We start from the raw sequence: 57,671 nt of genomic DNA on the forward strand, positions 1-57,671 counted from the left end.
GATGCTCCATGTGTCTGGCGATGAATGACGATGTACTCGCCCCGGGGATTCGTTGTGCTTCGACCACCAATCGGAATTTTGAGGGTCGCCAAGGGCGTGAAGCCATCACGCATCTGATGAGCCCTGCCATGGCCGCTGCGGCTGCCGTGACGGGGTGTATTACTGATGTTCGTAATCTGGGAGCATGAGCATGACTAGGCTTAGCAAGATTGAAGGTGTTGCAGCACCTCTTCCCATCGCCAATCTGGATACGGATCAGATCATCCCAAAACAGTTTTTGCGTCGGATCGACAAGGCAGGCCTGGCAGATGGAATCCTGTATGACATGCGTTTTGACTCGAATGGAGATAAACGTGGTGATTTCGTACTCAACCAACCCGCGTACGCTGATTCAAAGATTCTTGTTGCAGGGCAGAATTTTGGCTGTGGATCGAGTCGAGAGCATGCGGTATGGGGCTTGCTGGAATTCGGCATCAAGGCAGTGATCGCCCCCAGCTTTGGTGAAATTTTCTACTCCAACGCTATGAACAATAACTTGTTACTCGTTGCCTTGGAGGAAAACGCAGTCGAAGCCATTCTGCGTGACGTGATCAATCCGCAGTACAGTCAAATTTGCATCGATATTGAGGCGATGACAGTACGTAGTCACAGCCAAAGCGCATCCTTTTCCCTCTCTGAACGCCATCGCCGGATGTTTCTGGAAGGCTTGGACATGATTGGTGCAACGCTCTCCATGGAAGACCAGATCCGTGCATTCGCGCAAGCACACTGGCAACATAAACCATGGTTGAAAGACATCGCTGCCACGACAAGAAAACGCTTGGTTTAGCGAGCCGCAGCTAAACTGTAGAAGTTCAGACTTGATCTGACAGTTCCCCGTTCTGACGGTGCTGGATTGTCAGATCAATTCAGGAAGTCAACTTTTTCCTTCCATGCCTCCTTTCCTGCAATAAGGGTTTGGAGGGGAGTGCGTCTGCTGCATATCTTACCCGAATAGGTTCGCTCGTTGACTTTGTCGCCCATTACAACAGCGACAGCAAGCCATTTTCTTGGACTGCCACGATCGAATCCATCCTGGAGAAAATCGAGAGATTTTGCAAACTAATTAACGGGACGGAATACCTGTCTTTATAGGTTTTCAAACATCAGCCTCCTGAATACCCGCTGGAAAATGGATCAACAGGTAATCAATCAGACTTCTAACGGAGGGCAGCATGCCACGTGGAGATGGGTACAGCATATGAATAATTTTCTCAGCCGCATGTCAATCAGGAAGGACTCTTGTGAGTAAATTCGAACGCAATGCGGAAGAAACAATTGGTTCCGGTAGTAGCGAGATTCCGATGCCGTGCGTCGCGGCTTCTAACTGCACACGCAGATCATTTTACATATTGCATTAACTTGGCAACAATTTACGCTACACAACTCGCATGAGTTGTATCTCGTAGAATCAATTGGTAGTGGATGGGGCTCTGCATTCTATTTTGTTGCTGATTTAATAGTCAAATACTCTCCATTACTTTGTAGTTACAATACTCATCACAGCTTCTAAATCGCTGGGATTTTTAATAAATGAGTTATAAGTTTTGATGGCCTGTGCTTCTATTCCTATCATCGAAATCTGTGAGCGTGAAATAATCGTTACTCCTGACTTCTTGGCCGAACTCATCGCGGCGCTCTCTTGGTCTTTCCAAAGTTTGCTCATGTACTCAGAACTTTCACCTGCAGCCTGTTTGATGATTTCCTGTTGAGAGGAAGACAATCCATCCCATACCTTTTTAGACATCACAAGCACTTCAGGAATCAACATGTGTTCATCTAGCATAAGATAGGGCGCCAATTTGTATAAATCCATCCCCATATAGGCCACCATCCCGCCTTCCGCGTAGTCAATTTTCCCAGTCTGAAACGCATCGCCTACCTTATTAAATGGCGTAGGTATTGATTTGGCACCAAAATTTTCTATTAGTGTTTCAAATACTGTCTATAGACCCAGCATGGCGCACCAAGCATCAGGTCGCGTACTGGGCAACGCCACCTCCAAACGACCAATTCTCTTTTTTGACCTCGATCAGGTTGATGAAAACATCCTCCTGTCGAACGCCCGCCTCTCGGTTAAGTCCTTCAGCAATCGTCTTGTAGAGAAGTTTCTTCTGGTCTGTCGTCCGTCCTTCATTGAGCGTGATTTGGATAAACACCACCCCATCGGTTCGATTGATCCCGAGATATGTGGGGTCATAGACGAAGTGGTTGTCGTCATGCTCCGTCAGAACCTGGAAGTTATCTTTGTCAGGGACGTTAATCGCAGCCTTCATTGAATCAAAAACCACCTTGCCCAGTCTTTTGGCATAGGATGCGTCAGGATTCTTTTTGATGTCGATACGAACGATAGGCATCTACCTCTCCTTTAAGATTTTTTGAGTACTTGACCAGATTGCGCATTGCTCTGGATCGTGGGTGTGGAATTTAGATTTGATCAGATAGAAAGAAGTGTTCGTCTGTCAAGGGGCTGCGATGCATTCATTGCATCTGGATGACAACTTTCCCTTTGGCATGGCCTTGAGCCAGATACTCAAGTGCCTCCTTTGCTTGCTCAAACGGAAAGACCTTATCGATTACCGGCTGAATGTGCTTCGTTTCAAGAAGATTGCCGATTTCGTTGAGTTGAGTCCCGTCGGGACGCACAAAGTGAAATAAATAGGTGACGTCCCGCGTTCTGGCGACCCGAATGATCTTGCGGCTCATCAACCCGAACACGAACGTGAGCACAAAGTTCAAGCGCTTAGCGCGAGCAAACGCCGCATCCAGTGGGCCGACGATGGAAACGATCTTGCTTCCGGGTTTAAGGATGTCGATGGATTTTTCAATCGCATCACCTCTGACTGTGCCAAGCACTGCGTCGTAACCGCGAAGCACTTTCTCGAATTCCTGCTTCTTGTAATCGACAACCTCGTCTGCGCCAAGGTGGCTCACCAACGGTACATTACCCGTGCTGGTTGTCGTTCCTACTTTGGCACCCAAGTATTTTGCCAACTGAATCGCAAACGTACCAATTCCGCCAGACCCTGCCGGAATGAACACTTTCTGGCCGGCGCGAAGATTGAGGCGTTCCTTCAGTGCCTGCCACGAGGTGAGCCCGACCATCGGGATCGATGCGGCCTGCACGAAGTCCAGATTGGCAGGCTTTGGAGCGGCAGCGCTCTCTGGGACGACCGCAAACTCGGCAATTGAGCCCGTGCCAAGGTCGAAAATGCTGGCAAAGACAGCATCACCTACTTTGAAACGAGTTACCTTGTTGCCGACCTCTGTTACTACACCAGCCAAATCGCTGCCCAGCGTAGCCGGAAGCTGGAAATGCAGCACTGGTTTGAATATGCCGGTAGGAACCATGTTGTCGATCGGGTTTACGCTGGCTGCGTAGACTTTTACCAGCATTTCATCGGCTTTCAGCGAGGGATGAGCAACTTCGGCGAAACCAATCTCGGGAGATTTGCCATAGCGTTTGAATGTGAGTGCTTTCATATCGTTTTGACTCCGTTGTAATCAATTGTGTTGAGACGTAACTGGATCAGATCAGGCCCAACCAGGAGGTCGGCGAGTGACTGGGCGCTGGCTATCGCGGATTCCTTGGGGATGATCATCATGCGTTGACGTCGACGACCGTACGACCACGTACCTCGCCTCGAAGCACCGAGCCTGCTAGGCCAGGAACTTCGGCTAGGCCGATCACCCGCGTAGCGTGCGAGAGCTTGCCCAGGTCGAGATCGGAGGCAAGACGTGCCCATGCCCGCAAGCGCAAAGCCTGGGGTGCGTTGACCGAGTCGATGCCGGCCAAGGTTACGTTGCGCAGAATGAAGGGCAGCACCGAGCCAGGCAGGTCCACACCCTGGGCGAGCCCAAAGGCTGCCACTGCGCCGCGATAACAGGTCTGCGCCAATACATTGGCCAGTGTGTGGCTACCCACCGAGTCGATCGCCCCCGCCCAACGTTCCCTGGCGATTGGTGCGCCCGGCTCAGACAGCGTACGGCGGTCGATGACTTCTGACGCACCCAGAGCAAGCAAGTAGTCCGTCTCATCCAGGCGCCCGGTCGAGGCGACTACCCGGTACCCCAAGTGGGATAGCAAAGCGATAGCGATGGAGCCCGCCCCGCCGCTAGCCCCGGTTACCAACACGTCGCCTTTGTCTGGGGTCACTCCGGCGTGCTCAAGTGCGAGTACGGACAGCATCGCGGTGTACCCCGCAGTGCCAATGGCCATGGCATCGCGCGTCGAAAACACCTCCGGCAGCTTGACCAACCAGTCGCCGCTGACGCGCGCCTTCTGCGCGAAGCCGCCGTGGTGGGTTTGACTCAGGCCCCAACCGTTGGCGACAACGCGGTCGCCCACTGCGAACCCCGCGTGCGACGAGGCTTGCACGATGCCCGAAAAGTCGATGCCCGGAATCAGCGGGAATTGTCGGATCACGGGGCCTTTACCGCTGATCGCCATCGCGTCCTTGTAGTTCACCGTCGAATAGTCGATTGCAACGGTGACATCGCCTGGCATCAGGTCGGCTTCGTCGAAGTTGACCAAGGTGGTAGAAACCACCACGCCGGTTTTGGTGGCTAGCAGCGCCTTGAATGTCATGGTCATTTTCCTTTGGAGTGCTATATGTCGGACATCATGTTGAGGGGGCTCCGCTCAATTGCGCGCCCGCAGGCGCCGCGTGCGAAAGGTGCCCCAACCGCCGGTTAAAGCAGACTTCAAGAAAGCTGACAGCCCGCTTTCGTTGGGACGTGGCGATTTGCCCCTTGCAATGCGCTTGAGTTGGCGCTCGTACCACCACACCTCCATGACCCCCATGCGATCAACGGCCTTGAGACCGGTGATAATCGGGCGGACCTGCTGCGGGCTGTCACGTCCCTGCAGCAAGGCGGAGGGTGCGTCGGGGTCGATCGCCAGCAGCCGCGCCAGGCCCACCACATCCAGCGCGCCGGTACGCAGGGCGGCGTTCATGCCGGCTGCGGTGCGGAAGCCGCCGGTCACCATCAGCGGCACCTTCACGGTGGCACGCACCTTCTCGGCAAATTCGAGGAAGTAGGCTTCGCGGGCAAGGGTGGAAGCCTTCTTTGGTTCTTGCATATTGACGCCCATGCCGGGGGCCTCGTAGGTGCCGCCAGATATCTCGATCAGGTCGATGCCCGCATCCGCCAGCGCCCGGATCGTCTCGAGCGACTCTTCTTCGGTGAAGCCGCCGCGCTGGAAGTCGGTCGAGTTGAGCTTGATCGCCACCGGGAAATCCGGCCCGACCTGGCGGCGGATTTCCGCATAAACGGCCAGCACAAAGCGCCGCCGGTTTTCGAGGCTACCGCCCCATTCGTCGCTGCGCCGATTGTGGTGCGGAGAGAGGAACTGGCTGACCAGGTAACCATGCGCCCCGTGGATCTGCACGCCACCGAATCCGGCCTTCTTGCAGATGGCCGCGCTCCGGCCGAATCGCTCGATGATGTCCTGTATCTCGGACGTGGTGGCTTCGCGCGGGGTTTCAAATAGTGTCGCCATATCCTCGCGGAAAGGCACAGCCGAGGGTGCGAGGTTGTACGCATTCAATCCCTTGGCTGATTGTTTGCCTGGATGATTGAGCTGCACCCAAATTGCCGCCCCTTGCTCGGTTGCCGCTTGTGCCCATTGCCTGAGGACAGGCAAGTCTGCCTCGTCCTCGATCGCCACATTGCCTGGCTCGCCCAGTGCACGACGGTCGATCATCACGTTGCCCGTCAAGATCATTCCCAGCCCCGAGGAACCCCAGCGCCGGTACAGTCGTACCAAGTCCGCGGTCGGGCGATTGTCGTAGGTAGCCAGTGTTTCACTCATGGCCGCTTTGGCGAGTCGATTGCGTAGTACGGTGCCGTTGGGGAGAGTCAACGCTTGATTCAGCAGGTCTGTGTTCATAGGGACCTCAAAACGCGGTGCGGTCATAGGGAGAAACGACTTTCGGCGGCTGCAGGAATGCCGTCAGTCCCTGGAACCACATCACTTCTCGAAAATCACCGCTGATGATCAAATCCTTGCTGCCAACCCCTCTGAGGAAGGCTGCCTGGGCGTCCTTGGCCGACAGAATCTCGAAACCTTTGGCAGCATTGGTGAAGCTGAGTGTGAACTGGGCGGTCTTGGTCAGTCCGGCAAAGGACTGGACCACGCCATGTTCGATAACGAAGTGGCGGCCAGCACCCGAGGCCGTGCGAATCTGAAACACCAAGCGTTTGGGCTTGGCGTAACGTGCGCAGTCGGGGTCGGTTTTGATCTTTCGTTGTAGCATCTGGGCGAATGCCCACAACAGGAATTTGAACTTGAGCATTTCGGACATCCTTTATTTAGGCGTGGCGTGAGCGCGTTAGGGCTGTGATTGCCATTACGTCACTCGCTCAGGAACTGGAGCGCATGACCCAGGAAGCGCTGTGGGTGTTGGAACTGCGCTGCATGGCCGGCGTCTGGGTAGATGAACAGCTGGGCGTTCGGCAGGTTGCGGGCCATGTAGAACGAGTTGATCGTCGGGATCATTACGTCGTTCACGCCGTTAAGAATGAACGTGGGCTGCTTGATGCCACGCAAGTAGGCGAAGGGATCGTCTTCCGAAAGTCTTGGCAGATACAGCAGGTTGGCCTCGATCTGTGCAATCGCGGCCTCTTGGGACGACGGCGGATCTTGGTCAGTACGCTGGTGACGTCGCTCCCAGAACGCCATCGCGGCCTGTTTGGCCTGTGCCGAGCGACCAAAGAACAGGTAGAAGAAATCGTCGAAATCGGGGACAGGATTGACCGCGGTGGTCAGCACGCGCTGTTCCATGTCGGGGTTGCCGCCGCGCGGGCCAGTACCCAATAGCATCAGTTTGCGCACCAGAGTGGGATGGCGCCAAGTCAGATCCAGTGCCTGGAAGCCGCCCAGCGAAAAGCCCAGAAGGTCGATCTGCTGCAGGCCCAGTGCGCGCACGAAGGCTGCCGCATCGTCGGCCATGTCCTCGATTCGGGTACGCGGTTTGCCGCCAGACGACGCAACACCGCGACCGTTGTAGAGGATGACTTCACGGCCCTCGGCAAGACCGTCGGTCATCATGGGGTCCCAATTGTCCATGCCGCCACGAAAATGCTGAAGGCATAACAAAGGCGGTTGGTCTGACGTGGCATTGCCCCAACGACGATAGGCGAGACTGTCGCCATCGACTTCCACAAAGCGGGTGGTTGCGGTGAGGTGGGTGTGGCTCATGTTGAAATCCTTTTGTGGGTGGGTTCTGGCTGCGATCTCAAGTCAAGCTTCGCGTCGGCAGCGCAAACCGTGGCTTGCCGAGCACTTGAGTCGCCACCCGCGATGCCAACCTCCGTGACATGAAGCGCACACCGAAGCACGTCAGCTTGTTGAGCAGGCCGGGCACAATCGTGCGTTTGCCGCTCAGCATCGCGCGGATTGCGGCATGCGCCACAAACTCCGCGCTTTTCATCGATGCGTTTGCGATCCACGAGTAGTCGCCCCCGCCGGATGCGGCATGGAAAGCCGTTTCGGTACCACCAGGGCAGATGCAGGTCACCGACAGCGGCGTGCCAAGGTGCTCGTCATGGAGAGCCTCACTGAAGTTGCGGACGAACGCCTTCGATGCTGCGTACAGCGCCATGTTTGGCACGGACTGGTATGCGCCGGTCGACGCGATGTTCAACATATGCGCAGGAGCGGTGCCAGCCTTGTGCGCGTCAACAAAGCACCGTGCGAGCGCGACGAGCGAGGTCAAGTTGAGTTGGATGAGTTCCGCGTCGCGCGACCAGTCGACCTCGTCGAACCGGCGGAAATAGCCGAACCCAGCGTTGTTGATCAGGATGTCGATCGGGCCGTTGGCAGTGGCGGCGTCCCAGAGCGCGTGCGCGGCATCGGGCTTGCCGAGATCTGCGGTAACGATCTCGACCTTCACGCCCTTGCAGGTCGCGGCGACTGCATCGAGTGCGTCGCGGCGCCGCGCCGTCAGCACGAGATCAATGCCGATTGCCGCCAGCTCACGCGCGATTGCCGCGCCAATGCCGCTGGATGCGCCGGTCACCAGCGCACGCCTGCCAACGTTGATGGTGTTGTATGTATTCAACTCGTTCTCCCTATTGTGTAGAGCAGCCAAGAAACTCAAGTGCGCTTGTCACAAACTCGGTGTGAAATTGAAAAATTCCACCATGCCCCGCATCCGGATAAATGATGAGCTGACTATTCGGAAATCGTTTGGCCATGTCAGGCGAGTTTTCCGAAGTAACCATCCGGTCATTGTCACCATTGGCGATGAGGACCGGCTGTGTGACAACAGACAGGTCGGCGGGCGGCTCGGCCTCCCAAGCGCTCAGGGCTGACAATTGCTCCAGGAACGCACTCACGGCGATTTCCTTATCACGATTCTCAGTGCGCTCTTTCAGCCGAGCGAGAAATGCCTTGCCTGCCTCGATGCCATTAGGCGTGCGCGTGAAGAACAGAAACTGCTTTGCATCCTGACCCGTGAAGAAGCCGCGCATCATGTCGTAGAAGGTCAGCCAAGGAGCGCTGATGTGTTTTCCACCCCTTGGTCCCGTCCCCGTGAGCACCATCCTGCGGACGAGTTGCGGTTCTTTCAACACGATTTCTTGGGCAACCATCCCACCCATTGAAAATCCAAAGAGATCAACCTGCGTGAATCCCTTGGCCTTGATGAAGGTGATGGCATCGTCTGCCATCTGCTCTATCGTGTTAGCTGGCTTTCCTGTGGATGCGCCGATGCCTCGGTTATCGAAGGTGATCACGTGGTACTTTGCGGCAATACCGTCGATGATCCGAGGGTCCCAATTGTCCAGAACCGCAGCCAAGTGAGCGAGAAACACCACAGGGGTGCCGCCGTTTTGTTGCCCAAGCTCACGGTACGCGAAGTCCACGCCACCAACCGAAATGATTTGAGTAGGGACGTCTTTCCACGCCACCCCTTGCGCGGTCGCCGTAGCGGTTGTGACAACGCTCGTCGAGTTCGCATCGCTGGCCGCGACAAGTGGGGAGATAAGCAAGGCAGACAGCGCGAAGAGGCCAAGCGTTTTTTTCATCAAATCAGACATGAGATTAGGTCCAAGTAGGGGCGGCAAAAATGCATCAGGCATTCGGCCAATAGCGCTCAGCCGCATGGGCTTGTCGAATGTCCGACATCAGCCCCTGGCGCGCGCCCTCCAGCGCATCCCAGCGCTCGGCAACATGCAGCGGCGGGATCGTGACCAACTCGCGGCGATCGAAGCCGACCAGTGCCGCATCCACCAACTCACCCACTTCCATCACTTCGGGAAGGGTGTTGACGTCAATGCCGACACGCTCCCAGATCTCAGTGCGGGTCGATGCCGGCAGCACCGCTTGCACGTAGACGCCCTTGGGCGACAGTTCCAGACTCAGCCCCTGTGACAGAAACAGCACGAAAGCTTTGGTGGCGCCGTAAATCGACATACCGAATTCAGGCGCGAACCCTACCACCGAGCCAATGTTGACGATCGCGCCCGTACCCGATTGTGCGAGGCGCGGGGCGACCGCAGCCGCGAGCCGCGTCAACGCGGTGGTGTTGAGCGTGATCAGGCGTTCAATGGCCTCGGCGGATTGCGCTAAAAAGCCCCCCGATTGAGCGATGCCCGCGTTGTTGATCAAGATGCCAATTCGAGCGTCATCACGCAGACGAGTTTCAAGGACGGACAGGTCGGCCGGTCGCGTCAGATCAGCCTGAACCACTTCGACAGCCACATTGCTTTCTTCGTGCAGGCGTGCCGCCAATTTATCCAAGCGCAATTTGTCACGCGCCACAAGGATGAGATCGTGACCACGGCGAGCGAAGCGCTCGGCGTAGGTGGCTCCGATGCCGCTGGAGGCGCCCGTGATGAAGACTGTTGGAAGAGTGGTCATGGATGATTTCCTTTTCGAAAATGGTTTTGGTATGGCGCAAGCACAGGTGTGCTTTGGTTGGAGAAAGCTAGGCCACTGTCGATGCAAGCCCCGGCAGATACGGTTCAGAAGGCAATTTGTCGGACATGTTGTTGCAGCGTTCAGTATTTGATCTGCAGCAATGATGACGAACGTAATCTATAAAGTCAATACATTAATGATGATCGACATCAATGTATAATGGAGCCTTCGAGATAAACACCGCAGACGAGAAATGAAAGTCACAAAGGCACAGGCACAAGCCAATCGGGCGCGTGTGGTGGAGACGGCGTCTACCCTGTTTCGGGAGCACGGCTACGATGGGATTGGGGTTGCCGATCTAATGGCCGCAGCCGGTTTCACCCACGGTGGTTTTTATAAACACTTCGGCTCCAAGGCTGATTTGATGGCGGAAGCAGCCGCCTGCTCCATCGCTCAAACTGCAGAACTGGCTGCTGGCGCGGACATGTTGGAGTTTGTACGTCAGTACCTCTCGCGTGAGCACCGTGACACCCGCGCTACGGGCTGCACAATGGCCGCGCTGTGTGGGGATGCTGCTCGCCAACCAGAAGCGCTTCGGGCCATATTTGCAGCCGGTATTGAGGGCCTAATCACGACACTATGCGGCGAGCGTGCAGCTATGAATGCCAGAGAGTCGGCCCAGTTGCGCGAAAAGACCCTCAATACGTTTGCGCATGCGGTGGGAGCGATGGTTATGTCACGCGCATGTCCGGACAATTCTCCGCTTGCTGACGAAATCTTGTCAGTTTGCTGCAACGAGATTCTTGCTTCGCTGCGCCCACCCATAACCGCGCAAGTAACTGCGCACGATGAGGGCATCGACGGCTTCGCCAAACCGAAGCAAGGATAGAATATTGATGGATTTGGCATGGAGCTGCGTGGCGGCGCTCCATCGCCGCTAAACGCCGACGGTCAGGTAGGGGTGACCGGTACTTCTTCACATACTCATCCGGGCCGATCAAGCACCGTATTGTCTGCTCTCCATCCAAGTGGCCCTTGAACAAAACGAAACCAAAATCTGACTGATTGGCAGGGTACTGCTGCGGGAGGTGAGGCTGGATTGATTCCTTCAAAGCGTGTGGTCGCAGTTTTCTTCTCGCTGATTGCTTCTAAAAATGGACGGGTGTATCACTATTTTTCCGTCTAGTCGTGCAATGCCCGCGTCTATATTCTTCGTTCATCAACTGCCTGTGCATGAGAGTTCTCTCCCGTCAGCGCTTTCTTTGTTCAGTTCAGTGACTGTATACCACCAGCCTTCGGGGCGCCGGGAGTCGAAATTTCCAGCGCTCCTTATAAACAGAGGAATGAATCATGAATATCGGCATCATCGGCGCAGGCGGTCTTGGCTCCAATGTGGCACGGGCACTCGCCCGCAAAGGCATCCCGGCCATTATTTCGAACAGTCGCGGGCCAGCGTCCCTGGCTTCTCTCGTGGCTGAGTTAGGCCCTTCAATCAAGGCTGGCACTACTGCCGAAGCGGCCAGTGCAGATATCGTTGTGGTGGCCGTGAGGTGGAGTGATCTGGGTAAGGTGCTGGGCAACCTGCCAGCATGGAATGGCCGCATCGTGATTGATGGTACCAACCCAGTTGAATTCCTTGACCCTGAATCACCTGACGCGAAAGACCCGAGCAATCCGCTCGCCGCCTATGGCATCAAGGCGATCGATCTTGGCGGCAAGTATTCCAGTGAAGTGTTCCGCGAACTGGTTCCGGGTGCGCGTGTCGTGAAAGCTTTGAATCACCTGGATGTCCGGGTACTTGCGGAGCCGGAGGTGTCGGGTGGTCAGCGCGTCCAGTTCTATTCTGGCGACGATGCGGCGGCCAAGGCCGAAGTCCGCAAGATCCTCGAAGCGATCGGCTATTTTCCGGTGGACCTTGGCGTACTGGACGTAGGCGGCCGTCTGGCTGAGCTGCCTTTCGGCGTGCTGGCAGCGACCAACTTCATTAAAATTTAGTCGGGCAAGGCCGGAGGTGACTGTGCTGCAGGGCACATGGTTGGCGGTACTCCAGACGGAAATGATGGCTGCAAGTATTTTGCAAAAGCAGTGCTACTCTTAAATGTCATTACTTGCCCTGATCGAGCGGTAAAAGGAATTTCAAATGACAACTATTTTGCATATCGATTCCAGCATTCTGGGTGGCTATTCTGTCAGTCGCGCGCTCTCTGCCGACATCGTCGCCCGGCAACAGGCGCTTCATCCTGGCGCACAAGTGGTGCGGCGAGACCTCGTCGCCGATGCAGCGATGCATCTGTCGGATGCTCATTTGGCTGTTTTCCAGGGAGGCCCCGTTGCCAATGCCGCACTCGCCCAGGATCTCGCCCTCGGTGCTAGCTACCTCGACGACCTTTTTGCCGCTGACATCATTGTGATTGGCGCGCCGATGTACAACTTTTCGATCCCCACGCAGTTGAAGGGCTGGATTGACCGTGTCAGCGTTGCCGGACGTACCTTTAAGTACGGTACAAATGGCCCTGAAGGACTCGTAAAAGGCAAAAAAGTATTCATAGCCTCAGCACGTGGCGGAGTCTATTCTGATGGCAGCCCCATGGCTGGCCTTGATCATCAGGAGAGCTACCTGCTGGCGGCACTTGCCTTCATTGGTCTGACGGAAGTCACGATCATCCGTGCAGAAGGACTGGCACTTGGTGAGGAATCCAAGATCACTGCGATTACGAAGGCCAAGTCACAGATCGAAGCGTTAACCTCATGACAACACATCCCGCACTCAACCCCTCGGAAATCAGAATGTCATAGAACAACGTTTTTTCCGTCGGGGCCGCTGCCTTATTGCGGGAGAGGCGCCACAAAGCTGTATCACAAACAGGTTAGGCCGAAGCTGAGAAATCAAACAGCCCGGCCTTATTTTTCTATTTGGATCATTCAGCCAAAACCCCACCGATTTTGAAAACCCTAGCCATGCTTGCTGCGTTATCGGTACTGCTTTGAGTTCATTGCTACCGGAGATGTTTATAGCTCGCGCAGTTTTTGTACCACCAATTCGATAAATAGCGACACCGCCAGAGGTAGATGCCGCTTGCTCGGATAGAGCACATGCATGCCTTGGCGGGTACGTTTGTATTGCGGCAGTATTGGTACGAGCAGGCCAGCATTCAAGTCGCGCTTGATAATCAACTGAGGCATAAGCGTGATTCCAAGCCCGGCCAAGGATGCCTTGCGTAGCGCCTGAATCGTGTTGCCGCTAAAGCGGGGGATTACCCGGACCTCTTCAGCGATGCCATCAGCCCCTGCCAGGCTCCATGTGGTGACGTTGCCAGGAAAGGCGAAACTCACGCAGTCATGATTCATCAAGTCCTGCAAGGTGGCGGGCACACCGCGTGCAGCAATGTAGGCAGGGCTAGCAACGAAGCAGTCATAGTCGTCACATAGCACTTGGCGGCCGATATAGCCTGAGTCCTGCATGGGCCCCGCGCGAAAGGCCACATCAATCTGCTCTGCGATGAGATCGGCCTTTGCGTCACTGAGCACAAAGTCGAGCCGCACCCGTGGGTATGTCGCCAAAAATTCACCTACCGACTCCATTGCTACGAAGTCGAAGAAATCTGCGGGCACCGCAACGCGCACAAGGCCAGAAGGTTCTTGGGTTCCCGTCATTAATTCCACAGCAGCTTCGTTTAAACCCTCGACTGCACTTGCACAGCGATCATGGAATGCCTGCCCTGCATTGGTGAGTGTGAGCTTGCGCGTGGAGCGCTGTAGCAGTCGCATGCCGAGTTGCGCCTCAAGTTGCTGGACGCGTCGGCTCACCGTATTGGGCGGAACGCCAAGGCGTCTGGCCGCCTCAGCAAAGCTGCCGTTACGTACAACCTGCACAAAAAGGGCGATGTCGTTCAGATCAACCATGAAGAGATTGTTTCCTAAATTGGACGAGTCCAATCCAACCTTACCATCTAATCAACAAATCAGGGCGGTCTTAATCTGATGGTATCAATGACCCACTTCATCTTCTGGCCATAAAGCCTGACTGTTGCAGGGGTACTTTTTCGCCATTTCCAGCGATGCCGTATTGAGCAATTCGACCAACTGAAATGTCCCACCGAATTAACCTATTTGGTATTCAATTTTGTTTAAGGACTCACGCATGACCGCCACGACTACCTCTACAGCAATGGCTTCCCGTGCCATCGTCTTGCGCACTCGCGGCAGCACACATGGGGCAGTCACGCGGCTGATGAGTCCGGGCGACCTTGGCGAACAATTGAAGCCCTTTATTTTTCTAGATCTCTTCAGTTTCAAACCCAAGGGAGGGCAAAAGGGATTTGGCATGCATCCGCATTCAGGTATCGCAACCTTGACCTTTACAATGGAGGGGGATGTCGCGTATGAAGACACTACTGGTAAAGCGGGCTTGCTACCGAGTGGTGGTGTGGAATGGATGCTCGCAGGCAATGGCGTCTGGCACCAAGGCGGACCGGTCAATGACAAAAAAATACGTGGTTTCCAACTTTGGGTCGCCCTGCCTGCGTCAGAAGAGAATGGCCCTGCACAAAGCATCTATCTTGCCCCCTCACAGGTGCAGCAGGAAGGCCCTGCACGCGTTTTGCTCGGTTCCTACGGCACTGCACAGAGTCTTATTCCGGCCCCCTCGGATATGAACTACCTTGCAGTAAAGCTGAAAGCTGGCGAACGGTGGCGCTATACGCCTCCCTCTGACCACACAGTGGCTTGGCTGGCAATGAACGCGGGGCAACTTGATGCTGGCGAAACTGTCGCTGCGGGAGAATTGGTTATTTTTAGGGAATCAAATCAACCCATCGATTTCGTCTCTGAAGGTGACACATCTTTCGTTCTCGGATCGGCAGTGAAGCATCCATACGATTTGGTGATGGGGAGCTATTCGGTTCATACCAACGAGGGGGCGCTTGCACAGGGAGAGGCTGAAATTCGACGCATCGGGGAGCTTCTGCAGCGAGAAGGGCGATTGCGCTGATTAATACGCTTGTCCCGGAGTATAGTCAGGAACCCGCCATACTCCGGCAGATGGTTCATCCGTTCGATGCAATGCCTGACCACTTCCGGTAGCATCATTGATTGGTGTTGATTGGACACACAATGGAAATAGCACAGATCACCCGCGCATTGCAGCATGATGCGGTCACCGTTGTTTTTCTAAACGTTCTCCTGCAGCAGATCGGCCTGCCCGTGCCTGCCGTGCCGACGCTGTTGCTGGCGGGGAGTCTCGCCACAACGCCCTCCGCTCTGGGCAAGGTGTTGGCTGCTGCACTGGTGGCATCGGTGATTGCTGACTGGCTGTGGTATTGGTCGGGCCAGTTCTTCGGCTATCGTGTGCTGGCTGGCCTGTGCAAACTCTCGATCAATCCCTCCTCCTGTGTCAGTGAAACCGAAGCGCGTTTCATCCGCTGGGGCCTCCCCTCGCTGGTCGTCGCCAAGTTTATTCCCGGCTTTTCAACAGTGGCGCCACCGATTGCCGGTGCCTTGCGCATGAATCAGCTGAAGTTCTTGCTGGCCGCCGGCGCGGGTGCGGCCCTCTGGGCGGGCTTGGCACTGAGCACGGGCTGGTTTTTGCAAGACACCGTCAGAGCCACCATCGCCTTGCTCGAAGAGCACACCCGCACGGCGCTCGTGCTGGTGCTGGTCTTGCTGGGTGGGTGGCTGGGCTGGAAGCTGTGGCAGAAACTCCGCTTCCGCAAACTCTCTGCGCTTCCCCATATCACTGTCGATGAGTTGATTGCCGCCATGGCAGAAGACGATGCACCGCTGGTGCTCGACTTGCGGGGAGGCGTTATGGCGGCCGAAACTGCCGTAGTCCCGGGGGCTAGGCGAACGACGCTTGAATTACTGCTGAGTGCAGCAGGCGAGTGGCCCAAAGATCGCCCTGTCGTGACCCTGTGTGCGTGCCCGGAAGACGCCAGCGCGAAACATGCGGCACGTCAGTTGCTGGATGCCGGCTATCTCTCCGCCCGGCCGCTTAAAGGCGGGTATGAGGCCTGGTTGACCGCACAAACGCAGTCCGCCTCCTCAGGCACGGTGATTGCGTCCGTACAGGATTCGCGCGCGACCTGAGACAAGCCGCTCTCGCCTGCGCGTAAAGGGTTTGATCCCAGGGCGCGGGCTCGCCGGCAAAGCGCCTTACCAGAAAATCCACCAGCAGGCGCAAGGCCAGAGGCTGGTGCTGGCGCGAGAGATGCAAACTGTTATAGGCAACTTGCAAGTCAGGCCGCTACCGCAACCTGACTCAAACCAACCCGCCCCTCCACGGAAACCTGAGCGATTCAGTTTTCCTTGCCGCTTGCCGCCATTTCATAAAAGCGTGGCTGTTCATGAGCGGGCTGTGCCTGCCCAAGTGGGTAGATCTATGATCTACTTGGTGTTCCAGTAACTAATATGGATGCTGGCTATCGCGTCATTGTGCTTTGCATCAGGCGAATCATGCAGTGTACGTATATTTATGCTTTTGGTGTATTTTTTGTTGGTGCGATAACCGCCGCTTGAAAAGCGCATAACCTTGTGTCAGTAGAATCACTTCACCAGATCCATTTCATGAATATGCAAGTGGCTGACTCAGAAAAAATCAAGACAGGGTGCTCGTACATTGGTACAGCAAGTGAAGCTGTTGTAGAGGTGGCCGCACAAATCCGGCAGAATGCCTCCGCATTGATACTGTTCTTCTGCTCCTCGGCTTACGATCTCGATGCTGTGGCGGATGCGTTGAGCAAGCAATTTCCGCATGATCGGGTTGTTGGCTGTACGACAGCAGGAGAAATAGGCCCAATGGGCTACCTGAATCGTGGGCTGGTTGGGATCAGTTTCGCGGCAGATAGCTTTGCTATCGCAGTCGATACTATCGATGGTCTGTCAGAATTTGAAATAGGCCAGGGCCAAGCCCTGACAAAATCCTTGATTGCCCAATTGGAGGCTCGTGGTGTAGTGCCCACCTCCAGCACGAGCTTTGCACTGTTGCTGATAGATGGTTTGTGCATGAGGGAGGAACCCGTCACCTATGCACTTCAAAGTGGTCTGGGACCGATTCCTTTGATTGGAGGATCGGCAGGAGACGATCTACAGTTCAAAAAGACTTGGGTCTTTTATGGGGGCGAGTTTCGGTCTGACCGCGCCGTTGTGATCCTGATGGACACCCATATTCCATTCCGCCCGTTCCGTAACCAACACTTTGCTCCTGGCGCAGAACGGGTTGTGGTAACCGCCGCTGACGCCTCGCGTCGTATCGTCTATGAGATCAACGGACTGCCCGCTGTTGAAGAATATGCCAGATTGATAAATGTTGCCGCTGAGCAACTTGTCCCCTCGATGTTTGCGACTTGGCCCGTTGTAGTCATGATTGATGGCACAGACTATGTTCGTTCGATTCAGCAGGCTAATGCGGATGGCAGCCTGTCATTTTACTGTGCGATCGAAGATGGCCTAATTTTGAGGGTCGCACAGAGTACAGACATGGTAACAAAGCTAGAGCGTTTCTTTGATGACGCGCGCAGTCAGATCGGGGAATTTCAAGCAGTGCTTACTTTTGATTGCATTCTACGCAGATTGGAGGCAGAGCGATCTGGTTTGAAGGATGCAATGTCAGCATGCTTGAAAAAGTCACATGCTGTTGGGTTTAATACGTATGGTGAGCAGTATTGCGGAGTTCATGTTAACCAGACATTGACCGGAATTGCCTTTGGGAAGTAGCCGATGCTCAATCTGGATACAACGCCTACGATTCAGGCACTTCAAGCGGAGGTTGTCCGACTCAACAAGATCATAAGCGCTTTGATGAATCGGGCCGAGCGAGAGGCTACCTCCCGTATGACTTCGTATGGATTGTTTCAAACAACGGTCACGCTGGAGAATCAGGTACGCAGTCGGACAACAGAGTTAAGCGCAGCCCTTCGTGAAAACGAGCAAATCACCAGAAAGTTGCAACTTGAAATCGAAGAACGCAAACGCACTAATCAAGAACTCGAACAGGAACACGAAGAACAGCGCCAACTGATTCACAAGTTGGAAGAGGCACACAATCAACTGCTGCAGTCCGAAAAACTGGCTTCGATTGGGCAATTGGCCGCAGGTGTGGCGCATGAAATCAACAATCCTATCGGTTTTGTGTACTCCAATCTCGGAACGTTGCAACGCTATGTGGTTGACCTGTTGAAACTGGTTGAACAACTGGATTGCTTTGATGCCGAAAGGGAGCCTGAGCAAAGCGAGCAGATCAAACGCCTTAAGCAGCAAATAGATTTTGATTTTCTGCACACCGATATTATGGCCCTGATCGATGAGTCCATTGACGGGGCAACACGGGTGCGCCAGATTGTTCAGGACCTACGCGATTTCTCCCGCCCCGCTGCGGCGGAATGGCAACTTGCCGACCTGCACCGGGGGTTGGACAGTACGATCAATGTGGCCTGGAATGAAATCAAGTACAAGGCGGAGGTGATCCGAGAATACGGTGACATACCTGAAATCGAGTGTTTGCCTTTTCAGCTCAATCAGGTCTTCCTGAATCTATTGGTCAACGCTGCACATGCAATTGAGAAACAGGGGAAAATCACCATTCGTACCCGTTGTGATGACCGTACCGTAACGGTCTCGATCAGTGACACAGGTTGCGGTATTCCACCAGAAATCATCAACCGTATCTTCGACCCATTTTTTACCACCAAACCTATTGGAAAAGGAACTGGCCTTGGCTTGTCGGTCGCTTACGGAATTGTGGTCAAACATAACGGTGAAATCATTGCGAACAGTAGCCTCGGAGAGGGGACGGAGTTTGTAATTCGTCTGCCGATCAGTCAGAATACTTGATAATCCGGGTAGTCCAGTATCGGTGATATTACGCCTGTCTTCGTGCCAATATACGATATGCGAAGTATGCTAATTATATTTATTAAACTGCTCATCAGGGATGAATGAAACCATGCTTGTTTGCCGTGGCATTCCCCTTGCCCTAGAATTTATTAGCCTGCGCCATCATTTGTTGGGCATTCACCCTGTTCTTCACTGATGCAGTCAAAAGAATTGATCTGAGCCGTTTGAATGTAAGGATCGTCGCCGCCATACGTCCATAAACATGCATTTCACTTTTGTGCGGTAAACGCGGAAATTATCCGGTCCATCAGCGCAAACAAAAGGTCGATGCTATATCCGACCAGTAACGCCACTGCAAATACCGAGAGAGACTTGATGTTTGGGTCCGTCTGAGCCACGGGCAGAAACCAGACAACAATCAATCCGGCAAGCGTTCCCATATAGACGCGCAGGCTGTAGACTAAGCCCTGTTCCGGCGTAAATGATTTTGTGCCAATGTCCTGAGCCAGCCTTCGCAAAACATACAGGCATGCACCAAGCCATCCGTATAACAATGGAAGTAGGTAAAGTTCAATGGATTGGCAAGCAAACTTGCCAGCCAAACGAGCTTGCTGCAAATCGGCATAGCTGGGTTTTTCCACATGCTTGTATTCATCAAAACCAAATATGCGTAGTGGCGATATCCAGATGTTGTTCCAACTCTCCAAAACGGCATAACGAATACGGATTTCCGCTTCCAAGCCCATTTTCTTAGTTTCAAGCAGTGTCGCCTTGGAGGTGCCTGCATCTAGACCGATTAACTCTTTTTGGTTTTCGATAGCTTGAGTCAGAATCGTTTCTGTCTCACTGATGACTTTTGACCCCACCACCCAGTAGACCTGCACGACGAGCAAGCTACAGAGGGCGATCAGCGCAAGTGTGCGAAACAGCAATATGCAGCGCTCCGCCGGGCTTATCACAGATTTTTCATTTCGAGCAAAAAAATTGAAAACAGAACGTCGAAAAATCCCTGGTCCGGTTTGTGCGGAGGCTTTTATGCTTGCACTGGTAACGGGCAGAATGATCGTGGCCAGTTGATTGCGGGCTTCCCAGAACTTGACTTGTTTGTCGAAGGTGTCAGGGCTATCTAGATTCAGGGATGGCAGGCTCTTCGCTGCAACAATCTCGGCAACCAATTCAACGGGGAGGTTGATGCCATGACTTGCGGCATAAGCGAGGAGCAATTCGCCATCAGCGATGGCAGCTATAATTGGGGCTTGAGACGCCCCCGCAATTGGTTCAGAACCTTGGTTCATGCTCACCTTACCTCGATCTTGTATTCACTTGTGACCCAGCCGTCTCCTACGTACACGTCATTATTGAAGGCAACTTGACTGCCCAATGGAGCAGGTCTCTCTGCTGGCTTGAGGAAGTGGTTTTGAGGGGGCGGATGGAGAGATGCCGTTGCGGACGGCTATACGGCGCGCGACGAAGTAGGCAAATCTGCACATGAAGTGAAAGATCTCTCCACGTTATTTGATCGGCTCGACCAACACTCAGAAGAAATCAATGGGACCATCCGCGTGATCAGGGATATTGCCGACCAGGCCAACCTGCTTGCACTGAATGCAGCCATTGAAGCCGTCCGTACAGGTGAATAGGGGTGTGGATTCGCCGTAGTTGCTTACACATATGATTGAGGGCGTCAGTGGTTAAATCCGTGGTGCAGTCGCCAGTATGCACGAGACACTGGGCGCCGTTTGTAGTGCTGTTCGCCTCTCACGTGCAGATGGCACTTTGCAAACCACACGCTCTCCATTTCTTTGTACAGCATGGCTGTTCTTAATTAACCAAGCAAATGTCATTTAAAATGAAATCCTGAATGGGAAGAGGTTGGCTACGCAGCCAGACAAACCACATACGAATACATAAATAGATAAAACAAAGAATAGGCGACTAGTTCTTCGCTTGAGAGCCATTTTTGGTAGTTGACGGATATTTTTTAGAAAAAAGAGCATCTGCCACCTCTTTGACAAGGTAGAGGTACGAAGCCACTGCAACCAAAAACACAGCAATGCCATGCAGAGCGAAAACCATCCAGTCCGGTACGTTCATAGTTTCCCCAGAATAGAAGAGAACGAATAAAAATTGGTTTGTTCAGAAAGTCCAAAAAAACGCTTGGGTATTTTTCAGGCTTGTCTTATTTCCTCGAAAATGACAATATATTCCTTGAACAGTACGCGTAGGCTACTTCGGTAGAATCAGCATTTCATCGAAGAATTATGGAGATTGTGTGGAGAACAAAGATGGCGGCAGAAATTGATTTCAATGACCCTCACCCCGGCTATCCATCATTGAGCCTGATTCTCATCGTCGAGGACGAACAGGAAATACTGGACATCTTGTCTGCTTACGTGGAACGCAGTGGCCTTCGTTCCATACAGGCAAAAGACGGACGCAAGGCGTTGGAACTTCATTTGTCTCACGCACCAGATCTTGTGCTTTTAGATGTTCAGCTCCCGCAGATTGATGGCTGGAGGGTTCTATCAGAAATACGCCACAGGGGAGAGACTCCCGTCATCATGCTCACAGCAATGGACCAGGATGTGGATAAGCTAATGGGGCTTCGTACCGGAGCAGACGATTATATTGTGAAGCCCTTTAATCCCGCTGAAGTCGTGGCGCGTATTCAGGCTGTGCTGAGAAGATCAGGCAATAACAAATATTCCGATGGCAAAATTGTCCGCGTCTCTGATTTTTTGATCAATCTGGAAACCTACGAAGTCAATGTTTGTGTTAAGGAAGAGAAAGTCGCTCTATCCGTCACGCTGACGGAATTCAAACTTCTGGTATATCTGGCCAGAAATCCCAGAAGGGTTGTGAGCCGTAGTGAGTTGCTGGAGGCGTGTCTGCCAGAAAGTGATGCTTTGGAACGTACGGTAGATAGTCACATTTACAAGCTTAGAAAGAAGATTGAGGCAACGGGGATTGCAGACGTTCTGGTGAGTGTTCGTGGAGTGGGATACAGGCTTCTAGGTGCAGAATGAAACTCAATGGATTAAGCCGTCAAATTGCGCTGTCAATGGTCAAGATATCTCTGGGTATCTCGGCATTGACAACCATTACCTCATGGTTGTTTTACTACATAATATTTTCATATTTACCTGAGCAGTATTCATGTGAATCGATTTCAATTTGGCCGGATTTTTCTGACTGGCTCCTGATAGCTTTTACAACCCTCATGGGTTTGGTGCTGTCGATTGTTGTCGCCGTCAAGCTATCAGGCCGGATTTTGGTTCCACTCAATTCAGTTGCCAATGGAATTCGAAGTGTAGCGCATGGTGACTTGAATGCACGTGCAATATGTAATGATCAGTCGCTTGGCGAGGCTGCTTCTTTGGTTAACGACTTTAATGCGCTGGTAGATAAGCTGCAAAAAACCACAGAAGAACAAAGATTCTGGCATGCCGCAATTGCCCATGAACTTCGTACCCCGGTAACGATTCTTCGTGGCCGATTGCAAGGTTTGTCTGAAGGGGTTTTTGCGCCGAGTGAGGCAACATTTTCTGGCTTGCTTAAGCAAATTGAAAACATCGGCCGACTCATTGAGGATTTGAGGGTTGTGAGCCTTGCAGAATGCGGGCATCTACACTTTGAGATGCGAGGCGTTGCATTGGCGGCTGAAGTGCAAAGCGTGGTGAATTTGTATAAGCCTATTTTTCTGGAGTCTGGGCATCAAATACATCTTGATGTGCAGGCTGACATTGTTTATTGTGACCCGGCTCGGATACGTCAGGCATTGGTTGCAATTCTGGAGAACGTCAAAGTTCATGCAAATCCTGGGGAAATCTGTATCAAGTTAGTGGTAGAGAATGATTGGTGCGCTCTTCGTATCAAAGACGCGGGGCCAGGTATAGAACCCGAGGCCATCCCACTCATATTTAAAGCTTTTTTCAAAAGCACTACGAGCAATTCCCCTAAAAGCACCGGATTGGGTCTGGCGGTTGTCGACGCCATCATGAAGGCACACAACGGGTTGGCGACATGCGAATCGGTATTGGGGCAATGGACTCAATTCGAGCTTGGATGGCCGAACCGTCCGCAAGATGATTTACGTGCTTGAGTGCGCCCCTACTTCGGAGACCGTGAGCAGCAAGCCCCGCGAGGGCGGTTTCATTTTCTCCATCAAATCTCCACACCAATCCAACTCAATCGCCAATAACGCTCGTCAGAATATCTGATTCTCTGTACGGCAGACTTTTGCCTGGATGGCCCTGTTGAATCGGCGGCTGGCGCTTACCCATTCACTTTGAACAAGCGACTGATAAGTTTTACGGGAACGGAACCCTTCGCTGATTGCGATATTTCTTCTCCTACCTATTTACTGAGACAAGACCTCTCCATGTACTCTCCCCTTAAAAGAATTTCGGTTCTACTTTCTGCGGCCATGGCGCTGATACTGGCCGCATGCCAATCCGGTAGCCAGGAATCGCAGCAACAGGTACAACAGCAGGCTCCTGTGGTAAACGTTCAGTTGATCGTTCCGCAGAGCGTTGCATTGGATACCGAGTTGGCAGGCCGCACCAATGCGAGCACGATTGCGGAGGTACGGCCACAGGTGGGCGGAATCATTGAGAAACGCCTCTTTGAAGAAGGCAGCGAAGTGAAGGCGGGGCAACCCCTCTACCAGATCGCCCAGGCCACCTACCGCGCCAGCTATGAGAGCGCCGAGGCCAATGTTGTGACACTACGCTTGAAGGCCCAGCGTTATAAGGAACTGGCCGCCAATGACGCCGTTGGACAGCAGGACTATGACGACATCGTGGCCTCACTCAAACAGGCGGAAGCCGCGCTGCAAACGGCCAAAATCAATCTGGACTACACCCATGTATATGCCCCCGTGGCGGGCCGAATCGGCAAATCCAGCGTTACCGTTGGTGCACTCGTCACGGCGGACCAGAGCACGGCGTTGGCCACCGTGCAGCAGCTTGATCCTATCTATGTGGATGTGACGCGCTCAAGCCGTGAATTGCTGGCACTCCAGAACCAGCTCGCCAATGGCGCAATCAAGGCGGCAGGTGAAAATGCCGCACGCGTGAAGCTTACGCTTGAAGATGGTAGCGAATATCCGCTGGAAGGCAAGCTGCAATTTTCGGAAATGTCGGTCAATACGAGTACGGGTTCGGTGACGTTGCGTGCAATTTTCCCAAATCCGAAACATCGTCTACTGCCAGGCATGTTCGTCAAAGCCAGGCTGGTCGAAGGCATCAACGAAAAAGCCATCCTCGTGCAACAAAATTACGTTTCGCATAATGCCAAGGGTAAAGCCATTGTCATTATTGTTGGTAAAGACGGCAAGGCCGAAGAGCGTGAGGTTCAGACCACCCGCTCGGTTGGCAATATGTGGCTCGTGAGCGCTGGCCTCAAAGCTGGCGACCAGCTCATCACCGGTGGTTTGCAGTACGCGCAGCCGGGCACGCCAGTGCAGATTGCTTCTGCATCAGCTCCCGCTGCTCTACCCGCCAAGTAATCCGATTGCCAGGGAATCCAGTTCATGTCACGTTTCTTTATTGACCGGCCGATTTTTGCCTGGGTGATTGCCATCATCATCATGATGGCTGGTGCCCTTGCGATTTTTCAACTGCCGATTGCGCAGTACCCTAACGTTGCGCCCCCCCAGGTCAGTATTTCAGCAAGCTACCCTGGTGCATCCGCCAAAACCATCGAAAACACCGTCACGCAGGTGATCGAGCAGAACATGAAGGGTATCGACGGTTTGGCCTACATGTCCTCGACCAGCGATTCACAGGGTTCGGCCTCCATCACACTGACCTTCGATGCGGGCGTCAACCCGGACATTGCCCAGGTGCAGGTGCAAAACAAACTGCAACTGGCCACGCCGAAGTTGCCCAGCATCGTGCAAACTCAGGGCATCACTGTTGCCAAGGCCAACGCCAATTTCCTGATGGTGTTGGGCTTTGTTTCTGATGACAACAGCCTGAGCGACACGGATCTTTCGGACTACGTGTCCGCCAAGGTGCTGGACTCAATCAGTCGCGTCAAGGGCGTTGGAAGCGTGCAGTTGTTCGGTGCGCAACATGCCATGCGTATCTGGCTTGATCCGCACAAGCTCTATACCTACAAGCTTGACCCGGCAGATGTGACCAGTGCCATCAGCGCACAGAATGCCGAAATCTCGGCCGGGCAGATTGGTGGCACGCCTTCGGTGAAGGAACAAAAGCTCAATGTCACCATCACTTCGCAATCGCTGTTGCAGACGCCCGAGGAATTTGGGGATATCCTGCTCAGAACGCAAACAGACGGCTCGACAATCTTCCTCAAGGATGTGGCACGCATCGAGATCGGCGCTGAAGACTATGGTTACATTTCGCGCTTTAACGGCAATGCAGCCGCCGGTGTGGCCGTCACCCTCACCAACGGTGCCAATGCCTTGGAGACGGCTAAACTGGTGACAAACCGTGTGCACGATCTGGCACAGTATTTCCCGAAAAACATGTCGGTAGTCAATCCGTTTGACACCACGCCGGTAGTCCGGAACTCCATCCACGAGGTGATCAAGACACTGGCGGAAGCCATCTTGCTGGTGTTCCTGGTGATGTACTTGTTTCTGCAGAACTTCCGGGCCACACTGATCCCAACAATTGCGGTACCCGTGGTGCTGTTGGGTACCTTTGGCATCCTGTATGCATTTGGCTACTCGATCAATACATTGACCATGTTCGGTGTGGTGCTGGCTATCGGCCTCTTAGTGGATGATGCCATCGTGGTCGTGGAGAATGTCGAACGCGTAATGAGTGAGGAGGGGCTTTCGCCAAAGGATGCCACGCGCAAGTCGATGAGCCAGATTACCGGGGCCCTGGTGGGTATCGGCCTGGTGCTTTCTGCCGTGTTCGTCCCGATGGCTTTCTTTAGTGGCTCAACAGGGGTGATCTATCGCCAGTTCTCGATCACCATTGTCTCTTCAATGGCACTCTCGGTGCTGGTGGCACTCATCCTCACTCCAGCGCTGTGCGCTACGCTGCTCAAACCGGTGGAGAAAGACTACGAGCATCACCACCGTGGATTCTTCGGCTGGTTCAACCGTATCTTCAATCGCAACGCAGACCGCTATCAGGGGATGGTGGCTGGCATCCTGCGACGCAAGGGCCGTTCCGTGGTGATCTACCTGGGCATTGTGGTGATCATGGGTTTTCTCTTTATGCGCATGCCAACGTCTTTTCTGCCTGAAGAAGACCAGGGGGTGCTCTTCGTCTCTGTAATGCTTCCGCCGGGCTCCACCCAGGCCAGTACGCTGGAGGTGCTCAAGAAGGTGGAAAAACACTTTCTCTCTGATGAGAAAAACAGCGTGGATTCGGTGTTCGGTGTCACCGGATTCAGTTTTGCCGGCAGCGGCCAGAACACGGCCATGGTCTTCGCTCAACTCAAGGACTGGAGCCAACGCCAGCACCCCGAGCAGCATGTGGCTGCAGTGGCGGATCGTGCCATGGGCGCGTTCGCACAGATCAATGAAGCCATGGTGTTCGCCTTCGCCCCGCCCGCTATCATGGATCTCGGCAATGCCTCGGGCTTCGACATGCAGTTACAGGATCAGGGGGGCCTGGGCCATGAGAAGCTTATGGAGGCGCGCAACATGCTTCTCGGCATGACCGCGCAGAATCCGCTACTCACCGACGTGCGCCCCAACGGCATGGATGACACTCAACAATACCGCCTGGAAGTCGACAAACGTCAGGCCGGCGCGCTGGGTCTGAGCCTCGCTTCGGTCAACGCTGCACTGTCGACAGCCTGGGGGGGCTGCTATGTCAATGACTTTCTCGACAGTGGCCGTACCAAAAAGGTTTATGTGCAAGGGGATGCGCCCTTCCGCATGCAGCCTAAAGATGTGGATCACTGGTACGTGAAAAATTCGAATGGTGACATGGTGCCCTTCTCGGCCTTCACAAATGCATCATGGATATTCGCTTCACCGCGCCTGGAACGCTACAACGGCGTCTCGTCGATGGAAATCCAGGGCTCACCAAAGGCTGGTGTGAGTTCCGGGGTGGCCATGACTGAGATGGAAAAGCTCGTCGCCAAGCTGCCCAGTGGCATCGGCTTCTCATGGACCGGGTTGTCCTATCAGGAGCGCATGGCTGGCTCGCAGGCTCCTATGCTGTATGCGTTTTCTATACTGGTGGTGTTCCTGTGCCTAGCCGCATTGTATGAAAGCTGGTCGGTGCCCTTCTCAGTGATTCTCGTGGTGCCGCTCGGTGTGCTCGGCGCCGTGCTTGCCACCACGCTACGCGGGCTCTCCAACGATGTGTATTTTCAAGTGGGCCTACTTGCCACGGTGGGTCTGGCCACTAAAAATGCAATCCTCATCGTGGAATTCGCCAAGTCGTTGCAGGAACAAGGCTACAGCCTGATCGAAGCGACGGTGATGGCCGTGCGTATGCGTCTGCGCCCGATCCTCATGACCTCACTGGCTTTTGGCCTCGGTGTGCTGCCATTGGCCGTGGCAAATGGTGCAGGTTCGGGGGGGCAGAATGCCATTGGCACCGGTGTGCTGGGCGGCATGATCGCCTCCACCGTGCTGGGGATCTTTCTGATCCCGCTGTTCTTCGTGGTCATCCGGGGCTTCTTCCCGGCCAAAACAAAAGCAGGCGAACCTGCCAATGCCGATCTGAAGCAGAGGATTCCAGAATGAAGCAAGGTCATCTTTCGGCGGCCATCGTCGCCCTTATCCTCTCCGGCTGTAGCACAATGTTGACTCCGGCATACGAACGCCCGGATGCGCCTGTACCGCAGAATTGGCCGACTCAAGGCAGCTATGAAGGGGCCATCTTTGAAGGCCAGACGCCAGCGATTGACACAGGTTGGAAGTATTTTATCCGCGACGAACGCCTGCGCACGCTTGTTGAGATGGCGCTCGCCAATAACCGCGATCTACGCATTGCCGCACTCAATGTTAAACGCGCCCGAGCCGCCTACGGCATCAGCCGCGCCGACGTGTTCCCCAGCATCAGCGCAACCGGTACGGCCACACACGCCAAGGGCGCCCGCGATGTAGTGGGTAACCAAGCCAGTCGCATCAGCCACAACTACAGCGCCACTTTGGGGTTTGCAAGCTACGAACTGGATTTTTTTGGCAAGATCCAGAACCAGACCGATGCCTCGTATGAGGCTTGGCTACAGCTTGCCGAAACACGTGATGCCTCCCAGATCAGCCTGATTGCACAAGTGATCAGCGGATTTTTGAATCTTGCCGCAGACAAAGAACGTCTGAAGCTCGCACAGGATACATTTACAAGCTTGGAGGACAGCCTTCGCCTAACACTTAAACGTCATGAGTTGAAGGTTAGCTCGCAGATTGACGTAACCTCCGCGCAGGCAAGCCTTGAAGCAGCCCGTGTAGACATTGCCAACTACAGAACCGCTGTGGCACAGGACGAAAATGCTCTGGCGTTACTCATTGGAGCGCCGGTACCTGCCCACCTCCATCCACCGCTTGGTCTCTTTGACGATGCAACGATTCTGGAGGAAGTCCCGACCGGGCTGAGTTCCGACATTCTCCTGCGCCGACCGGACCTGCGCGCTGACGAACACGCACTGAAGGCTGCAAACGCCAACATTGGCGCAGCGCGTGCAGCATTTTTCCCGAGCATCACACTCACTGCCAATGTAGGTACGGCAAGTACCGAACTCGGGCGACTTTTCAATGCGGGCAACGGCACTTGGACTTTCGCACCTCAGATCAATCTGCCAATCTTCGCCGGTGGCCGCTTGCAGTCTTCACTGGATCAAGCCAAAGTCTCCCGCGAAATCCAGATAGCTACCTATGAGAAGGACGTGCAGACAGCATTCCGCGAAGTGGCTGACGCGCTGGCCCAGCGTGGCACCGCAGATGATGTTTTACAAGCTCAGCAAGCGCAGACGGATGCCTACGAAAAGAGCTACAAGCTTGCCCGGCTTCGCTACAAAAATGGGGTCGACAGTTATCTCTCGATGCTCGTTTATCAACGCTCCTACTATGCTGCGCAACTTTCACTGCTAAGCACAAGGCTTTCTCGGCAGACCAATCTGGTCACTCTCTACAAAGCACTCGGAGGCGGTGTGAGTGAATGACAGCCGCCCGTAAAGACATCCACCCCAGCTATTCTATGCATCTAAAATTGAAATGTGGGGCATAACCAATTCTGCAGAGGCGTATTTTATAATGCGCCTCTGCTAGAAATATTGATTCGTGGTTGGATGCGTTGCTTGTCGTGTTGCCCTAATTGCATAGGGCAAAACTCACCACTGCATTTCACCCTTGTTGACCTTGGCGCCAATGTCCAGTGCGATGCCGAGTCCCGCACCCGGGTATGCTTTTTTCATGGCTTCGATCAGTTCGGTGCCGTTCTTAGCCTTGGCGGATTCGGTGTCAAAGCGGTGCAGATATTCACGTGTATATTGCACAGTGCTGATATCCAGTGCCGTACCCGGCGCACTATGGCCTGGTACAACGGTTAAAGGCTTGAGTGCTTCGATCTCGTCAAGTTGCGCGAACCAGGCTTGGTGCTCGGCAGGCTTTTGCGTGTCAGCGGTCCAGACATGCAGGTTGCCGAAAATGGCGATGTTGCCGACCACAGCCTTGATGGAGGGAATCCAGGTGTAAGGGCGATGAGCCAATACTCCGGTCGTGCCGCGCACTTCGATGGTTTCGCCATCTACCATCAGCGTATTGCCCTTCAATTCGTCCGGAATAATCGGTTGATGTGGTGCATTGGCGCCCATCTTCGGTGCCCAAAAGGCTAGCTTCCCAGCGAGTTTGGTCTGGATCTTCTCGCGTACAGCAGGGGTTGTAACGACTTGGGCTTGAGGAAACAGGTCCTTGAGTACCTCTGCGCCAAAGTAGAAATCAGGATCGGCATTGCTGATGAAAATGGTTTTGAGTGTTTTGCCACTGTCGAGCACATTGGCAGCAACGCGCAGGGCATCGGCACGGGTGAAACCACTATCGATCACGACCGCTTCAGTCTTTCCGCTGATCACCACGGCGTTTACGTTGAAACTATTGCCATCGGCGTTGTACACCTTAAGCGTCAATGGCGCAGTCTGCGCACTGGCGCTTGAGGTTGCGACGATGCCCAGGGCTAGGGTGGGAACGAGAAGGCGGCTGATTTGCTTGAGGCTGAACATGTGGATCTCCTTGAAACAGTGAGTGGGCTTGCGATAGGAGGTACTTTATGTTTTGCGATTGGATAGATAAAGTTCGTTATAGTTGATTATTTTTTGCGTGGATCGATGCAATGGACCGTTTAACCGCTGTACGTGTATTTGTAGAGGTCGCCGATCTGGGAGGGCTCACGCCAGCGGCAGAGCGCTTGGACATGTCTACCGCAATGGTGAGTCGTTACCTGGCGGCAATCGAAGAGTGGTTTGGGGCGCGACTGTTGCACCGTACCACACGCAAGGTAAGCCTTACGGATGCGGGGTTTGCCGCTTTACCCGCCTGCCGACAAATGTTGGATATCGCGGAAGAAGCCCAACACATTGCAGCGGAGCGTAGTCGTGAGCCTGCCGGAGTGTTGCGTGTCACCAGCTCAGGTTCATTTGCTGATGCGCAACTGACCTCTGCCCTGGTGGATTTCCAGCAACAACACCCGCAGGTCGAAGTTATGCTGTCGGTGGGCGACAGGGCGGCGGATTTGGTCGGCGAGCGGGTTGATCTGGCCGTGCGCATCACCAATACGCTTGACCCCACCATGATCACACGCCCATTGGCGCTATGCCGCTCCGTACTGTGTGCGTCCCCCGCATACCTGCAGCGCCACGGCTCGCCCCGCAGCGTGGAGGACCTTCACAACTATCGCTGCATTGCACACGCGTTCGGGATCGGCAAACAGTACCGTTTTACACGTGGGCAGGAGACGATTGAAGTCCCAGTGAATTGGAGCTTTCACACCAACGAGACAGCCGTTCTCCGCCGTGCGGTATTGTCCGGCGCAGGCATCGGCATGCTGCCCACCTACTATGTGGGGGGGGATTTGCAGCAAGGCGATCTCATTCAAATCTTGCCAGCAGAAGAACCGGAGATTCTGGGCATCCATGCCATCTATCTATCCCGCCAACATCAACCGCTCGCGTTACGGCTGCTCGTGGACTTTCTTGCTGAGCGTTTTGGCGGGCCTGTGCCGATATGGGATCTGGCGCTATCACTCTCTCAAAGAGTGGGCATGTGATCTTATTGCTATAAGCCTGCCAACTCATCTGCCCCCAATCAAGCACAGAATGCGGTCATGACATATCGCTTGTCAAACCTCTATCGCTATCAGTTTTGTATATTTTGGAACAGAAAGATGAGCGATTGGATCAGCTCAATCTGTATTGAGGCGAAGCCGCCAGTGGCGGCGCAAGAATAGGGGCCGCGTTAGCGACCCGGCCAGCAGCTTTGAGCGGCCCACATAATGAAGGCCCCCGGTTTTGCCGGGGGATTGTTACTCGATAGATTTGCCGTACGCAGACATCTCGGTATTAGCTGCTATTGATGGTATTTCAGACAATTGCAGCAGATATTTCTTTGGGATACGTTCTGTACAAATGGTTTAGGTCCAGCAGATCGATCCGCAGAAGCTGTACGACCCACTGGAACCAAGCCTCAGAACCGGTCGAAGAATGTCTTGATTTCCTTGGCTGCGAAAGCGGGTGGCCAATGGCCACCGTCGTTATAGCCGCACCAAGCCACCGGATACTTGGAATTACAGCCTTGATACTCCACGCAGCCATTTGTCCCAATCGCGCGGGTGGTGGTCGTGCAGCTGTTCTTGGCGATATATTTGTCGCGCGCTTCCTCGCCATATTGGTAGCCCACCACCGAATCTACCTTGGAGTGCAGCAAGATGGCAGCAACTTTGTTTTGTGAGTTGCCACAACCGCTCCACAGCGAACCCGACATCGGCGCCACGGCACGGAATGTGTTGCCCATCTCACAACCGATGGCATTGGACATCATGCCACCAAAGCTGAAGCCAGTTGCGTAAATGCGCGAGGTATCCAGACACAAACCATTTTTAAGTTGGTCTACCATGGCTTGCACAAAGTGGATGTCACGGTTATTGGGGTTGGCCCAACCGCTGTCGAGCCCATTGGGCGCAACAAAGATCGCGCTATCGCCGTAGAGTTCCTTCAGGCCATAAAAGGGTTTTTGGCTCGCCCAAGAATTGCCGTTATACACGTCCGTCGCTTGTCCTCCCCTCCAATGCAACCCGACCACCAGTGGGTAAGCTTTCTTCGGATTGTAGTTGGCGGGCACGCTGACCAAAAACTCCCGACTCAAGCCATCGGAGGTCAGAGTGTACTTACCATTGGCAAACAAGGTTGTCGAACTGCAGCCTTTGCTAGACACGGCGGACACTGCCGAGATGCTTGCGGTATTGTTGCTGGAGGACGATGCGCTCTCTAGTGAAGATGTGTTGTTCGATAAGGCAGTACTGTTCGTGGAAGCCGAGCTTGTGTCGCTTGTGCCACCACCGCAGCCGGTTGCAAGGATAGCCATTGCGAAAACCAAGGGCACCGACCGGAAAAGAGAAGTTGAAATCATGATAATAAGCTCCTAGTCAAAAAAAATCTTGAGATCTATCCGCACATATTATGGATTGGCAAAAACTTAAGAATGAAAGTACAACTGGCATAGAAATATGCGGATAGACGATTGATTACTGTACGTAAGTGGTAACACTCATCGCTGGCAACTTGGCCGTAAAGGCATTTCCACTTACAGTGATCGGGCTTTGTTGTACAAATCGCCCACTACCACTGGTTTGATAAGGAATCAACGAAGTAATAGTTTTGTTTTTGATCAGGACAGGCTGGCTGACTGAGTAATTGTTGGCATTAATCATCACCAGCACGTAATGACTGCTCCCTGCATAAGCTGATAAATACACACCGCTCGCAGGTTGAGCTGTTGCGTCATAACGTGCATACCCAGGACGAATATAGCGAGAGAAGTGCTGAACACCCGTGCCAAAATAGGTCGGGTTGTTGCTGTTGTCGATCAACCCGGTTGGCTGGCTATCGTTGGAGTTGACCAACCACCACCAAACATACGCATTGTACTGTCCGACCACCATGGAGTTGTGGATTTCAGTCGCGGCAGCAACAGCATCGGCCAGATTAGTGCTCCAAGCACTGGCAGTAGCAGTTTTTGCCGTTGAATCCAAATAGTGCTCAGTCATCCAGAGTTCTTTGCCTTTGCTCTTGGCCAAGGTCGGGTAGCTTGGTTTGCTTCCGTATAAGTGCCCACCGATGATGGAGATGTTGGTCGCGGCACTCACGTTGTTAAGCGCCGCAGCAGACATGTTCGGGTTGAAATTTAAGGATTCCGGCATCATCAGTTTGACCGTAGATCCTGAAATGGCGCGGGCACCGTAGTTGGCAGCCCAAGTTGCTAACTGATCTGCCGACCACAAACACGATTCATAGTTCTGTGGATCCCAATCTGGCTCATTTTGTATAGATATCGCGTACAAATTGACGCCTTTTGTTTTTGCGTAACTGATATAAGACTTCAGGTAATTCGCATAGTCTCCGTAACTCGATGTCGCCAAGTTGCCGCTCCACAGTTTGTTGGAGCGGTTATCGTTTCCCACTTTCATGCTCACTGGCGGCGTCCATGGCGTTGCAAAAACAATCGCCCCCAGGTCCTGCGCTGCTTTGCCGTTTGTCAGCTCCGCATTCCATGCAGAGGTATCAGCTGTTTGTGACGAACTATTCCAAGTGGCTGGCGCAATGCGTAAGCGCATGATACTCAATCCCAGGCTGCCACTATCTGTTCCATACAATTTTTTGACCCGAGCTGAAGTCATCACTCCATTCCAGGCTTCCGACCCCCCAAAGCCACGAATCGTCTGTCCTACTTTTGCGTAATCAACTTCCGCTGTCGTAGCACCCCACGCAAATAGTGGTGTCAGGCACAAAAGCACAGGAAAAATTTTCTTTTTGAATTTGAACATCATGCACTCCATCTTCAATGATTATAAATAGTGTTTTGATCAAAACACCGCTTATTGTCCTTGACGTCGTTTGTATTCAATCAGAGCAACAGCAAGTCCAGGTATTTCACTCTGTCCGGATTGCGGGGTTCCCACCCCACAATCCGTAGCAGAAAAAACCTTTCCTACTGAGCCGTCAACAAGCCTAGCTTGTAAGGCGCTGCGTCATAAGCGCCACTATAACTGGGGTCGAGTCCTTGATATAAATACTGCATATGGCAGGCATCGATTTCCATTTTTTGATCATACCCAGCGCGAATCATTTCACCGTGGCTAATACTGGTAGTCCATTTGCCAGTGGGGAATGAAACGTTGCTTGCGCCTGCAAAGGGGTCTGCTTCTGACGTCTTATATGCAGTCCACGGGCCATCCAGACTGGTCGAAGTCCAGGCTCTGAAGAGGCGCGGGCCAGATTGCCAACCTTCTACGATCAGAAGGTATTTGTTCAGGCCCTGCAGTTTGTATACATTGGAAGCCTCAAACAACTGGTTTTGCGCACCAGACATTACCGTCGTATAACCGCTGAAGTGCGGGAAATTGGCGACACTGGTCTTGCTCATGTATAGCTTGCCATCGTCTCTTGAGAAGTACAGATAACAGTTGCTATCGTTACAAATCACCCAAAAGTCCAGTGCGTTAGTAGGCTCGCCAGACAACAGAGATTGTGGCGATGTCCAGCCCGAAACGTTGTTGATATCCGAATTGGTGGAGTATCTGCCGCCCCATTGCGTGATCAGGTACCACTTCTTTTGCGGCGCAAAATAGAACACTTGTGGCGCGACTGTAGAACTTCCACCTGCTTTAAAGCTGGTTTGATTCGCAGACGACGCTGAATTGAAATCCGAAAAGTTCATGTATATGGACTTGTAACCGCCGTTATAAACCGTTGCAAATACATGGTATTTACCGTTGTAATTGACAACCGTTGGATCTTTCACCGAAACATTGCCATTTTTGGGTGAAATAAGCGGTGCGCTAGATTTCCAGCTTAAGGTTTTTGGAAGATCGCATATGGTGGCTGCATACGCAGCGGTTGCACCAATAGCGAATGATATTCCGACCAACAGTTTCCGCAGCATTGACTTGCCTCCTGCATTAATATGATTAATTAGAAAATGCGAAACTTTCTACGCTCTACAGCACTACTAACCAAAGTAATGTCGGATACCTCCTTTCACATTAACCTTAACCAATCACTGTCCAATGAGCAAAAAGAGAAGTCCTTGCACAAAGCCGGACTTCACCATTCAACTTCCGACAAAACGGACCATCTGTGTGCATGCACATGGCTACGATAAGTAACCATGCCATTGTGTAAAAATCGATTTAAACGACTTGCAGCACCCCAGAGAGAATTCCGGGGGCCGCGATTTTGATCGAGTCATGCCCGGATGGCATGACAGCACACAAAGTTATTTTGTCTTTGCGTTGGTTGTTGCCACATAGCCTTTCAACCAAGTCAGCGCAGGGCGCTCCTTGCCGTTGCTATAAAGGCCAGAACCATCTTTCCAGGTTTCACCAGACCTATATCCCCACAAGGTGATCCCCTTTACGCTACTGTGTTGCCACATAACCGGGAACAACTCCTTGTATTTGGCCAATTGGCCTGCATCTGAGCCACCATTGACGATATCCAACTCTGAAATGTAGATATCTACGCCTAGGCTTGCATAGTCATCCAGCGTCGCTTTCATCTGGGAGGCATTCATATAGTCCAGATTAAAGTAATGCGACTGCAGTCCAATCCCATCAATCAGATTACGATCCTTGAGGAGCTTGGCTATCGCCTTGAATTTGCTGCGTGCACTTGGATCATTTTCTGTTCCGTACTCATTCATCAGCAGTTTGGCATTCGGACAATACTGTTTTGCAAGGTGGAACGATGTGATGATCCAATCCCATCCGGTCGTACCATTACCTCCGAGTGCATTCTTGAAACTTGGGACTTGATGCAATGGTTCGTTCACCACGTCAATGGCCCACGATTTCGGATAGCGGGCACAAGCGGCCTTTATCCATTGTTCAACCTCCACACGTTGATCAGAAGAGGAAAGGTTTTTCACCCAACCTGGCTCCTGTGATCCCCAAACCAGCGTATGCATTTTGAACTTATATCCCTTTGATACGGCATAATTGTAGGCCACATCTGCCGCCCCCCAATTCATGGAGCCACGTGTGCCTTCTACGCTTCCCCACTTGGTCCCGTTTTCAGGCGTGACCTGATTCCAATATGTGCCATATTCAGACGGCACATAGCCAGCAATAACATTACCGACAAATTTGGCCTTGCCGGTAGCCATCTGAGCGGAAGCGGGTACAGAGGAGAATATCAACCCTACGCAACCAGCCAAGCACATTTGTTTGAATATCGAACCAATAGAGCCATTCAAAAATCTCATCGTCATTCTCCAAAAGTTTTGTTTGTGCACATCAATATTTTGTTCACTGAAGTCATATCTAGCGCCGTCTATCTACAAAATCTTGCTTACAGCCAACCTCCTTTCCTAAGCGTTAGCTAAATTTTGAGTTAAGCCCTCTCATCGCTCCAATTGGACTGGCTTGTACGAGATTAGTCCAATTCTTTTGTCATGATTAACCTAGTGCGTGCCGGTCTTCCGGACCAGCTGTCTATGATGTGGAGACAGAATATATGGTGGCGGTGCCATTAAAGCTGTTTAGATGACATTAAAACTATTGCAGAAATATTTATAGTCCAATTTACGGAACCAAGTTCTTTATTACATATACATGCGAATAAAATTTTCTCATATTGCGTATGCAGAATTCGGTATGTACTAATTTGTCAATTACATGAATGTTTCTGCTATGCATTAAAAGCGCAGGATGTTTGCTTATCCAGGAGTTTGATAACTCTTATATATTTCAACTACTTACGTTTTTCAGGACAAGAAATTATGTTGACTGTATATGCATAATAATTGTTTGGTCAACGACGTAAACAATAAAACAACAGTTATTCTTTTCTAAGAATCAAGTTCTTAGCGTTGTGAGCGCTTACATTCATAATTTGTTCGTCTGGGCCGATCATAAATAGATGTACGGCATTTACCAAAGTGTCGGATTTCTGTAAGTTAATAGGAATATGCTGAACCGTGAAAGCGGTTTCATTTTCAATAAGCAATGATTTTCTGTCAGAGTTTTTCATTGCCGTTTGTCCGAAAATTCCTTGTCCTCGAAGAGTATTTAAGCAGGTGATAATATACTTCAACGCTATCAACCGATTATCATGAAGACAGGTGCGAAATGCCTTACAAGCCTAAGTTGATTGCGTCCTCCCTTGTATGTTTTTTTGGCTTGCTGGCGCTGGTTTCATGCGGCGGGGGCGGCGGCAGTAGCGAGAACGGAAGTTCGAGCACAAGTAGCGATAGTGCATCCACATCAAGTACGTCAGGCACAAGTACAAGCACTACACTTACTTGTGATGCACCGGAGCAATTCTCGATTCCGAGTACTGGATCTGTTGTGGGAAATGGCACCTTGGCCAGTTGCACAGAAACGGCACTTAAAGCAGCTATATCAACTGGGGGGCACATCACTTTCTCTTGCGGCAGTGCACCAGTGACAATCGCTGTGACCAGTGAGATAACGATTCCCAAAAATACCGTCATTGACGGATCTGGACTCATCACGCTTGATGGTGGTGGGAAGAACAGGATATTGGTTGCCGCGAACAATCGCTCTCTTTCTGTTCGTAATATGCGCTTCATAAATGGTACGGCAAGCCAAGATATGACCGGGGCTGGAATTGGCGGGGCTGTCTCCGGGCCGTATATGGACAAAATCGAGGTCATTAACAGCATATTTGAAAACAATACCGCCGGGCGTGGTGGTGGTGCTGTGGGGGTTGGAACCGCAGGTTCTCTGGTAATTTCGGGCAGTACCTTTAAAGGTAACAATGCGTGGTATGGCGGTGCTGTTTATAGCCTGCTCTCACCGCTTACGATTGTGAATTCCGTATTTACAGGAAATAGTACAACGACAAGCGGAGGGCTGGGCGATGGGGGGGCGATTGGTACAGACGGCGCCTCAACAGACCCTAGTGACGCCATTGGTGGCGATATCAAGATATGTGGAACGCAAATTACCAATAATAAAGCCTACGGTAGCGGCGGCGGAGCCTATTTGTGGGTATATCCGCCGGATCGAATTATTATTGAGCGGACGACTGTTTCAAACAATGTTGTTTCGCCGAATGGCAGAAACAGTAATGGACTCGGCGGAGGCATGCGTGTTAGCAACGGAGAAATCTATATCAAGCGTTCCAGCTTCCTATCTAATACGAGCGAAGGTAACGGTGGAGGGCTTTATCTGGACTGTGCCCCTACTTGCATGCTGACCAACAGTACATTCTATAAAAACACAGCAGCAGCTTACGGTGGCGCCATTTTTGGAGATAAACACCAAAGCAATAACGTCACGTTTGCCAGCAATTCTGCTGGAGGACATGGCGGGGCTATCTTCGGTAGTAATTTTGTATTGAACAACACTGTATTCCTGGACAACTCGGCCGGTAATCCGTGGGGGCAAGCCATGTCATGCAGTTCGACAGGGACTGGTGTCAATGTCATGCAATGGCTCTCTGCTTCATCCACTGGGGGCGGTGACAAATGTATTCCAAGCATTACAGCGGCCAACCCTCTGCTTGGCGCTCCCGCAGATAATGGCGGGCCGACATGGACGATGCTTCCTGCTGCAAGTAGTCCGCTCCTCCAGGCAGGAACAAATTGCGAATCCATTGATCAGCGCGGTAATTCCCGTAACACAAGCAAGTGCGATCTCGGGGCTGTAGAGCTGCCCTAGATGAGTTGATGATTGCATGGAAAGTTTAATTTAAAGGTGAGTAATGCAGTATCTCAAAATGCATAAGACAGCGGCTCTGTGTTGTGCTCTGGCCATTTTTATAACAGGTTGTGGTGGTGGATCGGGAGCCACCACTGCAACTTCTGATAATTCTGCGAGTACGTCTACGGGCGGCAGTTCTTCATCGGGCGGGACTCTCTCCAATGCCAGCGCAGGTTGCGGTACATCTGCACAGTTTTCGGACGGGAAGTATTCTTTGGTATCTGATGGGGTTACTCGGGAGTTTTGGGTCAGCGTTCCGTCAACCTACAGCAAGAGCCATCCCTATCCTGTTGTCGTGGGCCTTCATTGGCGTGGAGGTCAGGCAAGCGATGTGTATAACGGAGGCTCTTGGGCAAGTAGCAAGGCCTTTTATGGGCTGAAGGAACTCTATGGTGACACTGCAATATTTGTAGCTCCTGATGGACTCGATAATGGGTGGGCCAATAGCAATAACCAGGATATTCACTTTATGCGGGCGATGGTGGCCAAAATCCAGCAGGGGTTATGCATTGATAATTCACATATCTATGCAACTGGGTTTAGCTTTGGAGGCATGATGTCCAATGCCATCGGTTGTGAGATGGGGGATACTTTCCGAGCTGTCGCGCCGATGTCTGGATCTCTATGGAGTGGTTGTGCAGATTCATCCAAGAGGGTTGCTGCCATTTTTTTGCACTCGAAAATAGATGCGGTGGTTGACTACAAGTATGGGGAAGAGGCACGGGATAAGTATCTCGCCAGGAACAGCTGTACGACGACCACGCGTGCCATCGGCACAAACGGTTGCATGGAATATCAGGGATGCCAAGCCCAATACCCTGTGGTGTGGTGCGGATACGACGGCGGTGGTCATTGGCCTCCTGCTTTTGCAGCGCAGGAGATCAAAACCTTTTTTGACCGTTTCTAAACCACAGTTCATCTAGGCCCGGGAACGCTCTGATGTGGCGGTGTGATTGGTTTCCGTGCAGCTTGGTGACGCAGAGACTTGGCATGGGCGGCTGTTTCCTGCGTAATAGGGGCTGTCCAGAGACTTTGTCTGCCTGCAAGCGATTGCTGAATTTGCCCAACAGTGCTGCAACATTGTCCAGAGCTGTTTCTTGGGGCCTATAATGCTGGCAAGCACAGGGTGAGGGGGTCGGTGCCTTGCCTACGGTCTGCTGTGATTGACCGGTTTGTATCGAAGGAGCCGCAGGGCGTTGCGTGCAGTACCGGAGCGGCGATTTTGTGAGAGGTTCGATTGCATATGAAGGATGAGCAAGTGCTGCGTCCTGGCTCCCAGGGCGAGATGACGGTCCGCTTTGATGCCGGGTGCGTCACGGTAACAGATGAGGAAGATGCCTGGCTTGTCTGTTTTGCCGATCAGGCTGTGTCGCCTGTCCGTTATTTTTTGCTGCAGCGTGCTCATGAATTCGACGCCCAGGATATCCAGTTCGACATGGCAACCTACCATGTTGAACGCGATGACCAGAGCCAGTCCTGCTACGGCGGCATCGCGGTGTTTGATCTGTATCGTGATCGGGTTGTCGTGCGTCTGAATGTCGAAGGCTCGCAAAGCTTGGAAACCCTAGGATTAGACGTACAGTTTGCCCTGGATGACACCCGCTTTGAGTGCCTCAGGCAGCAATTGGAGCGTATCTTTGCGGGTACTTCATGCTTGGTGATTCACGGCTAGTATTTGAGCGCCTTGTTAGTATGAGCTGTCATGCGATCGTTCTGTTCAGGTGTGTGAGCATGTCGATAAATCATGACTAATTGGGGCTGTGGCGCTTATCGCATGATGATGCCTTTTTTCATGTATCCAGATTCCGCCTGTTGTCACAGCCTTGGTGGTGAATGCCTGTGTGAGACACTACATCAGTATAAGAATGGGGTAGAGGTATAAAGATGATGGTCTTGCAGTGCCTGGCGGCGGTGCTGGTGGCGTCACGGACTTACTGGTATGTGGCTTTGCCGTTGTTGATAGTAGCGATTGTGTTTGTTTTGGGCGTGGCCGCCGTAATGCCAAGCCGGGTGGCAACCCTGTTACGTGGAATACCTTCGGTGTTGGTGATCGGTTTTTTCGCCAACCAGTTTGCCGGGCATTTTGCAAGCAACTGGTTGCTCGCCACTTCTGGCATTGCTGGCTCGGCCACGGTTGTGTCGATTGAATCGACCTCTTCCATGTACAACGATCAGCCGGTGATGCGCCATCAGGTGATGATTCGCCCGCAGCAGGGTGGGGCGGTGATACAAACCTACTTTGATACCAGCGACTTCAACATTACCCCGCAGCCGACTGAGGGTGGTTATGTGTATCCACAGCAGGGGAGCCGCTTCAACGTGCGCTATCTGCCCGATTTCCCGCGTGCTGTCGTCGTCCTCTCTGATGATGACAGCCCCTATAGTCGGAGTCTGCGTTGTCAGCACAGTATGGAAGTACAAAACAAACTGAGCAACCAACTGGCATTTGACCCCCAGAATGGCGAATTCAAGGCCGCCCTGGCAAACGCCAAGCATGTGGCGGAGCAGGACTGCCGCGACCCCGATGTGCCTGCTACAGAGACACCAATCCCGTAGTTATCCCTGTGCATGCGGAAACCCGCAAGAAGCGCTCAAAGCTCTTCGTATTCATGACGCATTAAATGACCTGGTACATCACGTCACTCTGGTGCGCTACAGATACTCGGAGAAGTCACACTGGTAACTGCTATGAGTAGGAGAAAAGATCTTACTCGCCCACTCCTTGAAATCTGCCAAGGTTTCAATCTTGTACCGCGTTCCAAAACTCACGATCTCGATTCTCGGAAGCTCATCGCGCAATGCTCGAAGGCAGGCAATGCAGGCCTGCGCCGGAGAGGCCGTGTCGTACCAAATCGATTCCAGGAACTGGCACCGCAGTTCTCCACCAACAAAAATGTCATGAACAGGTTGCGGTGAGTTCATCGTTTGATCAAATGACTTAGGATAAATGAATTAAGAACTGTAGATTGTAGAGCAAAACTATGTATAGCCCACGATTGACACCGACTTCCAGCCGCCAATCTTCAGCGTGTAGGTTGGGAAAGCCGAAGGCGTCTCCCAACGCTTCTCATCTCTCCACAGCCAGGATTTCACACTCTGCATCACTCCCCCTGTCTGGTGGATAAATGCTTTGAGCCACTGCATCACGATTATGCCGATAATTCGCTATGCGCTAATCATGAATAGGATTTTTAACTGTACAAATAACGCCGTGCTGCGAATTACAACGCAAAAGCGTTGGGAGACGCCTTCGGCTTTCCCAACCTGCGCGCTGGCACAGTGGCAAGGCCGTAACCCGGAGTAGGTCGGAAAAGCGTAGCGCCTTCCAACGCTTGGTTGTTACGGGATACGCATGGCATGCGTAGGATGGAGCCTACGGCTGATCCGACCTACTATTTCTTCTCGCATTCCGGGTTACGGCCTTGGCAGGCCTTTGAGGACTCAGAAGATCGCCTGATCTGGCCCCGCCCCGTTAATGAATAATGGATATATTGTGGGGAGCTGTGCTCTCAGCCTTGTATCTACGCGCTGACGTACGCCATCGCTTCCGGTCCTTACTAGGCGATAACAGGGCTTGCAGCTCTCGGATCTGCCTCGGGTTCCGGCCTTATATTCCCTTTCATTCATCCGTCAGAGATTGTGCTGGAATGGCGATCTATACTGACTGTAGTTGTTTGGGCGCTTCTGCTACGTCTGGTCGTTGATTTTTGAGGCTGACCTGCACGGATGGCGGGGCTTGGATAAGGGGTTAACCATCGTGATGCGCCTGATCGTACGTACCATTTGTCTTTGGGGACTACTGATCGCTGCCACATCAGTGTGGGCGCGATCCCCGCTCTGCTTTGCCGCCTCGGATGATTGGTTGCCTTATAGCTCGTTCAGCGCGCCTGGTGGTGGTTTGCTGGTGAGGATTGCTCGTGCTGCATTTGCAGCCCAGGGGCAGGATTCAAGCTACGTTTTCCCGCCGTGGAATCGGGCGTTGACAGAGGCGCGTGCTGGTGTTTTGACGGGGATCGTGGGGGCTTGGTACTCAGAAGAGAGGGAAAGGGACTTTCTCTACTCGCAGCCCATTTATAAAAACGAGATTGTCTTTATTGCTTTCGCCAATCAGCACATTGAATACCGACAGCCGGCTGATTTGAGGCCCTACAAGATAGGGGCTGTACGAGGCAATAGCTTTGTCACGACCTTGCAAAGCGCCAATCTACAAGTCGACTTGGCTAAAGACATGGATGAGAATCTGAGAAAGTTCGTGCGTGGGCGGGTGAAGTTGATTGTTGATGAAAAGCTGTCCACCGAATTCGCTATTGCCGAGAAGTTTCCAAGCATTAAACAGAACGTTGTGTTCTTGCAACCACCACTCGAAACGAACTACCTGTATCTGATTGTCTCTAAAGAGATAAGCGATGCCGCTCAAATTATCGCCGATTTTAACAAAGGCTTAGCCAAAATCGAGCAGAACGGCACACTCAGGAGGATCTACCAGGACAGCGGTTTTTGAGCGAACGATCTTGCGTTGTATTTGCGCAAGTGATTGTTGATGCGCTATTGCTGCCCTCGTTTGACCCAATGAGAAGGCATCTTTCAATGTTCTATTTCAGCGCGTAGGCTGGGAACAACTACCCGCCAATAATGTAATCATGACAAAGATATCAACACGTTTTGCAAAGTGTCGCTACATCAGGGGCGGAGCCAACACGCGGGGGTAATTGTAGGGTTTGCATGCACAGCATGCGAACGCGTGATAATCGAGAAACCACAAGCCTTTGCAGAAAAAACAGCATCAAACAGACGGCATTTCTCAATCAAAGTTCGAACGCGTGCGCAACGAGTTGCGCACCCTACACGGCTGCATCCCCAATCTGGTGGATAAATGCTTTGAGCCACCGCATCATGATTATGCCGAGAATTCGCCATGCGTTAATCATGAATAGGATTTTTATCGATACAAATAACGTAGTGCTGCGAATGACAACGCAAAAGCGTTGGGAAAGCCGAGCGAAGCGATGGTTAGGTCACATCGCTCTCAGGTGCTCCTTCGTGAGCCTCCAGATTGTAGGTGGCGACATTTACTGCACCTGCCGAGAAACCGGAAAAGACGCTGCAAGAGGGACCCCCCGAGTCTGTTTTCAAGGAGATGTGGTAAAGCCCCTTGCCATCTGCTCTTGCAACCACATGTTCGTTTAGTAGGTCTACTAACTTATGCGACCAGAGAATGACTTCGTCGTAGTCCAGTTTTCCAATGGGCGCTTCGGTTTCAATGGTGCGGATAGTTCCGCGATGCAAGACTTCGCCACATTTGTTGTAGAGGACCTTGAACTCGGTGAAGGTTAGTGCATTAGGTTTTGAGTTTGCTTCAAGATGCCAACCACCGTCAGTCTTTGTGCGGGTAAGACTTTGAGGAAATGAATGGGGGTGGTTTCTTTGCAGCAACTTCATAATGCGCTCTGCATTCCATTCCTTCTTCGCAGCGCTGGACCTCGCCGCCGGAAGATCACCGTGCAACTGTAGGCACCCAAGGGCCACCAGTTCGCAAATGCGGCGGAACTGCAAGTAACAATATTCGCGGGCGTAGGGAGGTGATAGGTTCAGTTCTCCGGTGCATGCCCGAGCAACAAGAGCAATTCGTATAGCCAACTCATACATGAGGCGGAGATAGCCGCGAACGGCGGTCTCTTCGGCGAACGGTTCCAAGATAGAGGACATCTACGAGAGGCCTAACTAGTAGACGGACAGACAAAAGTCCGGGTAAATCATTGATTTATCGAAAGCGTACATTCAGTCCGTCCGTGTACGCTTATCAATAGTGCGGACAGAAGGGCAAGACGTGAAAGCGCCTGAACGTCCGCTTGGGGTACCCGATATCCAGGGGCCGCAATGGGCCGAACTCAGCCTCTCCATGCTGCATCAATACCCAATTAGTCGTCAAGGCTTGAGGAGAGGTTGTTGAAACACTTCCGTACATGTGTTGGAATTTCCACCTTTATGATGAGGAAGGCCAGCATGATTCAGCCTGTTTAAGCTGCGAGCAGGGGTTTGATGAAAACGCTCACATTCGGTGATGGAAATTCCCGAGGCCATGTGGTGAGAGTTTTGTGAGTCATTGACTTTGGCATTGTTGCCCTCTCAACCCCGTTGGGGAACGACAGGGATGCAATAAAAAAACGGCAGCCCGGTTTCTCGGACTGCCGTTTTCTTATGCTTTGGCTTGTAGCAAGCCGTGGGGCTTACTTCGGAATCGAGCCTTCCACGCCTTCCACATAGACGCTCATCTTGCGCAGATCGGCGTCGGCCAGGGTCTTGCCGGCGGGGACGAATTCCTTGCCGGTGTTGTCCTTGAGCGGGCCGCTGAAGGGGTGCAGCTTGCCAGCCTTGAGGGCGTCGCGGCGCTCTTCGGCGAGCTTCTTCACATCGGCCGGGGTGGCCGGGCCGAAGTTGTCGATGTTGATCGCGCCTTCTTTCACGCCATACCAGATGTCGGTGGTCTTCCACTCACCCTTCATGGCCTTTTCCACCTGCTCGTTGTAGATCACGCCCCAGTTCAGTACGGAAGCTGCCAGTTGGGCCTTGCCGCCGAACTTGGTCATGTCCGAATCCCAACCGAAGGCGTAGATGCCCTTTTCCTGGGCGGCCTGCACCACGGCGGGGGAGTCGGTGTTCTGCATGAGCACGTCGGCACCTTGGGAGATCAGGGTCATCGCGGCTTCACGTTCCTTGCCCGGGTCAAACCATGCATTCACCCAGATCACCTTGGTGGTGGCCTTGGGGTTGACGCTGCGGGCGCCGATGGTGAAGGCGTTGATGTTGCGGATCACTTCTGGGATGGCGACCGAGCCGACCACACCGAGCTTGCCGTTCTTGCTCATCTTGCCTGCGACCACACCCAGCATGTAGGCGCCTTCATAGGTGCGGATATCGTAGATGCCCATGTTCTTGCTGCTCTTGTAGCCGGTGGCGTGCATGAACATGGTCTTGGGGAACTGGCGGGCAACCTTTTCGGTGGCGTTCATGTAACCGAAGGAGGTGGTGAAGATGATCTTGTTGCCCTTGGTGGCTAGATCGCGTACTACGCGTTCTGCGTCGGCGGTTTCCGGCACGTTGTCCACATAGGTGGCCTTGACCTTGTCGCCGAACTTGGCTTCAACTGCTTTGCGGCCTTGGTCGTGCGAGTAGGTCCAGCCGTGATCGCCCGTCGGGCCGAGATAGACGAAGCCGACCTTGAAGGGCTCATCGGCAAGGGCTGTGCCGCTCAACGTGGCAACGATGGCCGTGGCCGAGGCCAGGCGCAGGACGGTGTGCAAAAACGACATCGAGAAACCTCCATGTTGGAAAATAGGTTCAGGGCCAGAATGGACGACTCTGGACTTGGAACCATTGCAAAATTGGTTTGCAATGGTAGTGCAAATTCAGAACGCAATTATGATGCCAATCAGAGACAATCGCGGTTCTTGTGTTGGAAACGTGTTGTCGGACCGGTTGGCCTGATAGACTTCGGGTTTTTCCGCACTCGGCGGATCGGGCCTGGCAGGCTTTGTGCATTTCCCCCTGGCAACCCCTTAATTCTAACCTTAATTTCTCAGCTGTCGCATGAGCGATCCTTCTTCTATTGGCTTGGCCAAGACGCCTGTTCCACCGCGCCTGGCCTTGTGGAACATTACCAAGCGCTACCCCGGTGTGGTGGCCAATGACAAAGTCAGCCTGTCGGTCGCGCCGGGCGAGATTCATGCTGTGCTGGGCGAAAATGGTGCGGGTAAAAGTACCTTGATGAAAATCATCTATGGCGCCACGCACGCGGATGAGGGGCACCTGCTCTGGAATGGCAAGGAAGTTCACATTGCCAACCCGGCCGAGGCGCGCCACCTCGGCATCGGCATGGTGTTCCAGCACTTCCAGTTGTTCGAGACACTCTCTGTGGTCGAAAACATTGCCCTGGTGCTGGAGGGCAAGTTCGATCTCAAGGCGTTGGCCATACGGGTCAAGGAGGTGTCTGAGAAGTACGGCCTGCCCCTGGACCCGTACCGCATGGTGCACAGCCTCTCGGTGGGTGAGCGCCAACGCGTGGAAATTGTGCGTTGCCTGCTGCAAAATCCCCAGCTTCTGATTCTTGACGAACCCACCTCGGTGCTCACACCGCAGGCTGTGCGCAGTTTGTTTGGTACGCTGCGCCAACTGGCTAGCGAAGGGGTGAGCATTCTCTACATCAGCCATAAGCTCCATGAGATCCAGGAACTCTGTGATCGCGCCACGGTGATGCGCGGTGGGCGCGTAACAGGTGAGGCCAACCCGAAGGAAGAAACCTCTGCCAGTCTGGCCCGGATGATGATTGGCCGTGAGCTGCCCGTGTGCGTCTCCCCCGCATTTGAGGGTGAGGCCAAGCCGGTGCTGGAGGTCAAAGGGCTGAGTTACGCCAATGACGACCCTTTCTGTTCTTCTCTATTCGATATTTCCCTGTGCTTGCAGAGTGGCGAAGTGCTGGGGATTGCCGGGATTTCCGGTAACGGGCAGGCGGAATTGCTTGCTGCACTATCGGGCGAGCAGCTTTCTGCTTCCGAGTGCGTCCTGTTGGAAGGTCAGCCGGTGGGCCATCTGGATGCTGGACGCAGACGCGACCAGGGTTTGGCCTTTGTACCTGAGGAACGCCTGGGGCGAGGGGCTGTGCCTTCGATGAGTCTGGCGGAGAATACTGTCCTCACCGCTCACCGTCAGGCCGGGCTGAGCCGTTATGGTCTGCTCAACTATGGTGCTGCGCGGGAGTTTGCCAAGCGCTGCATTGAGCGTTTCGACGTGCGCTGCCCTGGCGTTGGAGCCGCTGCGCGCAGCCTCTCCGGGGGGAATCTGCAGAAGTTCATCGTCGGGCGCGAGATCATGCAGGCGCCCCGTGTGATGATTGTGGCCCAACCCACCTGGGGGGTCGATGTCGGCGCTTCGGCTGCGTTGCGCCAGACCCTGATCGACATTTCGCGGAGCGGGGTGGGGGTGCTGGTGATCTCTGAAGAACTCGAAGAACTCTTTGAAATCTGCGACCGCATCGCCGTGCTGGCCGGGGGCAGGCTCTCTGAAGCCCAACCCAAGGCTCAGACCGACGCGGAGCAAATCGGCCTGCTGATGGCAGGCTCCCAACAACAAGCTGCTTGATCTTTGCCATGCATCTTCTGGAACCTCGTGCCAATTCTTCCCAACTGATGCGTTGGGCAGGGCCGCCTATTGCGATCCTGCTGACCTTGTTGGCCGCCTCTGCCTTGTTTGCCATTCTGGACAAGCCTCCGCTGCAGGCGTTTTATGTATTCTTCATTGAGCCGCTGGAAACCGCCAATGGCTGGAGCGAGCTGGCGCTCAAGGCATCTCCGCTGATCCTCATCGCCCAAGGGCTGGCCCTGGGTTTCCGTGCGCGGGTTTATAACATCGGCGCCGAAGGGCAACTGCTGATGGGGGCTGTGTTTGCCAGCGGTGTGGCCATCTACACCGATGGCCTGAACGCCTGGTGGATTCTGCCGATGATGATCCTGGCGGGGGCACTGGGTGGCGCTTTGTGGGGCAGCCTGTCGGCTTGGCTCAAAACACATTTCAATGCAGATGAGACGCTCACCACCCTGATGCTGACCTATGTGGCCACCTACGTGCTGTCCTATCTGGTCAGTGGGCCGTGGCGTGATCCGGGGGGCACCAACTTCCCGCAGTCCATCATGTTTGGCGAATCCGCCATGTTTGAACCCTTGTTTGATGGCCTGCGTCTGAACTCGTCGATCTTTATCACGATCGTGGCGGTGCCGCTGTTCTGGCTGTTCGTGTCGCGCAGCTTCCGCGCCTATCAGCTTGCGGTGGGCGGGCTGGCGCCTGCGGCAGCGCGCTACGCGGGCTTCTCGGCTCGATCTGGGGTGTGGATCAGTCTGGTGATCTCCGGGCTGACGGCTGGCCTGGCCGGGGCCATGGAAGCCGCCGGGCCGGTGGGGCAACTGACGCTATCGCTCTCGCCGGGCTATGGCTATGCGGCCATTATCGTCGCCTGGGTGGGGCGCCTGCACCCAATCGGGATCGTGCTCTCGGGCCTGCTGCTGGCTTTGATCTATCTGGGGGGTGAAGCTGCCCAGGTGTCGATGCAGCTGCCCTCAGCCATCTCCTGGCTGTTCCAGGGCATGTTGTTGTTCTTCCTGCTGGGGGTTGATGTGTTTGTGGATTACCGTTTCCGCCGCCGGCGCGACAAACGTTTGATGAGCAGCGAAGAAGGGGCGAATGCATGATTGATTCCATCATCCCCATTCTGGTTGCTACCCTGGCCGCAGCAACCCCTCTGATTTTCGCTGGGCTTGGCGAACTGGTGGCCGAGAAGAGCGGCGTGATCAACCTGGGTGTCGAGGGCATGATGCTCATCGGTGCAGTGGCTGGGTTTGCGGGGGCGCTGTCCTGGGGTACCTCGGTCGGCTTGATGTTTGGGGCCGTGGCGGGCGCTCTGGCTGCACTTCCCTTTGCTTTTCTGACCCTGTCACTGGGGGCCAATCAGTCGGCTTCGGGGCTGGCAACAACGATTTTCGGGATCGGCCTGTCTGCCTTTATCGGTCAGTTCTTCGTCAGCCAAGGCTTGCCGGGCATGAAGCCGTACGCGATTCCGCTTCTGTCTTCCATCCCGCTGCTGGGGCCGGTATTTTTCACCCAGACGCCGGTTGTGTATCTGGCTTATCTGCTCTATGCCATGCTTGCATGGATGTTGGCCAAGACGCGTTGGGGCCTGATTCTGCGTGCGGTGGGAGAATCTCCCGAAGCGGCCCACGCCATCGGATACCCGGTGCTGGCGATCCGCTATGGTGCGGTGTGCTTTGGCGGGGCCATGGCCGGTTTGGGGGGCGCCTATCTTTCTACTATTTACACCCCGCTGTGGGTGCAGAACATGGTGGCCGGGCGTGGCTGGATTTCGGTCGCGCTGGTGGTGTTTGCCGCCTGGAAGCCGACTCGCCTGATGCTGGGGGCATGTCTGTTTGGCGGCATGACCATCCTGCAGTTGCAGGCCCAGGGTTTTGGGGTGGCGGTTCCTTCACAACTGTTGTCGGCAATCCCTTATGTGGCCACCATCTTGGTGTTGATGGTCATTTCACGGGATCGCAAGAAGCTGCAACTGAATCTTCCGGCATCTTTGGGCAAGCCCTTTGTGCCAGGGGAGTAAAACGGCCACGCCTGAATTGGCGTGGCTTTTTGGAGCGCGTTTGGAGAGGAGAATATGAAAAAACCATCAAAAATCTGGTTGTGCCTGTTCGCCGCAGGGGTTTTGTCGGCATGTGCTACCGGCCCTGCCACCCAGGTAGGCGGGCTGCCTCTTGAGCGTCAGGCATTGGCTGCCAATGATGGCTGGGCATCCTTTGGTGAAGGGGTGAGCGGCGGCGCGGCAGCGACAGCAGAAAATGTATTTACCGTCAGCTCGCGCAAAGAGCTGGTGGATGCTTTTCACAAGGCTGGGGATGCGCCCAAGATCATCCTGGTAAAAGGCAGCATTAATTTGTCTACCGATGATACCGGTCACGAGCTGACGGAAAAGGATTATGCCGTTGCTCCCTATAACTCTGACGAGTACATGAAGGCCTACGCGCCTGCCGTGTGGAATGTGAAGCTGGAAAAAGGTCGCCCCGTGCGTGACCTGACCGGCCCGCAGGAAGAAGCCCGCGAGGCTTCGGTCAAACGCCAGCGTGCTCAGGTGCAGATCGTGGTGCCGTCCAATACCTCGATCATTGGTCTGGGCAAGGATGCCAAGATCATTCGCGGCAATCTGGTGATTGGTTTCATGGGGGATGTCACGAAGAACGCAGCCACGGCGACCCAAAATGTGATCATCCGCAACATCAGCTTTGAGGATGCCTTCGATTATTTCCCTGGTTGGGACCCGGGTGACTCCTGGAAGGTGGATAAGAACTATCCGGGTTGCCAGGAAGCCTATGCGGATGTCAATGTCGGCCCGCAGAAATGCCCTGGTGGGCGCTGGAATTCGGAATACGACAGCATTTCAGTCAACGGCGGCAAGCGCGTGTGGATCGACCACTGCACCTTTTCGGATGGCGATCGGCCGGACAAGAAGTTCCCACCGGTCTTCCCCTTCCCGCATAACGAGATTACCCAGAAGGTGCAACACCACGATGGCGCGATTGACATCACCAATGGCGCAGATCTGGTGACGGTGTCCTTCAGCCACTTCAAGGATCACGACAAGACCAACCTGGTTGGCGGCAGCGATAGCAAGGGGCCTATCGATTCAGGCAAATTGCGTGTGACCTTCCACCACAATTATTACGAGAACATCGGGCAGCGCATGCCGCGTGTGCGTTTTGGTCAGGTGCACGTCTATAACAGCTATTTCGTGGGGGATGCGACGGCGGCAGATGATCCCAAGCTCAATACCTACCAGAATCATCTGCGTGCCATTGAGCGCAAGACGGCCAGCAATGTTTTCCGTCAGGCCTTGGGTGCAGGCAAGGATTCGGCCATCTACTCTGAAAATAATGTCTTTGACATTGCTAACGGGGGCGCCGATGTTGTAACAGTCAACATGGGTGGCAAGGTGTTCTTTGATCAGGGCTCCGTGGTCAATGGTGCGCCGACTGATCTGCTCCGAGCTGCCAATGCGGTGGGCAAGCCGATGACGCCCGATGTGGGTTGGAAGCCGACGCTCTACGGCACCAAGATTCTGCCCGCGTCTGAGGTGAAGGGCTATGTCAAATCCAATGCGGGGGCGGGCAAGCTCTGATATTGGGAATGCTGTTGAGATAAAAACGGTGGCCTTGTGCCACCGTTTTTTCATCCAGAGTCAAGATTCGTGTGGGGTGACTTGTTCCGGGTCTAGGATCACCGAACCGTCAGGCCCCCAATTGACCTTGGTGATGCCGGGTTCGAGGCTTTCCAGGCGTTTGGCCTCCATGTCTGCGGGGCTCAGATCTCCCATGTCCAGCCGCATTAGATCAGCGAGGCGGCGGTTCTCCAGCAACAACTCTCGGTGCGCCAGACTTTGCGCAATGGCCGCGACCAGTTCGTAATCCTTCCATGGTTTGCCAATGAAGCGCTCAATGCCAACTTCATTGATGGCGCGGGTCAGTGCATTCAAATCCGCATAGCCAGAGAGTACCAACCGACAGGCGTCGGGTTGTAGTTTGCTGGCATGCTTGAGGAAGGTGATCCCATCCATTTCCGGCATGCGGTAGTCCGTCAGGAATACATCAATGGGGTTGTGTTGCGCGTATTCCAACGCGGCCCTGGCGGAAGTGAACGCCACCACCTCCAGGTCGAATACATGTTGGCCAAAGGAGCAGGGGACGATGCGCAGGATGCGGCGCAATGCCTGAAGGATGGATGTTTCATCGTCAACTAACATGATGGTGCTCATGATGATTCCTTTTGCCTGAGTGGTGAGAGATTTCTATATGCTCATGAAATGAATGGTTGTCAGGTAGATGTCATGCGCGTATGCAGACGATGAGTCGCCTGCCAAAGGCTTCCTCAAACTCGCGGATCTGCTTGATGAGCAGGTCATCCAGAACATACTCTGTTGCCAATAACAGCATCCCATCCGGGCTGTATAGATCGCGTGACAGCACCATCCCGATTTCCAAATCTGCCCCGCTCAGGCGACGTTCGAGCAAGGGCTTGACCGGTACGCGCCCGACGAGTTCGCCAAAAGCACCTGCAACCATGGGGTCATAACGGAACTTGCTGCCTTCCAGCACATAGGCTTTGGCTTCTTCCGCGTTCATGCGTTTGGCACTGATCAGCCCGATCTGGGCTGCGTCATAATCGTTGGCTAGGGCAAGGATGCGCGCGCCTAGTGGAATGGCGTCTTTGGTCAGCATGTCCGGGAAACCCTGCCCATCCCAGCGTTCATGGTGGCTGCGGATGATCTCGGCCACCCCGCGCATGTCCGGCAGCGACATGAGGGCGGCGGCCCCTGTGAGCGGATGCTTGCGGGCGAGGTTGGCTTCCTCCCCGGTCATCTTGGTGATGGGTTTGCCAAAAAGCAGGTCTGGATAGCCGATTTTGCCAATGTCATGGAGTAGGCCCGCGAGCAGGATTTCGTGGGTCAGCTCTGGGCCCACCCCCAGTTTTTCGGCGAGCTTGCGCGAGATGTCTGCCACCCGGCGGCCATGCCCGGCCAGTGCCGGGGCGCGCATTTCAATCAGGTTTGAGAGCACCTGGACGGTGGTGAAGAAGTTCTTCTTGAGCTTCTCCATGGCCAGGGTCAATTCCTGATGGGCGATCTGAAGTTCTCCGGTTCGCTCGCGCACCTTGTCTTCAAGGCTGGCGTTCAATTCCCGCAGGGATTCGTTCTGTTGCTGCGTCAGCGCTTCCAGCCGTGCCTTTTCGCGTTGCAGTCCGTTAAGCTCCAGGCCCTGCTGGATTGTTTTGATCAGTTCCGCATCATCCCAGGGTTTGGTGATGTAGCGGTAAATGCCTCCTTCATTGATGGCCGAAATGGCGGAGGACACTTCTGCATGCCCGGTGAGTAGAAGCCGCAGCACATTCGGCCAGCGCTCACGCACCTGGGTCAGCAGTTGTGCGCCGCTCATGCCCGGCATGCGCATGTCGGAAATGATGAGATCTACCGGCTGTGCGCCCAGAATATCGAGTGCCGCTTCCCCACCTGGAGCAGTCAGGGTGGTATAGCCCTGCGGGCGCAGCAGGCGGCGTAGTGAGCTGAGCACATTGGGTTCGTCATCCACCAACAGGATCACCGGTACTTGGGCAAAGCCGATGGGCAGGCCGGACTCTGCGGGCGGTGTCGGGGCTTCGGCGCTATTCATGGCTGGGGGCTTTCCGTATCAGTCGGCTGGGAGATTGGCAGCGTAATCGTGAAACAGGTTCCTTCGCCCAAAGTGGAATCAACCTTTATCTTGCCGTGGTGTTTCTGGATGATGCCGTAAGACAGCGACAGCCCCAGCCCCGTGCCTTTGCCAATCGGCTTGGTGGTAAAGAAGGGGTCGAAGATGCGGCTGAGTACCTCGGGTTTCATGCCACAGCCATTGTCCTGGATCTTTATCCATACTTCTTTGTCTTCCGCGCCGGTGCTGACCTCGATTGTGCCGCGTTTGTCTGCGGGCATGGCCTGTGCAGCATTGACCAGCAGATTCATGAACACCTGGTTGAGCTGTGAAGGCAGGCATTGTACAAAAGGGAGTGTGCCAAACTTGCGTATGACATCCGCCTTGTACTTGATCTCGTTGTTGACCACGTTGAGCGTGGATTCCAGGCCACGGTGCACATCCACCCATTGCCAATCGGCATTGGCGTCGACGTGGGAGAAGTCCTTCAGATCCTGCACAATTTTCCGCACCCGCTCAATCCCTTCGCGGGATTCGTTCATCAGATCAAACAGATCTCCTTTCAGATAATCCAGATCAATTTCCTTGCGCAGTTTGCCCAGGCCCTGGCGAACAGGTTCTTCGCAAATCTGGGATTCGGCGGCAACGTAGGCGTCAATCAGGCGGATAAGCTCACCCAGGTAGGTTTGCAAACTGCCGAAGTTGGAGAATACATATCCAATCGGGTTATTGATTTCATGCGCCACGCCAGCGGCAAGCTGGCCGATGGATGCTAGTTTTTCGTTCTGGACGAGTTGTTGCTGGCTTTGCATGAGGCGATCCTGCGTTTCATGCAATTGTGTATTCAGGCTGGTGACTTCAAGCAGGTGGCGCTGCATTTCGTTTTCCACCATTGTGCGGCGGGCGATGTCTTCCTCCAGCGCAGCCTTGGCCTCCAGCAGTTCGTGGGTGCGCTCGGTCACCAAGTGTTCTGCGGCCTGATGCGCGTGCCGGAGTTCTTCTTCCGCGCGCTTGCGCGCCGAAATATCAATCAGGGTCTCAATGGCACCCACGATGCGCCCATTGATGTCGCGCAGCGGGGCGGCGGTCAGATGCAGCCAGGCTCCGGAAGTGCCTGTTTTCGGGAAGAAGTTTTCAAGCTGGTAGGCGTTATCAACGAACCCCATTGGCGTGCACATGCTTTGTGGATATTTTTGTGAAACGGCTTCCGCTGATAAACCATCTACAATCAGATCAGCCAATACGGGGCGGGCCTCCATGTAGAACCCTCGCCATGCTTCTGTGGTATCCAATATTGATTGGGCGTCGATTCCGGTGAGAGATTCGCAGACCCTGTTCCAGTGTGTGACACGGTGCTGCTCATCAATCACGAAGATGCCGACAGGGGCGCTGCCGATGGTGTCAGCAAGCATCTGCTCGACATGTACGCGCTGGGTGACATCTAGCAGGGTCTGGATGGCGCCGATGATGTCGCCATTGGCATTGCGCAACGGCGTGGCGGCCACGTGCAGCCAGCGGCTGTGCCCCCCGGCCAGATTCTCAAAGAAGATTTCAGCCTCATAGGCACCATCCGCTGCGGGAGATTTCCAGAAGCGGCCCTTGTAGTGCCTGCTCAACTCCGCTTCGTCAATGGGGTTCATGACCCAGTCGGCCAGCAGCGGGCGTTCTACCTCTCCAAATGCGCGCCACGCTTCATCACTGCCGACCATCTGGCTGGCCGAGGTGCCGGAAATGACTTCGCAGGCCCGATTCCAGTGGGTGATCTGGTGATCCTTGTCCAACACAAAGGTGCCGACCGGGTAGCCTTCGATGATCTCGGTGAGCATTTGCAGCATGGAGGCTTCGGCGCCCTCGGCCCGCATGCGCGAGGTGACATCGGTACAGGTGGCAATCTGTACCGTGCGGTCTTCAAAGGCAGAAGCTTGCATGCTGACTTCAAACCAGCGGTCTGTGCCATCGCGCATGGGCCAGGGCAGGGCGTCTGCCCAGCTTTGCCCCAGGGTGAAGTCAACCCAGGCTTCTCCCCCCAGTTCGCGTAGCCCCTGGCTTTGCAGTTCATGCAAGCTCTGGCCGACAATTCTGGAGAAGGTGGTGTTGGCGAAGAGAATGTTGTTGCCATCAATCACCAGTACGCCCACGTCGACCATGTCGAACAGGAGGAAACTCTGCCAGTGCAAGATGTTATGCGTGTTCAGCATGACACACCTCGGGGATGATGATCACGATGCAGCCTTGGCCCTTGTGTGGCAAAGCTTGTACTTGCACGGTGAAGGGTTTTCCACCCAAGGTGAGTGGGCTGCGCTCCGGATTGGCCTGATTGATTTTCTCCACCAACGCTTCAGGCAGTGTTTCGGCTGCGGGGCGTCCCAGCGCCAGATGCCCGTCAAGGAGCTTCAGGGCTGCCGCATTGGAGAACATGATCTGGCTTGCGCTGTCGATGCCCAGTAATGCAATCGGCAGGTAGTGGAGGATGCTCTGCGTATTTTGTAGCGCATCTTGGGTGAATTCGGCCCTTTCGGCCAACAGGTGGTTGGCCTGGGCCAACTCCTCATTCACTTCGACCAGCATGCTGTGCAGCATCCGGTTTTCGTCTTGAATCCACTTGTGGCGCAGCGCTTCCTTGATGGACAGGCGCAATATCTCGTCATCCCAGGGCTTGGTGAGGAATTTGTAGACAGCACCTTCATTGATGGCGGCGGTGACGCTTTCCAGATCGGTATAGCCCGACAGGATGATGCGCACGCTGTCCGGGCTCAGATTGCGGGTCAGGCGCAGGAATTCGGTGCCGATCATATGCGGCATGCGCTGGTCAGACATGATGACGTCGACCTTCTCCTGCTTGAGTATCTCCAGTCCGGCCTGCCCACTGGTGGCACATAGAAGGCGATACCCTTCTTTGCGCAGCAGGCGGCGAAGTGAAGACAGGATATTCTCCTCATCGTCGACCAGCAGCAGCGTACTGGGTGTGACCTCGATGCTTGAATCGCCAGGGCCCTGTACGGTTTCCATGAGCGCGTCTCCATGAGCTTGCATGAACAGGCCCGAGCTTTCGTCCATTTGGGGTCAATATAGCTCAGCCCGGACGGATAGGATAAAACGCCTTGTAATTTGTAAGGGGCGTGCCTGCCCGCATGGCGTATAGGCAAGACCTGTCTGGGAGGGGGAAAAGGAGGAAAGGCCACCCCTTGCGCGGGGTGGATCAGCGCCTTTTCATCGGCGCTGTGTATGTCAGCAAGTTTGCGGGCCAGGACTCAGATTGATTTTTGCCATATCCCTGTATCGAGATAGCGGCCAAACTTGAAGCCCGAGCGCACCAGGGTGCCTACGGCGGCAAAACCGAGCGATTCATGCAGCGCAGCACTGGCCGGGTTGGGCAGGGCAACCACCCCGATCATCTCACGGTATCCTTGTTCATGGGCACGGTGGATGATCGCGTTGTAGAGCAGCGTGCCCAAGCCTTTGCCACGCGCCTGCGGGGCGAGGTAGATGGAGGACTCCACGACGTGGTCATACGCGGCGCGTTCCCGGAAGCGGCCATAGTAACCATAGCCCAGCACGCCGGATTCGTCTTCGGCCACCAGCCAGTCATGCTTGCGCTGCTTGGCAAGGATGCGCTCACGCATGGCTTCCACGCTCACCGCTTCCAATTCGTAGGTGACTGTTGTGTCGAGAATGAATGGGTTGTAGATCTCGCAAATGCGAGCAGCATCTTCAAGGCTTGCCTGACGGATTTTCATGCTACGCGTGGTCCCACCGTGATGTTCAAGCTTCCCAGCCGGTCAATGGAACCTTCCATGACATCGCCTGGCAGCACCGGCCCCACGCCCTTGGGGGTGCCCGTCAGAATCAGATCTCCTGCCTGGAGTTCGAAGTAGCGTGAGAGTTCTGCCACGATCTGTGGAATTTTCCAGATCAGCATATCCAGGTTGGAGTCCTGGCGGATTTCACCATTGACCTTCAGGCAGATACGCCCGCTTTCCAGATGGCCGACGGCTTGGGCCGGATGAATCGGGCCGCAGGGGCAGGACGCGTCAAACGATTTGCCTGCCTCCCAGGGGTGACCATGCTTTTTGAGTTTATCTTGGATGTCTCGCTTGGTCATGTCCAGCGCAATGGCATAACCATAGATGTGTTGCAGTGCCTTGCCCTCGTCGATATTGTAGCCGCCTGATTGCAGCGCCAGCGCGAGTTCCAGCTCATAGTGGAGGTTCTCCGTCAGCGTGCCATATGCCATCGTGCTGCCATCCTGTACGATGGTTTGTGCGGGCTTCA

Annotated in this window: 51 protein-coding genes and 2 pseudogenes (2 of these 53 running past the window's edge); 26 read left to right on the forward strand and 27 right to left on the reverse strand. The window is 53.9% G+C overall.

The features are described 5' to 3' along the window. Both leuC and leuD read left to right on the forward strand, forming a co-directional pair. A protein-coding gene (gene leuC / locus B145_RS0120950; protein ID WP_018609932.1) for a 3-isopropylmalate dehydratase large subunit crosses the window boundary here: on the forward strand, positions 1-188 show its 3' end. It extends 1,237 nt beyond the left edge of the window; 188 of the gene's 1,425 nt are visible here — the last part of the coding sequence; its start codon lies beyond the left edge, outside the window; its stop codon occupies positions 186-188. Positions 189-190: 2 nt separating this feature from the next. Beyond that, complete coding sequence (gene leuD, locus B145_RS0120955; protein ID WP_018609933.1) at positions 191-829, forward strand: 3-isopropylmalate dehydratase small subunit; 639 nt, start codon at positions 191-193, stop codon at positions 827-829. A gap of 687 nt (positions 830-1,516) precedes the next feature. On the opposite strand, the pseudogene dctP reads toward leuD, so the two are convergent. From dctP to B145_RS0121010, 10 genes and pseudogenes are all read right to left on the reverse strand, one after another. Then, positions 1,517-1,969, reverse strand: a pseudogene (gene dctP, locus B145_RS26515) (TRAP transporter substrate-binding protein DctP); the annotation flags it as partial. A gap of 43 nt (positions 1,970-2,012) precedes the next feature. Continuing rightward, on the reverse strand, positions 2,013-2,396 hold the full coding sequence (locus B145_RS0120965) for a tautomerase family protein (protein ID WP_018609935.1): 384 nt from the start codon (positions 2,394-2,396) through the stop codon (positions 2,013-2,015). A gap of 124 nt (positions 2,397-2,520) precedes the next feature. Then, complete coding sequence (locus B145_RS0120970; protein WP_018609936.1) at positions 2,521-3,522, reverse strand: NADP-dependent oxidoreductase; 1,002 nt, start codon at positions 3,520-3,522, stop codon at positions 2,521-2,523. Positions 3,523-3,640: 118 nt separating this feature from the next. After that, positions 3,641-4,627 carry an acrylyl-CoA reductase (NADPH) gene (gene acuI, locus B145_RS0120980; RefSeq protein ID WP_018609938.1) on the reverse strand — a complete coding sequence of 329 codons (987 nt, stop codon included), beginning with the start codon at positions 4,625-4,627 and terminating at the stop codon, positions 3,641-3,643. Positions 4,628-4,681: 54 nt separating this feature from the next. Continuing rightward, positions 4,682-5,932 carry an NADH:flavin oxidoreductase/NADH oxidase family protein gene (locus tag B145_RS0120985; RefSeq protein ID WP_018609940.1) on the reverse strand — a complete coding sequence of 417 codons (1,251 nt, stop codon included), beginning with the start codon at positions 5,930-5,932 and terminating at the stop codon, positions 4,682-4,684. Between the two features lie 7 nt (positions 5,933-5,939). Next, on the reverse strand, positions 5,940-6,338 hold the full coding sequence (locus B145_RS0120990) for a hypothetical protein (protein WP_018609943.1): 399 nt from the start codon (positions 6,336-6,338) through the stop codon (positions 5,940-5,942). Between the two features lie 59 nt (positions 6,339-6,397). Then, complete coding sequence (locus B145_RS0120995) at positions 6,398-7,243, reverse strand: alpha/beta fold hydrolase (protein WP_018609945.1); 846 nt, start codon at positions 7,241-7,243, stop codon at positions 6,398-6,400. Between the two features lie 37 nt (positions 7,244-7,280). After that, the gene (locus tag B145_RS0121000) at positions 7,281-8,105 is read right to left on the reverse strand and encodes an SDR family NAD(P)-dependent oxidoreductase (protein ID WP_018609947.1); all 825 of its coding nucleotides are present in this window, start codon (positions 8,103-8,105) and stop codon (positions 7,281-7,283) included. 10 nt (positions 8,106-8,115) lie between these two features. Beyond that, positions 8,116-9,084: an alpha/beta fold hydrolase gene (locus tag B145_RS0121005; protein WP_018609948.1), complete on the reverse strand. Its 969-nt coding sequence runs from the start codon at positions 9,082-9,084 to the stop codon at positions 8,116-8,118. Between the two features lie 34 nt (positions 9,085-9,118). Then, positions 9,119-9,907: an SDR family NAD(P)-dependent oxidoreductase gene (locus tag B145_RS0121010; RefSeq protein WP_018609951.1), complete on the reverse strand. Its 789-nt coding sequence runs from the start codon at positions 9,905-9,907 to the stop codon at positions 9,119-9,121. 253 nt (positions 9,908-10,160) lie between these two features. Between B145_RS0121010 and B145_RS0121015 the strand changes: the two genes are divergently transcribed. The 3 genes from B145_RS0121015 to B145_RS0121025 all read left to right on the forward strand — a co-directional run bounded on the left by B145_RS0121015 (position 10,161) and on the right by B145_RS0121025 (position 12,659). Beyond that, positions 10,161-10,796: a TetR/AcrR family transcriptional regulator gene (locus B145_RS0121015; protein WP_018609952.1), complete on the forward strand. Its 636-nt coding sequence runs from the start codon at positions 10,161-10,163 to the stop codon at positions 10,794-10,796. A gap of 461 nt (positions 10,797-11,257) precedes the next feature. Beyond that, entirely contained in the window at positions 11,258-11,902 is a 645-nt protein-coding gene (locus B145_RS0121020; RefSeq protein ID WP_018609953.1) for an NADPH-dependent F420 reductase, read from the forward strand. A gap of 145 nt (positions 11,903-12,047) precedes the next feature. Continuing rightward, a complete protein-coding gene (locus B145_RS0121025) occupies positions 12,048-12,659 on the forward strand; it encodes an FMN-dependent NADH-azoreductase (protein WP_018609954.1) in 612 nt (203 codons plus the stop codon). A gap of 257 nt (positions 12,660-12,916) precedes the next feature. Here B145_RS0121025 and B145_RS0121030 read toward each other — a convergent pair whose 3' ends face one another. Further along, entirely contained in the window at positions 12,917-13,810 is an 894-nt protein-coding gene (locus tag B145_RS0121030) for a LysR family transcriptional regulator (protein ID WP_018609956.1), read from the reverse strand. Between the two features lie 328 nt (positions 13,811-14,138). Between B145_RS0121030 and B145_RS0121035 the strand changes: the two genes are divergently transcribed. The 4 genes from B145_RS0121035 to B145_RS0121050 all read left to right on the forward strand — a co-directional run bounded on the left by B145_RS0121035 (position 14,139) and on the right by B145_RS0121050 (position 18,733). Further along, positions 14,139-14,897, forward strand: a complete 759-nt coding sequence (locus B145_RS0121035; RefSeq protein ID WP_245541896.1) for a pirin family protein — start codon at positions 14,139-14,141, stop codon at positions 14,895-14,897. Positions 14,898-15,019: 122 nt separating this feature from the next. Continuing rightward, positions 15,020-15,991, forward strand: a complete 972-nt coding sequence (locus B145_RS0121040; RefSeq protein ID WP_018609960.1) for a VTT domain-containing protein — start codon at positions 15,020-15,022, stop codon at positions 15,989-15,991. 477 nt (positions 15,992-16,468) lie between these two features. Further along, complete coding sequence (nosP, locus tag B145_RS0121045; RefSeq protein WP_026259350.1) at positions 16,469-17,617, forward strand: nitric oxide-sensing protein NosP; 1,149 nt, start codon at positions 16,469-16,471, stop codon at positions 17,615-17,617. A 3-nt stretch (positions 17,618-17,620) separates the two neighbouring features. Beyond that, positions 17,621-18,733, forward strand: coding sequence for a histidine kinase (locus tag B145_RS0121050; protein WP_018609967.1), 1,113 nt, complete (start codon positions 17,621-17,623; stop codon positions 18,731-18,733). Positions 18,734-19,005: 272 nt separating this feature from the next. On the opposite strand, the gene B145_RS0121055 is transcribed toward B145_RS0121050, so the two are convergent. After that, positions 19,006-20,031, reverse strand: a complete 1,026-nt coding sequence (locus tag B145_RS0121055) for a hypothetical protein (protein ID WP_018609969.1) — start codon at positions 20,029-20,031, stop codon at positions 19,006-19,008. 174 nt (positions 20,032-20,205) lie between these two features. Between B145_RS0121055 and B145_RS28320 the strand changes: the two are divergent. Continuing rightward, a pseudogene (locus tag B145_RS28320) lies at positions 20,206-20,376 on the forward strand (methyl-accepting chemotaxis protein); the annotation flags it as partial. Positions 20,377-20,671: 295 nt separating this feature from the next. Here B145_RS28320 and B145_RS28860 read toward each other — a convergent pair. Next, positions 20,672-20,830 (reverse strand): hypothetical protein, encoded by a 159-nt coding sequence (locus B145_RS28860; RefSeq protein WP_157288559.1) that lies wholly within the window; start codon positions 20,828-20,830, stop codon positions 20,672-20,674. Positions 20,831-21,021: 191 nt separating this feature from the next. Here B145_RS28860 and B145_RS0121070 point away from each other — a divergent pair, with 191 nt between their 5' ends. The 5 genes from B145_RS0121070 to B145_RS0121090 all read left to right on the forward strand — a co-directional run bounded on the left by B145_RS0121070 (position 21,022) and on the right by B145_RS0121090 (position 28,840). Further along, complete coding sequence (locus tag B145_RS0121070) at positions 21,022-21,762, forward strand: response regulator (protein WP_018609973.1); 741 nt, start codon at positions 21,022-21,024, stop codon at positions 21,760-21,762. Next, positions 21,759-22,838 carry a sensor histidine kinase gene (locus tag B145_RS0121075; RefSeq protein WP_018609974.1) on the forward strand — a complete coding sequence of 360 codons (1,080 nt, stop codon included), beginning with the start codon at positions 21,759-21,761 and terminating at the stop codon, positions 22,836-22,838. The genes B145_RS0121070 and B145_RS0121075 overlap by 4 nt, the downstream gene beginning before the upstream one ends. A gap of 279 nt (positions 22,839-23,117) precedes the next feature. After that, positions 23,118-24,245, forward strand: coding sequence for an efflux RND transporter periplasmic adaptor subunit (locus B145_RS0121080; RefSeq protein ID WP_157288560.1), 1,128 nt, complete (start codon positions 23,118-23,120; stop codon positions 24,243-24,245). 24 nt (positions 24,246-24,269) lie between these two features. Further along, entirely contained in the window at positions 24,270-27,422 is a 3,153-nt protein-coding gene (locus tag B145_RS0121085) for an efflux RND transporter permease subunit (RefSeq protein ID WP_018609978.1), read from the forward strand. Beyond that, positions 27,419-28,840, forward strand: coding sequence for an efflux transporter outer membrane subunit (locus B145_RS0121090; protein ID WP_018609980.1), 1,422 nt, complete (start codon positions 27,419-27,421; stop codon positions 28,838-28,840). Before B145_RS0121085 ends, B145_RS0121090 begins: the two co-directional genes overlap by 4 nt. 168 nt (positions 28,841-29,008) lie before the next feature. Here B145_RS0121090 and B145_RS0121095 read toward each other — a convergent pair whose 3' ends face one another. After that, on the reverse strand, positions 29,009-29,896 hold the full coding sequence (locus B145_RS0121095; protein ID WP_018609982.1) for an MBL fold metallo-hydrolase: 888 nt from the start codon (positions 29,894-29,896) through the stop codon (positions 29,009-29,011). A gap of 110 nt (positions 29,897-30,006) precedes the next feature. Here B145_RS0121095 and B145_RS0121100 point away from each other — a divergent pair, with 110 nt between their 5' ends. Next, on the forward strand, positions 30,007-30,939 hold the full coding sequence (locus B145_RS0121100; RefSeq protein WP_018609984.1) for a LysR family transcriptional regulator: 933 nt from the start codon (positions 30,007-30,009) through the stop codon (positions 30,937-30,939). A 416-nt stretch (positions 30,940-31,355) separates the two neighbouring features. On the opposite strand, the gene B145_RS28865 is transcribed toward B145_RS0121100, so the two are convergent. Further along, positions 31,356-32,102 (reverse strand): CE1 family esterase, encoded by a 747-nt coding sequence (locus B145_RS28865; protein WP_245541897.1) that lies wholly within the window; start codon positions 32,100-32,102, stop codon positions 31,356-31,358. A 16-nt stretch (positions 32,103-32,118) separates the two neighbouring features. Here B145_RS28865 and B145_RS29415 point away from each other — a divergent pair, with 16 nt between their 5' ends. Beyond that, positions 32,119-32,313, forward strand: coding sequence for a hypothetical protein (locus tag B145_RS29415; protein WP_245541898.1), 195 nt, complete (start codon positions 32,119-32,121; stop codon positions 32,311-32,313). A gap of 99 nt (positions 32,314-32,412) precedes the next feature. Here the strand turns inward: B145_RS29415 and B145_RS0121110 are convergent, their stop codons facing one another. From B145_RS0121110 to B145_RS0121120, 3 genes are all read right to left on the reverse strand, one after another. Beyond that, positions 32,413-33,714 (reverse strand): glycoside hydrolase, encoded by a 1,302-nt coding sequence (locus B145_RS0121110; RefSeq protein ID WP_026259355.1) that lies wholly within the window; start codon positions 33,712-33,714, stop codon positions 32,413-32,415. Positions 33,715-33,875: 161 nt separating this feature from the next. Next, entirely contained in the window at positions 33,876-34,829 is a 954-nt protein-coding gene (locus B145_RS0121115; protein ID WP_018609991.1) for a glycoside hydrolase family 62 protein, read from the reverse strand. 333 nt (positions 34,830-35,162) lie between these two features. Next, positions 35,163-36,149 carry an endo-1,4-beta-xylanase gene (locus B145_RS0121120; RefSeq protein ID WP_051082638.1) on the reverse strand — a complete coding sequence of 329 codons (987 nt, stop codon included), beginning with the start codon at positions 36,147-36,149 and terminating at the stop codon, positions 35,163-35,165. Between the two features lie 1,180 nt (positions 36,150-37,329). On the opposite strand from B145_RS0121120, the gene B145_RS26530 reads away from it, so the two are divergent. The 4 genes from B145_RS26530 (at position 37,330) to B145_RS0121145 (ending at position 41,169) form a co-directional block, all read left to right on the forward strand. Then, positions 37,330-38,571: a choice-of-anchor Q domain-containing protein gene (locus tag B145_RS26530; RefSeq protein WP_018609997.1), complete on the forward strand. Its 1,242-nt coding sequence runs from the start codon at positions 37,330-37,332 to the stop codon at positions 38,569-38,571. Between the two features lie 58 nt (positions 38,572-38,629). After that, positions 38,630-39,520, forward strand: a complete 891-nt coding sequence (locus tag B145_RS28870; protein WP_157288561.1) for a CE1 family esterase — start codon at positions 38,630-38,632, stop codon at positions 39,518-39,520. A gap of 336 nt (positions 39,521-39,856) precedes the next feature. After that, positions 39,857-40,285: an Imm10 family immunity protein gene (locus tag B145_RS27810; protein ID WP_018610001.1), complete on the forward strand. Its 429-nt coding sequence runs from the start codon at positions 39,857-39,859 to the stop codon at positions 40,283-40,285. A 212-nt stretch (positions 40,286-40,497) separates the two neighbouring features. Beyond that, entirely contained in the window at positions 40,498-41,169 is a 672-nt protein-coding gene (locus tag B145_RS0121145) for a hypothetical protein (protein ID WP_018610003.1), read from the forward strand. A 96-nt stretch (positions 41,170-41,265) separates the two neighbouring features. On the opposite strand, the gene B145_RS0121150 is transcribed toward B145_RS0121145, so the two are convergent. Beyond that, positions 41,266-41,535, reverse strand: a complete 270-nt coding sequence (locus tag B145_RS0121150; protein ID WP_018610004.1) for a hypothetical protein — start codon at positions 41,533-41,535, stop codon at positions 41,266-41,268. Between the two features lie 838 nt (positions 41,536-42,373). Here B145_RS0121150 and B145_RS27815 point away from each other — a divergent pair. Further along, positions 42,374-43,114 (forward strand): substrate-binding periplasmic protein, encoded by a 741-nt coding sequence (locus tag B145_RS27815; RefSeq protein ID WP_245541901.1) that lies wholly within the window; start codon positions 42,374-42,376, stop codon positions 43,112-43,114. 509 nt (positions 43,115-43,623) lie between these two features. Here the strand turns inward: B145_RS27815 and B145_RS0121165 are convergent. Both B145_RS0121165 and B145_RS0121170 read right to left on the reverse strand, forming a co-directional pair. Continuing rightward, a complete protein-coding gene (locus B145_RS0121165; RefSeq protein WP_157288563.1) occupies positions 43,624-44,307 on the reverse strand; it encodes a hypothetical protein in 684 nt (227 codons plus the stop codon). A 533-nt stretch (positions 44,308-44,840) separates the two neighbouring features. Continuing rightward, positions 44,841-45,923, reverse strand: a complete 1,083-nt coding sequence (locus B145_RS0121170; protein ID WP_018610011.1) for a BMP family ABC transporter substrate-binding protein — start codon at positions 45,921-45,923, stop codon at positions 44,841-44,843. Between the two features lie 277 nt (positions 45,924-46,200). Between B145_RS0121170 and B145_RS0121175 the strand changes: the two genes are divergently transcribed. The 4 genes from B145_RS0121175 to B145_RS0121190 are packed head-to-tail and all read left to right on the forward strand — an operon-like array spanning position 46,201 to position 51,337. Further along, entirely contained in the window at positions 46,201-47,748 is a 1,548-nt protein-coding gene (locus B145_RS0121175) for an ABC transporter ATP-binding protein (RefSeq protein ID WP_018610013.1), read from the forward strand. Between the two features lie 8 nt (positions 47,749-47,756). Next, positions 47,757-48,851: an ABC transporter permease gene (locus B145_RS0121180; RefSeq protein ID WP_026259359.1), complete on the forward strand. Its 1,095-nt coding sequence runs from the start codon at positions 47,757-47,759 to the stop codon at positions 48,849-48,851. Next, a complete protein-coding gene (locus tag B145_RS0121185; RefSeq protein ID WP_018610016.1) occupies positions 48,848-49,768 on the forward strand; it encodes an ABC transporter permease in 921 nt (306 codons plus the stop codon). Before B145_RS0121180 ends, B145_RS0121185 begins: the two co-directional genes overlap by 4 nt. Before the next feature lie 54 nt (positions 49,769-49,822). Further along, the gene (locus B145_RS0121190; protein WP_018610019.1) at positions 49,823-51,337 is read left to right on the forward strand and encodes a pectate lyase family protein; all 1,515 of its coding nucleotides are present in this window, start codon (positions 49,823-49,825) and stop codon (positions 51,335-51,337) included. A gap of 60 nt (positions 51,338-51,397) precedes the next feature. Here B145_RS0121190 and B145_RS0121195 read toward each other — a convergent pair whose 3' ends face one another. From B145_RS0121195 to B145_RS0121220, 6 genes are all read right to left on the reverse strand, one after another. Continuing rightward, positions 51,398-51,970: a response regulator gene (locus B145_RS0121195; protein ID WP_018610021.1), complete on the reverse strand. Its 573-nt coding sequence runs from the start codon at positions 51,968-51,970 to the stop codon at positions 51,398-51,400. 70 nt (positions 51,971-52,040) lie between these two features. Further along, positions 52,041-53,381, reverse strand: coding sequence for a response regulator c-di-GMP phosphodiesterase, NosR family (gene nosR / locus B145_RS0121200; protein ID WP_018610023.1), 1,341 nt, complete (start codon positions 53,379-53,381; stop codon positions 52,041-52,043). Next, positions 53,378-55,597, reverse strand: coding sequence for an ATP-binding protein (locus B145_RS28325; RefSeq protein WP_018610024.1), 2,220 nt, complete (start codon positions 55,595-55,597; stop codon positions 53,378-53,380). Before B145_RS28325 ends, nosR begins: the two co-directional genes overlap by 4 nt. Further along, entirely contained in the window at positions 55,581-56,408 is an 828-nt protein-coding gene (locus tag B145_RS0121210) for an ATP-binding response regulator (protein ID WP_018610026.1), read from the reverse strand. Before B145_RS0121210 ends, B145_RS28325 begins: the two co-directional genes overlap by 17 nt. 242 nt (positions 56,409-56,650) lie before the next feature. After that, on the reverse strand, positions 56,651-57,136 hold the full coding sequence (locus B145_RS0121215; protein WP_018610028.1) for a GNAT family N-acetyltransferase: 486 nt from the start codon (positions 57,134-57,136) through the stop codon (positions 56,651-56,653). Then, positions 57,133-57,671 carry the 3' portion of a fumarylacetoacetate hydrolase family protein gene (locus B145_RS0121220; protein ID WP_018610030.1) on the reverse strand. It continues 175 nt past the right edge of the window, so only the last 539 of its 714 coding nucleotides appear in the window; its start codon lies beyond the right edge, outside the window; it ends in the stop codon at positions 57,133-57,135. Before B145_RS0121220 ends, B145_RS0121215 begins: the two co-directional genes overlap by 4 nt.

It is taken from the genome of Uliginosibacterium gangwonense DSM 18521 (genome assembly GCF_000373965.1).
GTDB classification, from domain to species: Bacteria; Pseudomonadota; Gammaproteobacteria; order Burkholderiales; family Rhodocyclaceae; genus Uliginosibacterium; species Uliginosibacterium gangwonense.

What these genes read in the sequence shown, in the direction of transcription:
- leuD (WP_018609933.1), top strand. Translation starts at nt 191, where the DNA reads ATGACTAGGCTTAGCAAGATTGAAGGTGTTGCAGCACCTCTTCCCATC.
- B145_RS0120965 (WP_018609935.1), bottom strand. Translation starts at nt 2,396, where the DNA reads ATGCCTATCGTTCGTATCGACATCAAAAAGAATCCTGACGCATCCTAT.
- B145_RS0120970 (WP_018609936.1), bottom strand. Translation starts at nt 3,522, where the DNA reads ATGAAAGCACTCACATTCAAACGCTATGGCAAATCTCCCGAGATTGGT.
- acuI (WP_018609938.1), bottom strand. Translation starts at nt 4,627, where the DNA reads ATGACATTCAAGGCGCTGCTAGCCACCAAAACCGGCGTGGTGGTTTCT.
- B145_RS0120985 (WP_018609940.1), bottom strand. Translation starts at nt 5,932, where the DNA reads ATGAACACAGACCTGCTGAATCAAGCGTTGACTCTCCCCAACGGCACC.
- B145_RS0120990 (WP_018609943.1), bottom strand. Translation starts at nt 6,338, where the DNA reads ATGCTCAAGTTCAAATTCCTGTTGTGGGCATTCGCCCAGATGCTACAA.
- B145_RS0120995 (WP_018609945.1), bottom strand. Translation starts at nt 7,243, where the DNA reads ATGAGCCACACCCACCTCACCGCAACCACCCGCTTTGTGGAAGTCGAT.
- B145_RS0121005 (WP_018609948.1), bottom strand. Translation starts at nt 9,084, where the DNA reads ATGTCTGATTTGATGAAAAAAACGCTTGGCCTCTTCGCGCTGTCTGCC.
- B145_RS0121010 (WP_018609951.1), bottom strand. Translation starts at nt 9,907, where the DNA reads ATGACCACTCTTCCAACAGTCTTCATCACGGGCGCCTCCAGCGGCATC.
- B145_RS0121015 (WP_018609952.1), top strand. Translation starts at nt 10,161, where the DNA reads ATGAAAGTCACAAAGGCACAGGCACAAGCCAATCGGGCGCGTGTGGTG.
- B145_RS0121020 (WP_018609953.1), top strand. Translation starts at nt 11,258, where the DNA reads ATGAATATCGGCATCATCGGCGCAGGCGGTCTTGGCTCCAATGTGGCA.
- B145_RS0121025 (WP_018609954.1), top strand. Translation starts at nt 12,048, where the DNA reads ATGACAACTATTTTGCATATCGATTCCAGCATTCTGGGTGGCTATTCT.
- B145_RS0121030 (WP_018609956.1), bottom strand. Translation starts at nt 13,810, where the DNA reads ATGGTTGATCTGAACGACATCGCCCTTTTTGTGCAGGTTGTACGTAAC.
- B145_RS0121035 (WP_245541896.1), top strand. Translation starts at nt 14,139, where the DNA reads ATGAGTCCGGGCGACCTTGGCGAACAATTGAAGCCCTTTATTTTTCTA.
- B145_RS0121040 (WP_018609960.1), top strand. Translation starts at nt 15,020, where the DNA reads ATGGAAATAGCACAGATCACCCGCGCATTGCAGCATGATGCGGTCACC.
- nosP (WP_026259350.1), top strand. Translation starts at nt 16,469, where the DNA reads ATGAATATGCAAGTGGCTGACTCAGAAAAAATCAAGACAGGGTGCTCG.
- B145_RS0121050 (WP_018609967.1), top strand. Translation starts at nt 17,621, where the DNA reads ATGCTCAATCTGGATACAACGCCTACGATTCAGGCACTTCAAGCGGAG.
- B145_RS0121055 (WP_018609969.1), bottom strand. Translation starts at nt 20,031, where the DNA reads ATGAACCAAGGTTCTGAACCAATTGCGGGGGCGTCTCAAGCCCCAATT.
- B145_RS28860 (WP_157288559.1), bottom strand. Translation starts at nt 20,830, where the DNA reads ATGAACGTACCGGACTGGATGGTTTTCGCTCTGCATGGCATTGCTGTG.
- B145_RS0121070 (WP_018609973.1), top strand. Translation starts at nt 21,022, where the DNA reads ATGGCGGCAGAAATTGATTTCAATGACCCTCACCCCGGCTATCCATCA.
- B145_RS0121075 (WP_018609974.1), top strand. Translation starts at nt 21,759, where the DNA reads ATGAAACTCAATGGATTAAGCCGTCAAATTGCGCTGTCAATGGTCAAG.
- B145_RS0121080 (WP_157288560.1), top strand. Translation starts at nt 23,118, where the DNA reads ATGTACTCTCCCCTTAAAAGAATTTCGGTTCTACTTTCTGCGGCCATG.
- B145_RS0121085 (WP_018609978.1), top strand. Translation starts at nt 24,270, where the DNA reads ATGTCACGTTTCTTTATTGACCGGCCGATTTTTGCCTGGGTGATTGCC.
- B145_RS0121090 (WP_018609980.1), top strand. Translation starts at nt 27,419, where the DNA reads ATGAAGCAAGGTCATCTTTCGGCGGCCATCGTCGCCCTTATCCTCTCC.
- B145_RS0121095 (WP_018609982.1), bottom strand. Translation starts at nt 29,896, where the DNA reads ATGTTCAGCCTCAAGCAAATCAGCCGCCTTCTCGTTCCCACCCTAGCC.
- B145_RS0121100 (WP_018609984.1), top strand. Translation starts at nt 30,007, where the DNA reads ATGGACCGTTTAACCGCTGTACGTGTATTTGTAGAGGTCGCCGATCTG.
- B145_RS29415 (WP_245541898.1), top strand. Translation starts at nt 32,119, where the DNA reads ATGCTTGCGGTATTGTTGCTGGAGGACGATGCGCTCTCTAGTGAAGAT.
- B145_RS0121110 (WP_026259355.1), bottom strand. Translation starts at nt 33,714, where the DNA reads ATGATGTTCAAATTCAAAAAGAAAATTTTTCCTGTGCTTTTGTGCCTG.
- B145_RS0121115 (WP_018609991.1), bottom strand. Translation starts at nt 34,829, where the DNA reads ATGCTGCGGAAACTGTTGGTCGGAATATCATTCGCTATTGGTGCAACC.
- B145_RS0121120 (WP_051082638.1), bottom strand. Translation starts at nt 36,149, where the DNA reads ATGAGATTTTTGAATGGCTCTATTGGTTCGATATTCAAACAAATGTGC.
- B145_RS28870 (WP_157288561.1), top strand. Translation starts at nt 38,630, where the DNA reads ATGCATAAGACAGCGGCTCTGTGTTGTGCTCTGGCCATTTTTATAACA.
- B145_RS27810 (WP_018610001.1), top strand. Translation starts at nt 39,857, where the DNA reads ATGAAGGATGAGCAAGTGCTGCGTCCTGGCTCCCAGGGCGAGATGACG.
- B145_RS0121145 (WP_018610003.1), top strand. Translation starts at nt 40,498, where the DNA reads ATGATGGTCTTGCAGTGCCTGGCGGCGGTGCTGGTGGCGTCACGGACT.
- B145_RS0121150 (WP_018610004.1), bottom strand. Translation starts at nt 41,535, where the DNA reads ATGAACTCACCGCAACCTGTTCATGACATTTTTGTTGGTGGAGAACTG.
- B145_RS27815 (WP_245541901.1), top strand. Translation starts at nt 42,374, where the DNA reads ATGCGCCTGATCGTACGTACCATTTGTCTTTGGGGACTACTGATCGCT.
- B145_RS0121170 (WP_018610011.1), bottom strand. Translation starts at nt 45,923, where the DNA reads ATGTCGTTTTTGCACACCGTCCTGCGCCTGGCCTCGGCCACGGCCATC.
- B145_RS0121175 (WP_018610013.1), top strand. Translation starts at nt 46,201, where the DNA reads ATGAGCGATCCTTCTTCTATTGGCTTGGCCAAGACGCCTGTTCCACCG.
- B145_RS0121180 (WP_026259359.1), top strand. Translation starts at nt 47,757, where the DNA reads ATGCATCTTCTGGAACCTCGTGCCAATTCTTCCCAACTGATGCGTTGG.
- B145_RS0121185 (WP_018610016.1), top strand. Translation starts at nt 48,848, where the DNA reads ATGATTGATTCCATCATCCCCATTCTGGTTGCTACCCTGGCCGCAGCA.
- B145_RS0121190 (WP_018610019.1), top strand. Translation starts at nt 49,823, where the DNA reads ATGAAAAAACCATCAAAAATCTGGTTGTGCCTGTTCGCCGCAGGGGTT.
- B145_RS0121195 (WP_018610021.1), bottom strand. Translation starts at nt 51,970, where the DNA reads ATGAGCACCATCATGTTAGTTGACGATGAAACATCCATCCTTCAGGCA.
- nosR (WP_018610023.1), bottom strand. Translation starts at nt 53,381, where the DNA reads ATGAATAGCGCCGAAGCCCCGACACCGCCCGCAGAGTCCGGCCTGCCC.
- B145_RS28325 (WP_018610024.1), bottom strand. Translation starts at nt 55,597, where the DNA reads ATGCTGAACACGCATAACATCTTGCACTGGCAGAGTTTCCTCCTGTTC.
- B145_RS0121210 (WP_018610026.1), bottom strand. Translation starts at nt 56,408, where the DNA reads ATGGAAACCGTACAGGGCCCTGGCGATTCAAGCATCGAGGTCACACCC.
- B145_RS0121215 (WP_018610028.1), bottom strand. Translation starts at nt 57,136, where the DNA reads ATGAAAATCCGTCAGGCAAGCCTTGAAGATGCTGCTCGCATTTGCGAG.